Origin of the sequence: Knoellia sp. 3-2P3 (assembly GCF_029223115.1) — a bacterium.
Taxonomy (GTDB): Bacteria; Actinomycetota; Actinomycetes; order Actinomycetales; family Dermatophilaceae; genus Pedococcus_A.
This window is the reverse complement of sequence record NZ_JARGZE010000002.1, coordinates 281,900-337,546: the sequence shown is the minus strand read 5'-3', so window position 1 is coordinate 337,546 and position 55,647 is coordinate 281,900. Positions and strand designations below refer to the sequence as shown.

Genomic DNA, 55,647 nt, shown 5'->3' with positions numbered 1-55,647 from the left:
GATCCTCGTGGCGGCGTACTCGCTGATGCAGTACCGGGCCCTCGGTTTCGTCACCGTCGCCTCGATCATCATCGCCGGGCTGCTGACCTACCTGAGCCTCACGATCCTCGGCTGGTCCCACAACTACCGGCTCGACATGGCCGGCGTCACCGGCCTGGTGATCGCCATCGGCGTGACCGCGGACTCGTTCATCGTGTACTTCGAGCGCATCCGCGACGAGGTGCGCGAGGGCCGGCCGCTGCGTGCCGCCGTGGACACGGGCTGGAAGCGCGCCAAGCGGACCATCCTGGTGGCCGACGGCGTGAACTTCCTCGCCGCCGTGGTGCTGTACTTCCTGGCGTCCTCCGGCGTGCGCGGCTTCGCCTTCACGCTCGGGCTCACCACGCTGATCGACATCCTCGTGGTGTTCATGTTCACCCACCCGCTCATGGGGATCCTCGCCGAGACGAAGTTCTTCGGTGGCGGCCACAAGTGGTCGGGCCTGAGCCCCGAGCGTCTCGGCGCCGTGGCCGCCCCGCGGTACGTCGGCCGCGGCCGTTTCGCCACGTCACCGGCCGCCCGCACGGCCGAGGGGAGCGCGTCATGATCAACTTCAGCAAGTTCGGCAACGACCTCTACACGGGGAAGCGCTCCATCGCCTTCGTGGGCAACCGCCGGCGGTGGTACGCACTCTCGGCGGTCCTGATCCTCGTGGCGCTGGTGGGCCTCGGGGTGCAGAAGCTGAACCTCGGCCTCGAGTTCACCGGCGGCTCCGAGTTCCGCGTCGCGGCCGGCAGCAACAGCGACAACTACGAGTCGCGGGCTCGGGACGCGCTGGCCGAGGTGGCTCCCGGCGAGAGCGCCAACATCACCAGGCTGGGCACGAGCAGCAGCACCATCCGGGTGCAGACCGAGGAGCTCGACGAGGCCCAGAGCAGCGAGGTCCGGGCGGCGCTGGCCCAGGAGTTCGGGGTCGACGAGAACCAGGTCAGCGCCTCGTTCGTCGGGCCCTCGTGGGGCCAGTCGGTGAGCGAGCAGGCGCTGCGCGCCCTCGTCGTCTTCCTCGTCCTGACGTTCCTGGTGATGGCGATCTACTTCCGCACCTGGAAGATGTCGGTGGCCGCGATGATCGCGCTGGTGCACGACATGGTCATCACGGTGGGCATCTACGCGCTCACCGGGTTCGAGGTCTCACCGGCGACGATGATCGGCTTCCTCACCGTCCTCAGCTACTCGCTCTACGACACCGTGGTCGTCTTCGACAAGGTGCGCGAGAACACTCAGGACGCCTTCGGCAACAAGCGCCAGACCTATGCCGAGGCGGCCAACCTCGCCGTGAACCAGACGGTGGTCCGCTCGATCAACACCACGGTCGTGGCCCTGCTGCCGATCGCGGCCGTGCTGGTGATGGGCTTCACCGTCATCGGCCCCGGCACGCTGCTCGACCTCTCCCTGGTGCTCTTCATCGGCATGGCCGTGGGTGCGTACTCCTCGATCTTCATCGCCACCCCGGCGCTGGTGAGCATGCGTGCCAAGGACCCGGCCGTGCAGCAGCTCGACAAGGCGGCCGCGAAGTTCCACGCCCGGCAGGCCAAGAAGGACGCCGAGGGCCAGACGCAGGCGGCGCACCCCACCGCGGACGAGGGGGCCGACGAGGACCTCGAGCCGGTGGCCGCAGGCACGGCCGGTTCCGGCCCCCGGGACGGGCACGGCTCCGAGGCTGCGGGCAGTGGCCGCGCCATCCACCCGTACGCCCAGACCGGCCCGCGTAACCAGCCCCGCCGCAAGCCGAAGTCCCGGCGCTGAGATGGCCGACATGACCGACACGACGCAGGCGGCCACGGGCCGGGCGGAGAGCCTTGCCGAGCTGGTCTCCAGCAGGCTGCGCGACATCCCCGACTTCCCCGAGCCCGGGGTGGTCTTCAAGGACGTCACGCCGCTGCTGGCCGACGGTCCGGCGTTCTCCGCGGTCGTGCGCGACATCGCCGAGCGCCGCCGGGGCACGGTGGACCTCGTCGCCGGCATCGAGGCGCGCGGCTTCATCTTCGGCGCCGCCGTGGCCCACGAGCTCGGCATCGGCTTCGTGCCGGTGCGCAAGGCGGGCAAGCTGCCGGGGAAGACCCGGGGGGTCTCCTACGACCTCGAGTACGGCAGCGCCACGATCGAGATCCACGAGGACTCCTTCGTCGGCGGCGAGCGGGTGCTCGTCATCGACGACGTGCTCGCGACGGGCGGCACGGCAGCAGCCACCTGCGAGCTGCTCGAGGGTTCCGAGGCGACGGTCGTCGCGTTCGAGGCGGTCATCGAGCTGGCCTTCCTTCACGGTCGCGCGCGGCTGGCCGACCGTGACGTGCACGCCACCGTTGTGGTCGGTGGCGACTGAGCACAGGCAGACCGGACAGTCGGGACGATCACGTAGGCTCTGTCCATGAGTGAGGACGTGGCGGCGCAGACGCCCAGCAGCCCGGCATCCTCCTCTGCCCGCGTGCGGGCCCGGCTCGCCCGGTTCGGGGGCACCCGCGGCCCCGGGGTCAACCCCGTGCTGGAGCCGCTGCTGCAGACCGTGCGGGCGACGCACCCCAAGGCCGACCTGGCCGTCATCGAGCGGGCCTACGAGGTCGCCGAGCGCGCCCACCGTGGCCAGCTGCGCAAGAGCGGCGACGCCTACATCACCCATCCCCTCGCGGTGGCCACCATCCTCGCCGAGCTGGGCATGACCCCGTCCACCCTCGCGGCGGCGCTGCTGCACGACACGGTGGAGGACACGGCATACGGGCTCGGGCAGCTCGAGAAGGACTTCGGCCGTGAGGTCGCGATGCTGGTCGACGGGGTCACCAAGCTCGACAAGGTAACCTACGGCGACGCGGCCCAGGCCGAGACGGTGCGCAAGATGGTCGTCGCGATGGCCAAGGACATCCGGGTCCTCGTCATCAAGCTCGCCGACCGGTTGCACAACGCGCGCACCTGGCGCTACGTCTCCGTCGAGTCCGCGCAGCGCAAGGCCCGCGAGACGCTCGAGATCTACGCGCCGCTGGCCCACCGCCTCGGCATGAACACGATCAAGTGGGAGCTCGAGGACCTCTCGTTCGCCACGCTCTACCCCAAGGTCTACGACGAGATCGTCCGGCTCGTCGCCGAGCGTGCGCCCGCCCGCGAGGAGTACCTCGCGACCGTCCGCGAGCAGGTCAGCTCCGACCTGAAGGCCGCGAAGATCAAGGCGACGGTCACCGGCCGGCCCAAGCACTACTACTCCGTGTACCAGAAGATGATCGTGCGCGGCCGCGACTTCGAGGACATCTACGACCTCGTCGCGGTCCGGGTGCTCGTCGACTCGGTGCGCGACTGCTACGCGGCGCTCGGCGCGCTGCACGCGCGGTGGAACCCCCTGCCGGGGCGGTTCAAGGACTACATCGCGATGCCGAAGTTCAACATGTACCAGTCGCTGCACACGACGGTGATCGGCCCCGGCGGCAAGCCCGTCGAGATCCAGATCCGCACGCACACCATGCACCGCCGGGCCGAGTACGGCGTCGCGGCCCACTGGAAGTACAAGGAGGACCCGACGGCGCGCGCGGGTGTTGCGACCGAGGGTGAGCCCACCGGCCCCATCAACGACATGGCGTGGCTGCGGCAGCTGCTCGACTGGCAGAAGGAGACCGCCGACCCCGGCGAGTTCCTCGACTCGCTGCGTTTCGAGATCAGCGCCCGCGAGGTCTACGTCTTCACGCCCAAGGGCGAGGTCGTGGCGCTGCCGGCCGGCTCGACCCCGGTCGACTTCGCCTACGCGGTGCACACCGAGGTCGGCCACCACTGCATCGGCGGGCGCGTCAACGGTCGCCTGGTGCCGCTGGAGTCCACGCTCGAGAACGGCGACGTCGTCGAGGTGCTCACCTCCAAGGCCGACGGCGCCGGCCCGTCCCGCGACTGGCTGACCTTCGTCAAGTCGCCGCGGGCGCGCAACAAGATCCGCCAGTGGTTCTCCAAGGAGCGCCGCGAGGAGATGATCGAGTCCGGCAAGGACGCGATCGCCAAGGCGATGCGCAAGGAGGGGCTGCCGCTGCAGCGCCTCATGTCGCACGAGTCGCTGACGGCCCTGGCCTCCGAGCTGCGCTACCAGGACATCGACGCCCTGTATGCCGCCGTCGGCGAGGGCCATGTCAGCGCCCAGCACGTGGTGGGCCGGCTCGTCGCCTCCCTCGGGGGCGAGGAGGGGGCCAGCGAGGACCTCGCCGAGGCCACCACGCCCACCCGCTCCCTGCGGCGCCGCACCGGCGACCCCGGAGTGGTGGTCGTCGGCACCGCCGACGTGTGGGTCAAGCTCGCGCGCTGCTGCACGCCGGTGCCGGGCGACCCGATCATGGGGTTCATCACCCGCGGCAACGGCGTCTCTGTGCACCGCACCGACTGCACCAACGCCGAGTCCCTGCGTTCCCAGCCCGACCGCATGATCGAGGTCGAGTGGGCGCCGTCGTCGGCCAGCGTCTTCCTCGTCCAGCTCCAGGTCGAGGCGCTCGACCGCAACCGCCTGCTCTCGGACGTCACCCGCGTGCTGTCCGACCAGCACGTCAACATCCTCTCGGCGTCCGTGCAGACCTCGCGTGACCGGGTGGCCATCTCGCGGTTCACCTTCGAGATGGGCGACCCCGGCCACCTCGACCACGTCATGAAGGCGGTCCGCAAGATCGACGGCGTCTTCGACGTCTACCGGATCACCGGCACCAAGGCCACCGCGTCCAAGGGCTGACCTCTTCGGTCGAGGAGCTCCGGCTCAGGCGTCCGGCTGGTCCATCAGGTCAGCCACCGCGGTCGTCGACGGCGTGGACTCGGCGCGCAGGCCCGCCACGACGCCGGCGCGGTCGGCATCGGAGCGGTTCTGGCTCAGCTTGGCCTTGGCCTCGACGCGCTCGACGGTGAGCTCGATGCCGACGATGCCGCGCAGCTGGCCCTCGACGTAGGGGCTCGGCGCGTCGGTGACGGCCCACGGGTGCTCGCGGTGGGACTCGTGCGCGTCGGTGAGCGCGGTCACCATGCCCCGCAGCCACTCGACGTCGTCGTGGACCCGCACCCGGCCGGTGAGGTGGACGGTCGTGTAGTTCCACGTGGGGACCACGCGCCCGTGCTCGGCCTTGGCGGCATACCACGACGGCGAGACGTAGGCCTGTGGACCGGCGGCGACGAGGAGGGCGGGGGAGCCGTCGCCGATCTCGCGCCAGTGAGGGTTGGCCCGCGCCATGTGCGCCAGCACCGTGCCACCGCGCCACAGGACCGGCAGGAGGGTCGCGACGGGGTAGCCGTCGGCACCGACCGTGACGAGCTCGGCGGCGCCGGAGGCGGCCACCATCCGCCGTGCCTGCTCCTCGTCCTCGACCCGGTTGAAGGAGGGCGCGTACACGGCGCTCCGGTCAGCCGCTGAACTCGTCGAGGCCGGCGCGGGCCTGGGCCAGCCACTGCTCCTGCGCCTCGAGCTTGGCGCGGGCGTCGGCGACCTTGCGCTCGTCACCCGAGGCCTCGGCCGTGGCCAGGTCGTCGCGCAGCGCTGCGACGGACGCCTCGAGCTGGTCGACCATGCTCTGGGCCCGGGCTGCGACCTCGGGGTTGGTCTGCTGCCAGCGCTTGTCGTCGGCCTCGCGAACGGCGCTCTCGATGCGGCGCAGGCCCTTCTCCATGCGGTCGACGTCGCCGCGGGGCACCTTGCCGGCGGCGTCCCAGCGCTCCTGGATGGAGCGCAGTGCGGCCTTGGCGGCATCGATGTCGGTGACGGGCAGGATCGACTGCGCCTCGGCGAGCAGCTGCTCCTTCACGGCGAGGTTGCCGCGGAACTCCTCGTCCTCGGCTGCCGCAACCTGGTCCTTGGCGGCGAAGAACGCGTCCTGGGCGGCCTTGAAGCGCTCCCAGAGGGCGTCGTCGTCGGAACGGCTTGCACGGCCGGCCTTGCGCCAGCGGTCCATCAGGCGCTTGAAGGCGCCGGCGGTGGGCCCCCAGTCGGTGCTGGCGGAGAGCTCCTCGGCCTCGCGGACCAGCTCCTCCTTGGCGGCCTTCGCCTCGGCCTGGCTGCTCTCGAGCTGGGCGAAGTGCACCCTGCGCGCCTTGTCGAAGCTGTTGCGCGCGTGGGAGAAGCGCTGCCACAGCGCCGTCTCGGTCTCGCGGTCGAGGCGGGCCCCGGTGCGCTGGTGCTGCTTCCACTCCTCGAGGAGGGCGCGCATGCGGGCGCCGCTGGCCTTCCACTGGATGCGGTTCTCCGGCTGGGCGGCGATGCTCTCGGCCTCGACGACGAGCGCCTCGCGCTCCTGCCGGGCCGTCTCGCGGGCGCGGGTGCGCTCGGCGGCCTCGGTCTCGCGGCGGGCGGCGACGGCCTGCTCGATCTCGGCGACCTTGGCGTCGAGCGCGGCGAGGTCGCCCACGACCTTGGCCTCGCCGATGTGCTCACGCAGCTTGGCCAACCCCTCCTGCGCGTCCTTGGCCGACAGGTCCGTCGTGGCGAGCCGCTGGTGCAGCAGGTCGGCGGAAGCCCACAGCTCGTCGAACTTGCGGGCGAAGTAGTGCAGGGCCTCCTCGGGCGTGGCGCCGGGGTAGGAGCCGACCTCCCGCTCACCATCGGCGGTGCGGACGTAGACGGTGCCGGACTCGTCGACGCGGCCGAAGGTCTCGGCGGCCGGACCGGGCGCCGGAGACGCGACAGCCGCGGGCGGGTGCGCCACCGCGCGCAGGGCGGCGGGGGTCGGCGCAGCGCCGGGGCGGATGGCGCTCGGCTTCGGCGGGGCCGGCTTGGCTGCTGCAGCCACCTCCGGCGCGGCGGGCGTGGTGGCCTGCGAGGCCTCGGTGGGCTCCCCTGCCGGTGTGGTCTGGTCAGTCACGTCAGGCCTTCTTCTCGGTGACAGCAACCTTGAGGATGCTGATGGGCGTCGCGGGGGCTCCGTCGCCGGCGCCTCCGTTCACGCCTGCTGCGGCGATCTCCTCGACAATATCCAAACCGCTCGTCACCGTGCCGAAGATGGAGTAGCCGCCGCCCTCGGTGGGCAGCTCGGTGTCGTCGTAGACGATGAAGAACTGGCCGCTGTTGCTGTTCGGGTCGGCTGTGCGCGCCATGGCGAGCGTGCCCGTGGGGTAGGAGCCGTCCTTGGGCGTGTTCTCCAGGCCGTAGGTGTAGCCGGGGCCGGGGCCGGCACCGCCGAGCGGGTCACCGCACTGCAGCACGAAGATGCCCTGCGTGGTGAGGCGGTGGCAGGGGGAGTCGGCCCAGTAGTCGGCCCTCGCGAGCGCCATGAAGGACGCCACCGTCTGCGGGGCCTTCGCGCCGTCGAGCTCGAGGGTGATGTCACCGCAGTTGGTGGTGATGACGGCCTCGAAGGTCTTGCCGGCGGCGAGCGCCGCGGCGGGCTTGTCGACCGGCGTGATCGAGGTCGGCGCCTCGGGTGCGGGCTTGCAGCGGCCGGAGGCCGCAGTGTTGGTCGACGCCGAGACGCTGGGCTGGGCCGCAGGGTCGCCCGCATCGTCGGAGAGCTGGGTGGACAGGAACACGAAGAGCGCGACCACGGCGAGGACCGCGGCCACGACGATCACGACCTGCCGGTTCCGGGCACGCTCGCGCGCCCGCTGGGCCTCTCGTGCGTCGAGCTTCTGCTGGCGTCGGCGCGCCCGTGCGCGCTCCTGCTCCTTCGTCACCGGTTCCCTGCTCCTCGATGTCGGACCTGCGGGTGTCGGACCTTGTGGCCTGTCGGGCCTGACGTGCTCGTCGGCCGCGGTCAGTCTAGGCAGCAGGGCAGCGGATAGGCTCGAGGCCGTGTTGACCATCGGGTTCCCGGCTGCCGCCTTCGGCACCAACTGCTACGTCCTCGCCCCCGGCGCGGGGGAGGAGTGCCTCGTCGTCGACCCCGGCATCGGGATCGAGGAGACCTTGCGCGAGGTGCTCGCCGAGCACCGGTTGCGCCCGGCCGCCGTGCTGCTCACCCACGGCCACATCGACCACGTGTACTCGGTGACGCCGGTCTGCGGCGGTGACACCGCGGCCTACATCCACGCCGACGACCGCTACCGGCTGCACGACGCGCTCAGCATCGCCAACCCCGGCCTCATCGGCATGCTGGAGCAGCAGTTCGGCGCGAAGGCGACCTGGCGCGACCCCGAGAACGTCGTCGACCTCAAGGACCGGCAGAGCCTGGGCCTCGCCGGCCTGGACGTCGAGGTCCTCCACGCGCCGGGCCACACGGAGGGCTCGGTGATGTTCTCGCTGGGCACCGTGCCCCACGGCCTCGAGGAGAGCGCCGGCGTGCGCTCGACGGTGCTGAGCGGCGACGTGCTGTTCGCGGGCTCCATCGGCCGCACCGACCTTCCTGGTGGCGACCACGCGGCCATGCAGCGCTCTCTGCGCGACGTGGTGCTGCCCCTGCCCGACACCACCCTCGTGCTGCCCGGCCACGGCCAGGCGACGACGATGCAGCACGAGCGCTCGACCAACCCCTACCTGCAAGGACTGACTGCGTGAACACCCCCGCACCGCGCGCCGCCAAGGTCACCCCGATCAGCGGCTTCCCCGAGTACCTCCCCGCCGAGCGCATCGTCGAGCAGCACTTCCTCGACGTCATCCGTGAGACGTTCGAGCTGCACGGGTACCCGTCGATCGAGACCCGGGCGGTCGAGCCGGTCGACCGCCTCCTCGGCAAGGGGGGCGACGCCGACAAGGAGGTCTACGGCGTCACCCGGCTCGCCGGTGACGACGACGAGGACGCCGGTGGCGTCGAGTTCGGCCTGCACTTCGACCTCACGGTGCCCTTCGCGCGCTACGTGCTCGAGCACGCCGGCAAGCTGTCGTTCCCGTTCCGGCGCTACCAGATCCAGAAGGTGTGGCGGGGCGAGCGGCCGCAGGAGGGGCGCTACCGCGAGTTCACCCAGGCCGACATCGACGTCGTCGACGTGGGCGAGCTCTCGCCGCACTACGAGGCCGAGATCCCGCTGGTGATGGCCGAGATCTTCCAGAAGCTGCCCATCGGCAGGATGACCATCCAGGTCAACAACCGCAAGATCCCCGAGGGCTTCTACCGCGGCATCGGCATCGACGACGTCACCGGCACACTGCGCATCGTCGACAAGCTCGACAAGGTCGGACCCGAGAAGGTGCGCGCCATGCTCGAGGAGGCGGGCTGCAGCACCGACCAGGCCGAGCAGTGCCTCGCCCTGGCCGCCATCCGCAGCGAGGACCTCGGCTTCGTCGAGCAGGTGCGCGCGCTCGGCGTCGAGCACCCGACCCTCGACGAGGGCCTCGAGGCCCTCTCGCGGGTGATCCGCGCCGGCATGGAGAACGCCCCCGGTGCGCTCGTCGCCGACCTGAAGATCGCCCGCGGCCTCGACTACTACACCGGCACGGTCTACGAGACCCAGCTCGAGGGCTACGAGTCGTGGGGGTCGTTCTGCTCCGGTGGGCGCTATGACGCCCTGGCCTCCGACGGCCGCACCACCTACCCGGGAGTGGGCATCTCGATCGGTGTCTCGCGCCTGCTCGGCCTGCTCCTGGGCAAGGGCCTGCTGAGCGCCAGCCGCTCGACGCCCGCGTGCGTGCTCGTCGCGGTCAACGACGAGGAGGGCCGCCCGACCTCGACCCGGGTCGCCACGGCGCTGCGGGCGCGCGGCATCGCGTGCGAGGTCGCCCCCAAGCCCGCCAAGTTCGGCAAGCAGATCCGGTATGCCGAGCGGCGGGGGATCCCGTACGTCTGGTTCCCGGGGGCGTCCGAGGGCGGGGGAGACCAGGTCAAGGACATCCGCAGCGGGGAGCAGGTCGACGCCCTGGCCGAGTCGTGGCAGCCGCCGGTGGAGGACCTCAGGCCCCGGATCCTGCGGCACGAGGGCTGAGGGCCGGCGGGCGCAGGCCGCTGTCGCGCAGCTCGAGCAGAGCCAGGGCGTGGACGACCTGCGGGTCACGAGCGCGCCAGGCGCCGGTCGGGTCGTCGGAGATCCGCGCCAGCCGGTGCATCGGCTGGGTGGCCATCGCCCGCAGGGCGAAGAGGTCGAGGTCGGCGGAGCTGTCGATGAAGCGCTGCGCCGCCGTCGCGCGGCGGGCGAACCGCAGCCGCAGCAGCCCCCAGATGAGCACGACGATCGTGATCGGCACGAGCGCGGTGACCCAGCCGAGCAGCAGGGCGAGGTCGTTCACCGCGTTGACGAGGTCGGTGCCGGCCTGCTCGATGGTGGTGCCGGCACTGCCGGCCCGCTCGAACGGCTCAGACAGGCGGTCGCCGACCAGGGGCACGTCGCTGACCGCGCGTCCGGCGTCGCCCATCTCGGTGCGGAACCCTGAGCCCGCGCCCTGCAGGGTGCGGCCCGGCCCGGCGAGCTGCTGGGTCGCGTCGTGCACCGCGCGTCCGAGCCAGGCCCACACCGCGACCCAGGCGAAGACCAGGACGTCGGCCACGATCTGGCTGGTGCGGCGCACGGGCAGGTCTGCGTAGAGCTTCATGGGCGAGCCTCTCGTCAGGTTCGGCGGTCGGGGCGCACTGCCGGTCTAGACTCCCACCCGCCCCCGCCGCCCACCTGCTAGGACGTCGCCCTGAGCACCGACACGACCGCCGCGACCGCCGTCGAGCGGGCCGTGCGCGGATGGCTCAACCACCTCGACGTGGAGCGTGGCGTGTCGGCCAACACGCTGAAGTCCTACCGGCGCGACCTCGCGCGCTACACGGCATACCTCGGTGGTCGCGGGGTGACGGACCCCGCGGCGGTGACCGAGGCAGACGTCAGCGACTTCCTGGCGACCCTGCGCGAGGGGAGTGCCGACCACCCGCCGCTGGCGGCGTCGTCGGCGGCACGGACCCTGGTCGCGGTGCGCGGCTTCCACCGGTTCCTGGTGCTCGAGGGCGAAACTGCCCAGGACCCGGCCGGCGCCGTGAGCCCGCCGCGGCCACCCGCCCGGCTGCCCAAGGCGATCAGCGTCGAGGACGTCGAGCGACTGCTCGCGGCGGCCGGCGTGGGCGACACGCCCGCGTCGCTGCGTGACCGTGCGCTGCTGGAGGTGCTCTACGGCGCCGGAGCGCGCATCTCCGAAGCCGTCGGGCTCGACGTCGACGACGTCGACGCGGCGGAGGGTGTGGTGCGGCTGTTCGGCAAGGGCGGCAAGGAGCGTGTCGTGCCGCTCGGCTCGTATGCCGCCGAGGCGCTGTCCTCCTACCTCGTGCGGGGCCGCCCGGCCCTGGCGTCGAGGGGCAGGGGAACGCCCGCGATCTTCCTCAACCAGCGGGGCGGCCGGCTCTCCCGCCAGAGCGCCTGGGCCGCGCTGAGGGCAGCCGCCGAGCGGGCCGGGCTGTCCGGCCACCTGTCGCCGCACACGCTGCGGCACTCCTTCGCCACCCACCTGCTCGACGGCGGCGCCGACGTGCGGGTGGTGCAGGAGCTGCTCGGGCACGCCTCGGTGACGACGACCCAGATCTACACGATGGTGACCGTGCAACGCCTCCGCGAGGTCTATGCCCAGAGCCACCCCCGTGCTCGCTGATAGGGTCTGTGCGATCAGCGAGAGGCTGACCGATCCTGCACGAGCGCACCGGGAGTGAAACGCCTGTGGATTCTGAGGTGACCACGACAGCGGACCGCCGCTCCGACCTCGCGACCGCCACGCTGCCGGGCACCGAGCACGCCGCGGCCGGCCAGGTCGGACCCACCGGACGTCCGATGCCGGACTTCCCGGACCCGGCACCGCTCAGCTCGCACGGGCCGGCCCGGATCATCGCGATGTGCAACCAGAAGGGCGGCGTCGGCAAGACGACGACCACCATCAACCTCGGCGCCGCGCTCGCCGAGGTCGGCCGACGGGTGCTGCTGGTCGACTTCGACCCCCAGGGAGCCGCCTCGGTCGGCCTCGGCATCCGCGTCAACGAGCTCGATGTCACCGTCTACAACCTGCTCGTCGACCGTGGGCACGACGTGCGCGACGTCATCCAGGGCACGCGCACCGAGAACCTCGACATCATCCCGGCCAACATCGACCTCTCCGCCGCCGAGGTGCAGCTCGTCGGCGAGGTGGCCCGCGAGCAGATTCTGGCCCGCGTGCTGCGGCCGGTGCTCGACGAGTACGACGTCATCCTCATCGACTGCCAGCCCTCGCTGGGCCTGCTCACCGTCAACGCCCTGACGGCCGCGCACGGGGTGATCATCCCGCTGGAGTGCGAGTTCTTCGCGATGCGCGGCGTGGCGCTGCTCATCGACACGATCAACAAGATCACCGACCGCCTCAACCCGCGCCTGCAGGTCGACGGCATCCTCGCGACGATGTTCGACTCGCGCACGCTGCACAGCAAGGAGGTCGTGCGCAGCGTCGTCGACCACTTCGGCGACCAGGTGTTCCACACCGTCATCAGCCGCACGGTGAAGTTCCCGGACGCCACCTTGGCGGCCGAGCCCATCACGAGCTACGCGTCCACGCACGGCGCGGCGGCGGCATACCGGCAGCTGGCGCGTGAGCTCATCGCCCGCGGCGGCGCGGCCTGACCGCGTGAGCCAGGAGGCTGCGCCGGTCGACGAGCAGGAGGCTGCGCCGGTCGAGGAGCAGGTCGCGCCGGCGGCGCAGGTCACCCCGGGCGGGGTGCTGACCCGCCGCAGCGCCAGCGCACCCTTCGAGGTGCACCTCGACGTCTTCTCCGGCCCCTTCGACCTGCTGCTCGGGCTGATCTCCAAGCACAAGCTCGACATCACGGAGATCGCGCTGGCCAAGGTCACCGACGAGTTCATCGCCCATATCAAGGCGGCGCAGGCGTCGAACACCGAGTGGGACCTCAGCCAGGCCTCGGAGTTCCTGCTCGTCGCCGCGACACTGCTCGACATCAAGGCGGCCCGTCTGCTGCCGCAGATGAGCCCGCAGGACGAGGAGGACCTCGCGCTCATCGAGGCGCGCGACCTGCTGTTCGCCCGGTTGCTCCAGTACCGCGCCTTCAAGGACATCGCCCGCACGTTCGGTGAGCGGATGGCCACCGCCGGCCGGATGACGCCCCGCCAGGCGGGGATCGAGCCACAGTTCGCGAAGCTGCTGCCCGAGCTGGTCATCACGATCACCCCTGAGCAGCTGGCGATGGTCGCCGCGCGCGCGATGACGCCGAAGGTGGCGCCGACCGTGGGGCTGGAGCACCTGCACGCTCCTGCCGTCAGCGTGCGTGAGCAGGCCACCATCGTCGGGCACCGCCTGCGCCGGGAGCGGGCCTGCTCGTTCCGCTCGCTGGTGGCCGACGCCGACAGCACGCTGGTGATCGTCGCGCGCTTCCTGGCGCTGCTCGAGCTGTTCCGGGAGGCGGCCATCGTCTTCGAGCAGGCGGAGGCACTGGGGGAGCTGACGGTGCGCTGGACCGGTTCCGACGAGGGGGCCATCGAGGTCAGCGACGAGTTCGACGAAGAAGACCAGGCCGATGAGGAGAGCCCCGTCGAGGGGCAGGAGAGCACCGATGACTGACACGCCAGACACACCCGACGAGGCGCAGGAGGGGACCGAGGCGACGCCTGAAGAGCAGATCGCCTTCGACATCAACGACTTCCCCGGGGGCGCCCGCAGCGCCATCGAGGCCGTGATGATGGTCGTCGACGAGCCGATCACCGAGATGGCCCTGGCCTCGGCCCTCGAGCTGCCCGTCGACGACGTGGTCGACCACCTCCACGCGCTCGAGGCGGAGTACGCGCAGGCCAAGCGCGGCTTCACCCTGCGCAGCGTGGCCGGCGGCTGGCGGGTCTACAGCCGCGCCGAGTACGCGCCGGTGGTCGAGAAGTTCCTCCTCGACGGCCAGCAGGCCAAGCTCACCCAGGCGTCGCTGGAGACGCTCGCCGTGATCGCCTACCGCCAGCCGATCTCCCGCTCGCGGGTGAGCGCCGTGCGCGGGGTGAACGTCGACGGGGTCGTGCGCACGCTCCTGACCCGCGGCCTCATCGAGGAGGTGGGTGCCGAGGGGGAGAGCGGCGCCGTCCTCTACGGCACCACCCCCTACTTCCTGCAGCGGCTCGGCCTCGGCACCCTCGACGAGCTGCCTGCCCTTGCCCCCTACCTCCCGGAGGTCGACGTGCTCGACGAGCTCGCAGAACAGGGCCGTTCATGACGCCCCCCAGGTCCCGAGGCGGAGCCGGGTCCGGCAGCGGCAGTGCCGGCCGAGGTGGTGCCGGCGGCCGCGGTGGCGCGGGCGGTCGCGGTGGCGCGGCAGGGGGCCGTGGTCGGCCGCCTGCCGGAGGCGGCCGCGGAGGTGCGTCCGGAGGCGGCCGCGGAGGTGCGTCCGGAGGCGGCCGCCCGTCGGGCGGGCGCGGGAAGCCGCAGCGGTCCGGCTCGGGCACGACCAAGAAGAGCCAGCCGACCCGGCTGCCCCAGCGCCCGCAGACCACCCCGCAGGTCGACGTCCACGACCCCGAGGGCGTGCGGCTGCAGAAGCTGCTGGCCGCCGCCGGGGTGGGCTCGCGGCGGGTCTGCGAGAACCTCATCGAGCAGGGTCGTGTCGAGGTCGACGGCCAGGTCGTCACCGAGCTCGGTGTGCGCATCCGCCCGGACCAGGTGGTGCACGTCGACGGCGTGCGCGTGCAGCTCGACGAGTCGCGCGTCTACTTCGCCTTCAACAAGCCGCTGGGCGTGGTCACGACCATGAGTGACGAGCTCGGCCGGCTGAACATCGGCGACTACGTCGGCAACCGCAACGAGCGGCTGTTCCACGTGGGCCGTCTCGACGCCGACACCGAGGGCCTGCTCATCCTCACCAACGACGGTGACCTCGCGCACCGGCTCCAGCACCCGAAGTACGGCGTCGCCAAGAAGTACCTCGCCCAGATCCACGGCCCGGTGCCGCGCGACCTCGGCAAGCAGCTCCGCGAGGGCGTGGAGCTCGAGGACGGCCCGGCGTCGGTCGACTCCTTCAAGGTCGTCGACTCGATGCCCGGCAAGGCGCTCGTCGAGATCGTGCTGCACGAGGGACGCAAGCACATCGTCCGGCGGCTCATGGACGCGGTCGGTCACCCGGTGCTCACGCTGGTGCGCACGGAGGTCGGCCCGATCCGCCTCGGTGACACCAAGCCGGGCAAGATGAGGGCGTTGACCAAGCAGGAGGTCGGGCAGCTGTACTCGGCTGCTGGACTCTGAGGTCGCCGGGCCACCGCCGTCGGTAGCCTCTGGCGCGTGACCCTGCGCGTCCGCATCGTCGGCACTGGCCTGATCGGCACCAGCCTGGGCATCGCGCTGTCGCGGCGCGGGCACACCGTCACGCTGGCGGACCCGTCGCCGACTGCCGTGGCCCTGGCCCGCGACCTGGGGGCAGGGCGGCTGCCCGACCCCACCGAGGACCCTGAGCTGGTCGTCGTCGCCGCGCCCCCGGACGTCGCCGGCGCGGTCGTGGCCGAGGAGCTGCGCCGGTGGCCGGACGCGGTCGTCACCGACGTCGCCTCGGTCAAGGTCGCCGTGCTGCGCGACGTCGAGGCCGCCGGGGGCGATGTCGCCCGGTATGCCGGCTCGCACCCCATGGCGGGCCGGGAGCGGTCCGGGGCGGTCGCCGCCCGCGGAGACCTGTTCGACGGGCGTGCCTGGGTCGTCGTGCCGCACCACCGCTCGAGCGAGCGAGCGGTCGCGCTGGTCACCCAGCTGGGGGTCGACGCGGGCGGAACCGTGAGCGTGATGAGCCCGCAGGAGCACGATGCGGCGGTCGCCGTCGTCTCGCACGTGCCCCAGGTCGCGGCCAGCCTGGTGGCCAGCCGGCTGAGGTCGATCCCGGAGGCGGCGGCAGGGCTCTCCGGGCAGGGGATCCGTGACGTGACCCGGATCGCCGCCAGCGACCCGCAGCTGTGGACCCAGATCCTGGCCGGCAACGCACCGGCCGTGCGGCGGGTGCTGAGCGACCTGCGCGACGAGCTCACCGAGGTGCTCGGGGCCCTCGAGAACCTCGAGCAGGGGCATGGGGTGGGCGCGCGGGAGGTGCTGGCCCGGATCGTGGCCCACGGCAACACCGGCCACGACCGGATCCCCGGCAAGCACGGCGCCGCGCCCACGACGTATGCCGTCGTCACGGTGCTCGTGCCGGACCGGCCCGGCGAGCTGGCCCGGCTGCTCCACGACGTCGGCGACGCCGGGGTGAATCTCGAGGACCTCCACCTCGAGCACGGCCTGGGGCAGCCGTTCGGGCTCGCCGAGATCTCGGTTCTGCCCGCTGTGGCGGAGCGGCTCGGCGTGGAGCTGCAGGCGCGGGGCTGGCAGCTGCACGGCTGAGACCGCTGTCGACCCTCAGGCGCCGGCGAGCCCGTGAACCTCTCGAGTCCGGTCTTCCCAGGTGAGGGTGATGACGTTGTCGTGCCAGGGGTGCCGTTGTCGTCCGGGCGCTGGGCCGTGAGCACGCCGGGTGGGCGCTCGTCGGGTGGGCGCTCGTTGGGTGGGCGCTCGTCGGGTGGGCAGGAGGGGTGGGGCGGTGGAGTCGTAGGTGTGTCCGGTGGGGGTGGTGGTGCGGGCCCGGTGTGGTGGTGCGTGCGGGTCGGCGGCGGTCGGGCCCGGGTCGGTGGTGACCGCGGACCAGCCGGGGGCCTCCTTGGCGTGGTTGCACGCCGCGCACAGGCCTTGGCCGTTGGGGGCGGTGGTGGGGCCGCCGGCCCGGTCGGGGACCACGTGGTCGGCGTGCCGGATCGGGGCGTCGCACCACGGGGTGCGGCAGGTCTGGTCGCGCAGGGTGAGGAAGCGGCGCAGCTGGCCGTCGAAGACGCGGCGCCGGGAGTCCATCGCGACGAGCTGGTCGCCGGTGGGGGTGGTGAACAGGCGGCGCAGGGTCAGCGCGGCCCCCGCGTCGCTGCAGGAGTCCGCGCAGTCGGCGGTGTCGGTCAGGAGGCGGCGGGCGAACGCGGGCGGCACCGGGTGGCCGCCGGGCAGGGTGGCCGGTTCGTCACCGCCGAGCAGGGTCTCGGCCGGCAGGACGAGCTGGACCTCGATGGGCACCGCGGCGGCGGTGGCCTGACCGGTGAGGCGTTCGACGAGGGTGTCGGCCATGACCTGCCCGGCTCCGCGCGGGTCCGGGGCGGCGCCGTCACCGGTGGCGCGGGCGGCGCCGACCGCGGCGTGCAGGGCGGCGTAGACGGCCACGCCCTGCTCGACCGGCAGCAGCGCGGTCAGGTAGGTCATGGTGTCCGGGGCCGGGCGCAGCGACACGCGCCGGTCGGCGCGGGCCTTGGCGGCCCGCGTGACCACCGAAGCCGCGTCGAACCGCACGGCGAGGGCCTTGGCGCGGGACTCGACCTGCCGGTCGGAGAGGGTGGGCAAGTCCGCGGCGAGCGCGGCATCGACTGCCTGGCGGTCCCCAGCGGACAGGCAGGCGGTCTCGCGGGCGACGATGGTGGCGCGCCACTCGCTGACCCGGCCGTGGCGCAGGTGCTCGCCGGTGTGGGGCAGCTCGGCGTCCAGCGCCCTGGCGAGCCCGAGGTGCCGTGAGCCTCGTGCCGGGGACTCGCGCCGGGCCAGGGCCAGCTGGGCGGCCACCCCCCGACCGCGTTCCCGGGCCGGGACCCCGGCCGCGGCCTGAACCTCGCGCTGCGATGCGTCGAAGGCCACCGCCACGGTGGCTTGGGCGCCGGCGCAGGCGTGCTTGACCGCCTCCAGCAGGCCGAGCTGGTCGACCCGCTCGGCGTCCGATACGGCGGTGGCCAGGCTGGGCAGCCTCTCCAGGAACGATGCCAGGTCCGCCGTCGTCAACGGCGAGGTCGTCAACGGCGCGGTGGTCGGGGGCGTCGTCGTCGAGGGCGCTGTGGTCAGCGACCCCTCACCAGACACCGATTCGAACATGTGTCCAACGCTAGAGGAGGGGTGTGACATCGCTTCCGAGCCCTGCCCTAGGCTCTGCGGAATGAGCAGCGAGCACCTCGTCGTCGCGATCGACGGCCCCTCCGGGTCGGGCAAGTCCAGCGTCTCCAAGGCCGTCGCCCGGGAGCTCGGCGTCGGCTACCTCGACACCGGCGCCATGTACCGGGCCCTCACCTGGTGGTGCCTGGAGGAGGGTGTCGACCTCGACGACCAGGCTGCCGTGGCCCAGGCCGCTCGCGACCTGCCCCTGGAGATGGGCACCGACCCCGCTGCGCCGGGCGTGCGCGTCTCCGGCCGCGAGATCAACGACGACATCCGCACCACCCGCGTCTCGGAGGTCGTCTCCAAGGTCGCCACCAACACCGCCGTCCGTCCGGTGCTCCAGCAGCTGCAGCGCGACCTGATGCAGCAGATCGCCGAGGAGACAGGGGGAGTGGTGGCCGAGGGTCGTGACATCACCACCGTGGTCGCCCCCGACGCCGACGTGCGCATCCTGCTCACGGCGAGCGAGGAGGCGCGCCTACGCCGGCGGTCCAAGGAGCTGCACGGACATGCCGAGGACCACGCCGTCGAGGCCACCCGCGACCAGGTCGTGCGCCGCGACCGCGACGACTCCACCGTCTCGGACTTCACCGAGGCCTCCGAGGGCGTCACGCTCGTCGACACCTCCGACCTCGACTTCGCGCAGAGCGTCCAGGCGGTGCTCGACGTCGTCGCCCGGGCGCGTCCGCAGGCTGGCCGCCAGCAGGCCTGACGGGCGCGTGGTCGGCGGCGGCCGCAACGTAGGGGACAATGGAGGCTGACACCCGCAGCGGTGAGCCGACCGCGAGAGCCCGCTGACCGGCATACCGCCGCGGAACCCACCCCCATCCCGCCTGAAGGAACCCGCTGTGAGCGAGCACCTGACCGACGACACCTCTGTCGAGCGCGCCCTGCGCGCTGGGCTGGAGGAGTTCGACCTCACCGAGGAGGACCGTTCGCTCCTCGAGAGCGAGGGACTCGACGAGGGGTATGCCGCCGAGGCCGGTCCGTTGCCCGTCGTCGCCGTCGTGGGACGTCCGAACGTCGGCAAGTCGACCCTGGTCAACCGCATCCTCGGCCGCCGCGAGGCGGTCGTCGAGGACGTGCCCGGCGTCACCCGTGACCGCGTGGCCTACGACGCGGAGTGGTCCGGACGACGCTTCACGCTCGTCGACACCGGCGGCTGGGAGATCGACGCGACTGGCATCCACCTGCGCGTCGCCGAGCAGGCCGAGGTGGCCGTCGACCTCGCCGACGTCGTGATGTTCGTCGTCGACGCCACGGTCGGCGCGACCGACGACGACGAGGCCGTGGTCAAGCTGCTGCGCCGCGCGGGCAAGCCTGTCGTGCTCGTGGCCAACAAGGTCGACGACCAGCGCACCGAGGCCGACGCCGCTGCCCTGTGGAACCTGGGCCTCGGACAGCCGTGGCCGGTCTCCGCCCTGCACGGCCGGGGGAGTGGCGACGTGCTCGACGCGGTGCTCGAGGTGCTGCCCGACGTGTCGGCCTACGGCGAGGCCTACCAGCGCGGCGGTCCGCGGCGGGTCGCCCTGATCGGGCGCCCGAACGTCGGCAAGTCCTCGCTGCTCAACAAGCTCGCGGGCGAGAACCGGGTGGTCGTCGACAACGTCGCCGGCACCACCCGCGACCCGGTCGACGAGTTCATCGAGCTCGGCGGCAAGACCTGGCGCTTCGTCGACACCGCCGGCATCCGTCGCCGCGTGCACCAGACCCGCGGAGCCGACTTCTACGCCTCGCTGCGCACGCAGACCGCGCTGGAGAAGGCCGAGGTCGCCGTCGTGCTCATCGACGCCGAGCAGAGCATCGCCGAGCAGGACATCCGGGTCGTGCAGCAGGTGATCGACTCCGGGCGTGCCCTCGTCGTGGCCTACAACAAGTGGGACCTGCTCGACGAGGAGCGCCGCTACTACCTCGAGCGCGAGATCGAGCGTGAGCTCGTGCAGATCCCGTGGGCTCCGCGGGTGAACATCTCCGCGAAGACCGGCCGTGCCGTCGAGAAGCTGGTCCCGGCGATCGAGAAGGCCCTCGACTCCTGGGACACCCGGGTGCCCACAGGCCGCCTCAACGCCTTCTTCGGTGAGATCGTCGCCGCCCACCCGCACCCGGTCCGGGGTGGCAAGCAGCCGCGGATCCTGTTCGCCACGCAGGCGAGCACGCGGCCCCCGCGGTTCGTCATCTTCGCCTCCGGGTTCCTCGAGGCCGGCTACCGCCGCTTCCTCGAGCGCCGCCTCCGCGAGGAGTTCGGCTTCGAAGGGACGCCCATCGAGGTGTCGGTGCGCGTGCGCGAGAAGCGCCGCCGCAAGTGACGGCGGGCGCACGGCATACCTGATTTCAAGCAGCGGTATGCCGTGCGCTAGGGTTTCGTTCGCTCCCGCGGGTTTCTCGTGGAAGCGGGTGACAACTGAAGATTCGGGCTGTGGCGCAGCTTGGTAGCGCACTTGACTGGGGGTCAAGGGGTCGCAGGTTCAAATCCTGTCAGCCCGACCGATCGGGGTCGGACCTGTTCACGCAGGTCCGGCCCCGTTCTCATGCCCGCGCCAACCGCGCGCTGAGGAGCATCATGCCTCCGACCGCAGTCTCGGAATGATGGTGGTCGCCACCTCTCGGAAGACCTCGTCCTCGGAGTGGTCCGGGCGCCACGACCCTGGCCAGTAGAGGACGAACTCATCGATCCCGAGAGAACGAAACCTGCCAACCATGTCGGCGAAGTACTCGGGTGACTCCCACGGTGTCAGGGGTGGAAAGCACACCAACGAATGTCGGATCTGCCGCGGGTCGCGGCCGAGTCCGGCGGCGAGGTCGTCGAACCGGGAACACCGCTCCGCCGTGACGCGGTAGAAGTCCTCCTCGGTCACCACGCCGTAGCCTCCCCAGGAGCTCCACCCGTCGGCGTGCTGTGCAGCGATCCGGAGCATCCTGGGGCCGTGAGCAGCGACGGTGATGGGCGGACGCGGCCGTTGGACCGGTAAGGGGACCGTCTCCGCACCCTCACATCGGTAGTAGTCCCCCTGGTATGTCGTCACCTTCTGGCGCAACAGCAGATCGACAACCTCGACGAACTCACGGAACCGTGCCACCCGTTCGGCGGCGTTCAGTGCCACTCCGGCGGCGGGACCTCCAGCCGATGGGTCGCCGACACCCAGTGCCACCTCGACGCGGCCCTGTGTCAGGTGGTCCACAGTCATTGCGGCCTTGGCCAGCGTCACCGGGTGCCGGAAGTACAGGCTCGAGACCAAGGTGCCTACGCGGATGCGATGCGTTTCGGTCGCCATCATTGCCAGCGTGGTTGGGCCGTCGAACATCATGTGTTGCGGTCGGTCCGGCTCCACGACCGTGTCGCAGTTCCACAGGACGTCGAACCCGAGGTCCTCTGCTTCCCTCCACCGATGACGGAGTGTGCCGAGTGGGAGGTGCTGGTACTGGTAGGCGCAGAAGCGCAACGTGGACATACCGGCCTCGCCATCGCGGCAGTGGGTTCCTCAGGCTCATCGTCAGTCCGGCCCTCCGACCGGTCAAGACGGCGAACGTAGCCGTCTGCCGATCTAGGCCGTTGAGGATCAAGGTGGCGCTCCGCGCAGCCAGGCCCCGGAGCGCCCGCGCCGCGGAGCGTGGCCCGCAGAACCGCACGTTGGCGTGGGGCCCAGCTCGCGGTCACGGTCCCTTCACGTCGTGGGGGAGGATGCGCACCCCGGCGCCGTCTCCGGAAATCTGGCGTGTGCTGCCGTCGGCCTCGGGCTTGGCGGCCTTCCCGTCGAGGTAGCGCCGCATCTCGACGCTCATCCGGTTGGGGCGGCTGTGCTCGTAGGTCGGCTCGGCCGTGTTGGCCACCGGGCTCGGGGGCTTCGTGCCCACGGCCGCGCTCGAGGAGGTGGTTGCCACCGCCCCCAGGCCGAAGCCGGCCGTGGCGGCGACGGCTGCGGTGACAACCAGGGAGCGGGCAGACGATGACAGGTTCATGGTGGTGTCCTTGTGGTTTGGGCGACCTCGTGCCGCCGTGGCACACCACGTTCTGGCATCTGGACCAGCCCTCACAGGCACCCTAGGTGGAGGGAAGCCCCACCTCGACCGGCTGCACCGGCGGTGTGGCGGGGCTCCGCGAAGGGCGCCTCAAGACGTTGGGGGAGAAGGCCATCGCCCAGGTCCATGCCCCGGATAGGCTGCGCGGAGTCGACAGTCGGGTAACGGTCAAGCAGGGGGAACGGTGGGCAGCATGTGGGTCGCGGAGGCGAACGACCAGATGGCTCTCCTGGAGGGCACAGGGTCCACGCTGGTCCTTCTGGCCGTCGTGGTCAGCTGGATCGTCGTGGCGCTGGTCGCCTACTGGGTCATCCGGCTGGCCGTGCGTCACGCGCTCCGGGACGTCAGCGGGTCCTCTTCGAGTCGGTCCGAGGGCCAGGGCTAGCGTGTAGACGGTCGCCAGACCGTGCACCCTCACAACGAGCGGGCGGGGCGCAGGAGCCGTCGCCGTCAGGGCCGCCAGCCGGCTGGGGGGTCCTCGCCGACCACGCCGTCGACGGCCTCGCGCAGCAGGTCCGCGTGCCCGGTGTGCCGCCCGTACTCCTCGATGAGGTCGCAGAGGAGCCGGCGAAGGCTGGCGTGCGTGCCGTCCGGAGCGGACACGTGCACGGGCTGGTCGAGGCCGCCGTCAGCCAACGCGGCCTCGACGCGGGCCCGCGAACGCTCCACGGCGCCGTCCCACAGGGCATACAGCTCCTCGGGGGTGTCGTCGGCGGCGGAGGTGAACTCCCAGTCGTTGCTGCCGTCCCAGCCGAAGGACTCCCACGGCTCGCCCATCGGTTCGCCCCGCATCTTCGCGGTGAAGTGGTAGTCCTCGACGGCGGCGAGGTGTTTGAGCAGTCCGCCGAGGGTCAGCGACGACGCGCCGACCCGGGTCTGCAGGCCGGCGGCGGTCAGGCCCCCGGCCTTCCAGCGGAAGGTGAAGCGGAGCCGGTTGAGCGCACCGAGCAGGTGCTCCTCCTCGCTGCCGGCCAACGGCGGTTCCCAGGGCTCAGGCGTCCAAGAGGTGTCAGTGGTCGTCATGACACGACCCTAGGACCGGTTCCGGACACACCGTGGCAGGAACTTCCGCTTCGCTCAGCGGCTGAGGAACGCCAGCACCCGCTCGCGCAGCAACGCATCGGCGTCGGGGTCGTAGGAGGGGAGCGAGCTGTCGGCGAAGAGGTGCCGTTCGCCGGGGTAGAGAAACAGTTCCGCGTCCTGGGCCTCGGCGACGAGCGCCCGCGCCGCGTCGATGTCTCCGTCGTCGACGAAGAACGGGTCGGCGTCCATCGCGTGCACCTGGACGGGCACCCCCGCCGGCCAGGCGGAACCGAACTCGGAGACCGGCAGACATGCGTGCAGCAGCAGCGCACCGCGAACACCCGGGCGCGTCTGCGCGAGCTTCTGGGCCGCCATCACCCCCAGCGAGAACCCCGCATAGACCACCTCGGCGGGCAGGGCCTCGGCGGCGCGCACCCCGCGCTCGAGCACCTCGCCGAAACCCACCTCACCGGCATACCCGACGCCCGCCTCGACGGTGTCGAAGGTCCGTCCCTCGAAGAGGTCGGGGGTGTGCACGGTGTGACCTGCCTGGCGCAGCGCGTCGGCGAAGGCGAGCACGCCGGGCGTCAGTCCCTGCGCGTGGTGGAACAGGACTACCTCGGCCATGCTGTCGCCCCCTGGTCGGCTGTGATCCGGCTCCTGACCCTAGCCATCACGGGAGGCGGCCGCCATCCGTTCGACCGCCTCGCTCAGGATGCTCGGCGAGGTCGCGAAGTTCAGCCGCGCATGGCCGGCGCCGCCGGTGCCGAAGTCGGGGCCGCGGCTGAGCGCCACCCTGGCGCGCTCGCGGAATTGGGCCGTCGGGTCGTCGCCGAGCCCCAGGGCCCGGCAGTCGAGCCAGGCCAGGTAGGTGCCCTCGGGGACGCGGTAGCCGATGGCGGGGAGCCGGTCGGCCAGCAGGTCGCGCAGCAGGTGGCGGTTGCGGTCGAGCCCGGCGAGCAGGGCGTCGAGCCAGGTGTCGCCCTCCTGCAGCGCGGCGGCCTGGGCGATCGAGCCGACGTGGCTGGCGCCGTAGGCAACCTCCTCAGGCATGGCGGCGAGCTCGTGGGCGGCCTCGTCACCGGGGATGACGACCGCCGACGTCAGCCCGGCCAGGTTGAAGCCCTTGCTCGCGGAGAAGACCGAGAACGCCACCGAGCCCACTGGCAACGAGAGGTAGGGCACGAACCGGTGCGGCGCATGCACCAGCGGCGCGTGGATCTCGTCGACCACCACCCGCACCCCGTGCTCGGCCGCGAGCCGACCCACCGACGTCAGCTCCTGCGCGGTGTGCACCGCGCCGGTGGGGTTGTGGGGGCTGGCCAGGAGGTATGCCGCGCGGCCGCCCCCGCGCGTGGCGTCGCCGAAGGCCTCCGCGAGGGTGGCGAGGTCGATGCGCCCTTCCTCGGTCAGCGGCGCCTCGACGACCCTCCGGCCGAGGTTGCGCACGAACGCGTAGAACGGCGGGTAGACGGGGCAGTTCACGACGACGGCGTCGCCGGGATCGGTCAGCAGGCGCAGCACCTCGCTGATCCCCAGCATGACGTTGGGCACCAGCCTGGCCCTGGCGGGCTCGAGCGACCAGCCCCACCGGCGCTCGGCGAACCCGGCCACGGCCTCGGTGTAGTCGCGCGCCCAGGGGTAGCCGGTGTCGCCCAGCGCCATCGCCTCGGCGACCGCGGAGACCACGGGCTCGGGCGGGAGCACGTCCATCTCAGCCACCCACAGCGGCAGCACGTCGTCGCCGTGGAGTCGCCACTTCAGCCCCCTCCGTCGGCGCAGGTCGGAGAGGGTCGGCGCCAGCAGCGGGTCGTCCATGTCGTGACTCTACGGAGTCGGGCGAGCCGGGTACGGCAGGCCGTGCCCCAGCGCATAGGCTCTTGTCCGTGGCACGTGAGGGCGAGCAGACGATCAGCCCGGGGGAGGCGGCCGTCTCCGACCGCGTGCTCACCCTGCCCAACGTGCTGTCGGTGCTGCGCCTGATCGGCGTGCCGGTCTTCCTCTGGGCGATCCTCGCCGAGCACGACGTCATCGCCCTCGTCACGCTCATGCTCTCCGGGGTCAGCGACTACCTCGACGGCAAGATCGCGCGCCACTTCGGACTGGTCTCGCGCGTCGGGCAGCTGCTGGACCCCCTGGCCGACCGCCTGTACATCGCCACCACGCTCTTCGGCCTCGCCTGGCGGGACGTGATCCCGTGGTGGCTGGTGGCCGTCCTCGTGAGCCGAGAAGTGCTGCTGGCAGCCGTGCTCGCCGTGATCAAGCGCTACGGGCAGACCGGCCTGCCGGTGCACTTCGTCGGCAAGGCCGCCACCTTCAACCTCCTCTACGCCTTCCCGCTGCTCCTCCTCGGGGAGGGCCAGAGCACCTTCGCGGAGTGGGCCCTGCCCGTGGGCTGGGCCTTCGCCTGGTGGGGCACCAGCCTGTACTGGCTGGCCGGCGTCATGTACATCGTCCAGGCCCGGCAGGTCGTCCTGAGCGCGCGCGCGGCGTCGGTGCCCGGATGACGCCTCCCACCTCGCACCGCGTCCCCGAGCAGCAGACCACGCTCCCCGGGCGGCGCCCCGACGAGTCGATGACCCTGCTGACCTCGATGATGGAGCGGCCCCTCGACCCGGGGTATGCCGCGGCGGCCGAACGGCGCGCGGCAGCAGGACTTCCGCCGGCCACCAGCACCCGCACGCCTGCCGTCCTCGTCGCCGCCATCGTGCTCGGGCTGCTCTTCGCGGTGGGCGCCGTGTCCCTGCGCCAGCGCGACGCGGCCCCGTCCCGGGCCCGCGCCGAGCTCGTCGAGCAGATCGAGGCTCGGCGCGTCACCGCCGACCAGAGCGCCCAGCGGGTGCAGGCCCTGCAGGGCGAGATCGACCGGCTCCAGGCGAGCGCCCTCGGTGGCGAGGGTGGGCTGTCGGGGCGGCTGTCGTCGCTGGCCCTCGTCTCGGGGGCGACGGCCGTGACCGGGCCCGGCCTGACCATCACCCTCGACGACGCCCGTGGCGGCGACAGCGGCAGCGCCGACGGCGACCCCCGCACCCAGGGGGACAACGACGAGGGCAGGGTGCTGTCCAAGGACCTCCAGATCGTCACCAACGGGCTGTGGGAGGCCGGCGCCGAGGCCATCGCCATCAACGGCCAGCGCCTCACCGCCCGCTCGGCGATCCGCTTCGCCGGGGAGGCGATCCTGGTCAACTACCGGCCGCTCACCCGCCCCTACGTCATCACCGCCCTCGGCTCGCCGGACCTCGAGGTGAACTTCGCCGACACGGCGGGTGGCTCCTACGTGCGTGCCCTCGAGGACAACTACGGGGTCCGTGTCACGATGGCCGGGTCGGAGCGCCTGAGCGTGCCTGCCGCCACCTCCCTCACCACGCGCTACGCGTCCGTGCCAGGGAGCGCCTCGGCGACCGGCGCGCCGACCACCGGGACACCGACCACCGGCGCCCCTCCCACCGGGACACCGACCACGAGCACCTCGCCCACCACCACGACCAACACCACGGAGCCAGCACAGTGATCCCGGTCCTCGGCCTCATCGGCGGCATCCTCATCGGCGTCTTCCTGCAGCCGGAGGTGCCGCTCTGGCTCCAGCCGTACCTGCCCATCGCCGTGATCGCGGCGCTCGACGCCGTCTTCGGCGCCGTCCGGGCGGTGCTCGACGGCATCTTCAACGACAAGGTCTTCGTCGTCTCGTTCCTCGCCAACGTGGTCGTCGCCGCGTTCATCGTCTACCTCGGCGACCAGCTCGGCGTCGGCTCCCAGCTGTCCACCGGCGTCGTGGTCGTCCTCGGCGTCCGCATCTTCTCCAACGTCGCCTCGATCCGCCGACACCTGTTCCACGCATGAGCAACCCGACCGAGCCCACCCAGCCCACCCAGCCCACCGAACCCGGCGGCGCGCCGACACCGCCCGGCGACGAGCCCCGTCCGCAGGGCTCCTGGCGGGCCATGTTCCGGATGGCCCGGCCCCGAGCCACCCGGGCCAACCTCTTCGCCGCCCTGCTGGCCATCGTGCTGGGGTTCGCCCTGGCCACCCAGGTGCAGCAGACCCAGGAGCAGGGGCTGGAGCAGCTGCGCGAGGACGAGCTCGTGCGCATCCTCGACGACGTCACGCAGGACGCGGCCCGACTGGGCAACGACGCCCGGGCGCTCGAGCTGACCCGCGACCGGCTGGCCAGCGGCGCGGACAACAGCGCGGAGGCACTCAGGGCCGCCCAGGAGCGGGTCGACACCCTCGGCATCCTCTCGGGCAGCGCCCCTGCCGAGGGTTCGGGCATCGTGCTCACCATCGACGACCCGGCGGGCAAGGTCACCAGCGCCCTGCTGCTCGACGCCCTCCAGGAGCTGCGCGACGCCGGCGCCGAGGCCGTGCAGATCGGCTCGGTCCGCGCGGTGGCCAGCACCTACTTCTCCGACACCCCGGACGGCATCGAGGTCAGCGGCGTGCCGGTGAAGTCGCCCTACGTCATCACGGCGATCGGCGGCAGCGCCACCATGGCGTCCGCCATGGACATCCCCGGCGGTGTCAACGAGTCGGTGCGACGGCTCGGCGCGGTCTCGACGGTGGACCAGCGGGACTCGGTCTCCATCACCGCATTGCACACCCTCGAAGAGCCTCAGTACGCTCGCCCCGTCCCTGGCCCCGCAGGCCGCTGACCAGCACGACGAGCACCACCCGCAGCACGACCCACGCACCCACTCTCGACGAGGAGAACCATGAGCGAGCTGGAGTACCCCGAGGACCTGCGCTACACCGCCGAGCACGAGTGGGTGCGCGCCGGCGACGGCGGGGTGGTCCGGGTGGGCATCACCTCCTTCGCCCAGGACGCCCTCGGCGACGTCGTCTACGTCAGCCTCCCGACGGTGGGCGACACGGTCGCGGTGGGCGACGCGTGCGGCGAGGTGGAGTCGACAAAGTCGGTCAGCGACCTCTACGCCCCGCTCGCCGGCGAGGTGACCGCGGTCAACGAGGCCCTGGACGCCACACCCGAGCTGGTGAACACCGACCCCTACGGCGAGGGCTGGATGTACGAGCTCAAGGTCGACGACCTGGCCGCCGTCGAGGGGCTGATGGACCCGGCCGCCTACCGCGACCAGCTCGGCTGAGCCGGACCGCTCGCCGCGACGGCACGCCGCAGCGCGTGCCGGTCAAATTCCTGCGGCAAGGCGGAAGCATCACCTACCTTTTGTGTTTTGCTAGAAGCGCGCACGAGACACCAGACGAGGAGCCCGGTAGATGACTGGCAGCGAGCACGAGGAGCAGGCCTCCCGCGCCCACGAGCCCACGACGATGCGCCTTCCTGGCATCAGCGGCCTGGAGCAGATCGAGACCGGGGCCGAGGCGGAGGTCGCCCTCAGCAAGGCTGACCAGGCGACCGTCGACGCGCTCCGCACGGGCACGGCGCTCCTCGTGGTGCTGCGTGGCCCCAACACCGGCGCGCGCTTCCTCCTCGACGATGACGAGGTGGCCTCGGGCCGCCACCCGGACAGCGACATCTTCCTCGACGACGTCACGGTCTCGCGCAAGCACGCGGTGTTCCGCCGCGAGGGCGACACCTTCGTGGTGCGCGACGTGGGCTCGCTCAACGGCACCTACGTCAACCGTGAGCGCATCGACGAGGTCGCGCTGCAGACGGGCGACGAGGTGCAGATCGGCAAGTTCCGCCTGGTGTTCTACGCGGGCAAGGGCTGAACCCCCACCGCCGGGCCGGACCTCAGGTGAGTGCTCGCAGGGTCAGGCGCGCCATGACCATCGGGGCGGTTCTCGACGCCCTGAAGCCGGACTTCCCTGACATCAGCATCTCCAAGATCCGCTTCCTGGAGGCCGAGGGGCTGATCACGCCCGAGCGCACCCCGTCGGGCTACCGGCACTTCTCCGACGAGGACGTCGAGCGGCTCCGCTACATCCTGACCGCCCAGCGCGACCGGTTCTGGCCGCTGAAGGTGATCCGTGAGTCGCTCGACGCCCTCGACCGCGGGCTCACGCCGCCGGGCGACAGCGAGGGCGAGCGACCGCAACCGCCGCGGCCCGCCGCCGACCCGGACGTCCCCACCGCGGCTGAGCTGACCCGTCCGGGCACTCTGCGCCTGACGCGCGAGGAGCTGGCGGCCTCCGCCGGTCTCGACACGCCCACGCTGGACGCGCTCGACACCTTCGGGCTCCTTCGCCCCGACGGCGGGGGCCACTACGGCGAGGCTGCGCTGGCGATCGCGCACGCAGCCGCCGGGCTCGCGGCATACGGCATCGAGCCTCGCCACCTGCGGCCGTTCCGCACGGCCGCCGACCGCGAGATCGGCCTGGTGCAGCAGGTCGCCGCGCCGCTGCGCGGCCGAGGTGGCCGGGCCGGCAAGGAGGACCCGACCGGCGACATCCTGCGGCTGTGCATCGCGCTCCACACGGCCCTGGTCAAGGACGGGCTCGGCCAGGCCTGAGACGGGTGCCTGCGTGCGGGGTACGGTGGGGGAGTGAAGGTTCTTGACGTCCTCGGCGTCCGGGTCGAGATGCCCACCAACCACCCGATCGTCCTGCTGCGCGAGCGTGGCGGGGACCGCTACCTGCCGATCTGGATCGGGGCCGCCGAGGCGACCGCCATCGCGTACGCCCAGCAGGGCATCGAGCCTCCGCGCCCGCTGACGCACGACCTGCTCAAGAACGTGATCGAGGGGCTGGGCCACCAGCTCACCGAGGTGCGCATCGTCGCCCTCAAGGACGGCGTCTTCCACGCCGCCCTCGTCTTCGACGGCAAGGTGGAGATCTCCTCGCGGTCCTCCGACGCGATCGCCCTGGCCCTGCGCACCGGGACGGAGATCATCGCGGGGGAGAGCCTGCTCGAGGAGGCGGGGGTGTCCATGGCTCCAGAGGAGGATGACGAGGTCGAGAAGTTCAAGGAGTTCCTCGACCACGTCTCGGCCGAGGACTTCCAGAAGCCCGGCGAGTCCGGCACGGAGCAGGGCCCGCAGAGCACCGAACCTTGAGCCTCAACTGGACATGCAGGGTATGCCGGGGCGGCGCGACACGCCGTAGCCGGAGGGTCCACAGGTCGTTGACGTGCGGCGTTGTGCGGCCGTACCGTCAGGGAGTCCCTAATACGAGCAGTGTAGTTACACAGGAGGTGAGCGCCGTGAACCCTACTGGGAAGCCCCAGCCCGGCACGACGACGGTGCCGGTCGCAGCGCAGGGCCTGTTGTTCACGGACGACCTTCCTGAGCTGAGCGAGGACATCGGCTACCGCGGCCCCACCGCCTGCAAGGCTGCCGGCATCACCTACCGCCAGCTCGACTACTGGGCCCGCACCGGCCTCGTCGAGCCGTCCGTGCGGGGCGCCACCGGCTCAGGCACCCAGCGTCTCTACGGCTTCCGCGACATCCTCGTGCTCAAGGTCGTCAAGCGGCTGCTCGACACCGGCGTCTCGCTCCAGCAGATCCGGGTCGCCATCCAGGCGCTGCGTGAGCGCGGCGTCGAGGACCTCGCCCAGATCACGCTGATGAGCGACGGCGCCTCCGTCTACGAGTGCACCTCCGCCGACGAGGTCATCGACCTGGTCCAGGGCGGCCAGGGCGTCTTCGGCATCGCCGTCGGCCGCGTGTGGCGCGAGGTCGAGGGCGAGCTCGCCGAGCTGCCGAGCGAGCGCACCGAGGACGAGACGCCGGCCGCCCACCCGGACGACGAGCTGACCGCCCGCCGGCAGGCCAGGCTGGCCTGACCCGCTCGCACCCGCCTCGCACGAGCCCGCCTTCCCCCGGGGAGGCGGGCTCTGCTGTAGATTTGACGTGCTGAACACCCCGCGCGGGAGAGTCCCCGCGTGCCGTCGCCACGGCGGTACGGCGGGGCGCCGAAGGGGCAAACTCCCCGGAACCTCTCAGGCGCCAGGACCGCGCGGATCAGGCACCTCTGGAGCGACGACCTCGCGCGGCGTGACAGATGGGGAGGCGTCCTTCGTCGCATCGTGTCAGGAGCCTCATGTCCCACCACGCCCTCCCCGAGTTCGTCGCCCGGCACATCGGCCCGTCCGAGGAGGACGTGGCACAGATGCTCTCGGTCGTCGGCCACGACTCCCTGGAGTCGCTCGCCGACGTGGCCGTGCCCGGGGCCATCCGCTTCGAGCGCGCCCTCCACATCGACCCCGCGCCCTCGGAGTCCGCCGTCATCGAGGAGCTGCGGGCGGTCGCCGCCCGCAACCAGGTGCACACGTCGATGATCGGCCTCGGCTACTACGACACGGTCACGCCGGCGGTCATCCAGCGCAACGTGCTCGAGAACCCGGCGTGGTACACCGCGTACACCCCCTACCAGCCGGAGATCTCGCAGGGCCGCCTCGAGGCGCTGCTGAACTTCCAGACCATGGTCGCCGACCTGACCGGTCTGCCCACCGCCGGGGCGTCCCTGCTCGACGAGGGCACCGCCGCCGCCGAGGCCATGACGCTGATGCGCCGCGCCAGCAAGGCCGCGGCCGACGCCGTGCTCGTGGTGGACCAGCACGTCTTCCCACAGACCCTGGCCGTCATGCAGACCCGGGCAGTGCCGCTCGGCCTCGGCGTGGTGGTCGCCGACCTGACCGGTGTCGCGAGCGCGGACGCCCTGCGCGCTGCCGCCGGAGACCGGGACGTCTTCGGTGTGCTCGTGCAGTACCCCGGTGCCGACGGCGAGCTGCGCGACTGGCGCGCCGTGGCCGAGGCCGCCCACGAGCTCGGGGCCCTCGTGGCAGCCGCCGCCGACCTGCTCGCCCTGACCCTGGCCACGCCGCCGGGGGAGTGGGGCGCCGACGTCGCGGTCGGCACCACGCAGCGGTTCGGCGTGCCCATGGGCTTCGGCGGTCCTCACGCCGGCTACATGAGTGTCCGCGCCGGGCTCGAGCGCTCCCTGCCCGGCCGGCTGGTCGGGGTCTCGGTCGACGCCGACGGCGCCCCGGCCTACCGGCTCGCCCTGCAGACCCGCGAGCAGCACATCCGCCGCGAGAAGGCGACGTCCAACATCTGCACCGCCCAGGTGCTGCTGGCCGTGATGGCCTCGATGTATGCCGTGTACCACGGCCCCGAGGGGCTGGCCGCGATCGCGCGGCGCACCCACGCGCACGCCCGCACCCTGGCCACCGGCCTGCGGGAGGAGGGCGTCGACGTCCGGACGGAGACGTACTTCGACACCATCACCGCCTCCGTGCCCGGCCGAGCCGACGAGGTGGTCCGCGAGGCCGCCAACCGGGGCGTGAACCTGTGGCGGGTCGACGGCGACCACGTCTCGGTCAGCACCGACGAGACGACCACGCTGACCGACCTCGAGCACGTCTGGGCCGCCTTCGGCGTCGTGGGGCTGCGCTCGGTCGAGGTGGCGGCGCCGCAGTGGCCGGAGCGCCTCGTCCGCACCAGCGACTACCTCACGCACCCGATCTTCCACGCGCACCGCAGCGAGACCTCCATGCTGCGCTACCTGCGCCGGCTCGCCGACCGCGACTTCGCGCTCGACCGCGGGATGATCCCGCTCGGCTCGTGCACGATGAAGCTCAACGCGACGACCGAGATGCAGGCCGTCACGTGGCCGGAGTTTGCGGGTCTGCACCCGTTCGCACCGGCCGCGCAGACCGAGGGCATCCGCGGGCTCATCGACGACCTCGCCTCGTGGCTGTGCACCATCACCGGCTACGACGCCGTCTCGCTCCAGCCCAACGCCGGCTCCCAGGGTGAGCTCGCCGGCCTGCTCGCGATCCGCGCCTACCACCGCGAGAACGGCCAGGGAGAGCGCAACATCTGCCTCATCCCGGCCAGCGCGCACGGCACCAACGCGGCCAGCGCGGTCATGGCGGGCATGAAGGTGGTCGTGGTGAAGACCGCTGCCGGCGGCGACATCGACATGGACGACCTGCGCGCCAAGGCGGAGCAGCACCGCGACCAGCTCGCCGCGATCATGGTCACCTACCCGTCGACGCACGGCGTCTTCGAGGACACCATCACGGAGCTGTGCGGCCTGGTGCACGACGCCGGCGGCCAGGTGTACGTCGACGGGGCCAACCTCAACGCCCTCGTCGGACTGGCCCAGCCCGGCAAGTTCGGCGCCGACGTCTCGCACCTGAACCTGCACAAGACGTTCTGCATCCCGCACGGTGGTGGCGGCCCCGGTGTCGGTCCGGTCGCGGTCCGCTCGCACCTCGCGCCGTACCTGCCGAACCACCCCCTCGCCCCCGAGGCTGGTCCGCAGACCGGTGTCGGCCCGATCTCCGCGGCGCCCTATGGGTCGGCCAGCATCCTGCCGATCTCGTGGGCCTACGTCCGGCTCATGGGCGGTGCCGGCCTCACCCGGGCCACGCAGGTGGCGGTGCTGAACGCCAACTACGTCGCGGCCCGCCTGCGGGAGCACTTCCCGGTGCTGTACTCGGGACACGAGGGGATCGTGGCCCACGAGTGCATCCTCGACCTGCGCGACCTGACCAGGCGCACCGGCGTCTCCGTCGACGACGTGGCCAAGCGGCTCATCGACTACGGCTTCCACGCCCCGACGATGTCGTTCCCCGTCGCGGGCACCCTGATGGTGGAGCCGACCGAGAGCGAGGACCTCTACGAGCTCGACCGGTTCTGCGACGCGATGGTCGCCATCCGCGGCGAGATCGCCGAGGTAGAGGCCGGGGAGGTCTCGCTGGCCGACAGCATGCTGCGCAACGCGCCCCACACCGCGGCCGCCCTGGCCGGCAAGTGGGACTACCCGTACGAGCGCTCTGCTGCCGCCTTCCCCGTGGGTGTCGACGCCGCCGACAAGTACTGGCCGCCGGTGAGCCGCATCGACGGCGCGTACGGCGACCGCCACCTCGTCTGCTCCTGCCCGTCCCCGGAGGAGCTGGCGGCGGAGTGACGGCCCGGGAGTGACAGCACCCGAGTGACGGCGTGAACCGACGAGGGGCCCGGCAGCTGCCGGGCCCCTCGTCGTACTCTCAAGCCGCTGTCTCGCTGCCTGCCGCGGTGGAGACGCGCACGGTGGAGCCGCTCTCGGTCTTGTGCACGGTCACCTGGCACGGGATGCGGGTGCGCAGCTCGGCCACGTGGCTGACGACGCCGACAGCGCGCCCTCCCTCCCGCAGCCCGTCGAGCACACCCATCACCTGCTCCAGGCTCTCGTCGTCGAGGGTGCCGAACCCCTCGTCGACGAACAGCGTCTGCAGGTCGAAACCGCCGGACTCCTCGCGCACCGCGTCAGCGAGTCCGAGCGCGAGGGCGAGCGAGGCCATGAACGCCTCGCCACCGGAGAGGGTCGAGGTGTCACGGGTCTGGCCCGTCCACAGGTCCTGCACCCTCAGGCCGAGGCCGCTGCGGGCGCCGCGAGCCGCGAGGTCGTCGGAGTGCTGGAGCCGGTAGCGGCCGTCGCCCATGACGGCCAGCCGCTCGTTGGCGAGCTCGGCGACCTTCTCGAGGCGGGCGGCCAGCACGAAGGCCGACAGGCGCATCCGCAGGGCGTTGTTGCCGCCCGTGCCGGCGAAGGTGTCGGCGAGGTCGCGCACCAGCGCGTGGCGCTCCGCCAGGGGGCCGAGCTCCTCGCACTGGCGCACGAGGTCTGCTGCGAGCCGGGTGACGGCGGCGAGGGTGCGACGGGCCAGGGTCTCGGCGTCCTTGGCCTGGAGCAGGTCGCCCTGCGCCTGCACTGCGATCCCGCGCAGCGAGTCGACGTCGGGCGGCTCGACCTCAGCGGCGGCCTGCACCGCGGGGTCGGCGAGCACTGCCTGGGCTTCGGTGCGCGCGCGGACGTAGTCGTCGCACAGCCGCTGCAGCCGGGTGGTCTCGTCGGCCGAGAGGGCGGCTGCCCGCGCTTCGCCCGGATCGGTGAACCCGTGTGCGGCCAGGGACGTCGCTGCCGCGTCGGACGCCGCCTGCCGGGACTCGGTGGCGGCATCGAGCACCCGCAGCGCGTCCACGTGGCGTTGCGCCGCAAGCATCGTCCGCCGGTGGGCGGCGAGGGCGACGGCGGCCTCGGGCTCGCGGCCCTCGTCGCCACCGGGTGCGGCCGTGGGCGCGGCGCACGGGCAGAGTCGGGTGTGCGTCTCGAGCAGCGAACGGAGGGTCTCGAGCTCCTCGGTCCGGGCCCGCTCGAGCTCGTCGAGCGTCGCCCGGGCACCGACGGCCTCGGCCCGCAGCGCCTCCACGCGGCTTGCGAGCGACGCGCGCTCGGCGCGGGCAGCTGACAGGCCTTCCTCGAGTGAGGAGACCTGCTCCGCCAGCCGACCCGTCTGCTCCACCTCGGAGCGGGCCACGGTCACTGCCTCGCGAAGGGTCTCCACCGACGGCGGCGGCGAGCCGAGCAGCTCGAGGCGGGCTGCGGTCGCCGTGTCGGCTGCCACCAGCTCTCGCTCGAGGGCGGCGTGCTGCTGCTGCGCTGCAGTCCAGGCCGCCTCCGCCACGGCGATGTCGTCAGCCGTGACCTCGACCGTGCGGACGGCCGGGCTCGGGTGCTCGCCCGAGCCGCACACCGGGCAGGGCTCGCCGGAGGACAGGTGCTCGGCCAGCTCGCCGGCCATGTTGGCCAGCCGGGCCTCACGCAGGTCGAGCAGGTGCTCGCGCCGCTCCTGCTCGCGCGTGCGGGCCAGGCTGACGTGCTCGGCCAGCCCGACCCGGGCGGCCGCTCCCTCCTCGTGGTCGAGGCGGACCCGCAGCAGGTGCTCGGTGTCGCGCAGCCGTGCCGACCGGCCGTCGAGGGCGGCCGCCGCTGTCCTGGCCTCACCGAGCCGGTGCTCGGCCTCCGTGCACGCCAGCTCCAGCCCGGCGTCCGTGCCCGCCAGAGTGGCTGCCGACGCCTCGGCTGCAGCGGCCTTAGCCTCGAGGCCGTCCCGCCGCCGGGCCCGCTCGGCGACCGCGCGCTCGAGGCGCACGGCCTCGGCGAGGCCGTCCTCCTGGCCGACGAGTCGGTCGGTCCAGGCGGCGACGCCGTCGAGACCGCGGTCGTCCAGCCCGAACGGGGCAAGCGCCACAGCGCTCTGCTCGGCCGCGGCCGCTGCGGAACGCAGGGTGGAGTCGGCCCGCTCCAGGGCCCGCAGCTCTCCTCCCACCGCCGCCGCCCGTGCGGCGGCGGCCAGCGCGTCGCGGGCCTGCTGGTGCAGGGGAGCGCCGGCGTCGAGCTCGGCGAGCCTCGTCGCGGCGGTGCGGGCGCGCTCCTGCAGGGCGATCACCTGCTCGGCCTCCTGCAGGCGGGTGGTCGCCGTGGTCGCCGAGGTCGTCGCTGCGTCGAGGGCAGCGAGAGCCTGCGCGGCGTGGGCCTCGAGCACGGCCTGCAGGCGCGGGCACTGCTCGCCCACCTGGTGCGGCTCGAGCTCGCGCCAGTCGGGCAGGTCGGCCAGGGCCTCGACCGGGGCGTCGGCCACGGCGTCGGCGAGGCGGGCCAGGTCGGTGGCCAGTGCTTGCTGGTGGCCGGCCAGCTCGTCGGCGGTGCGACGCCGCTCGGAGGCGAGCCACTGCTCGACGGCGGCGTAGGACGAGACGTCGAAGAGGCGCTCGAGCACCTCGCGTCGTGCCTCCGGCGTGGCCCGCAGGAAGGCGGCGAAGTCGCCCTGGGGCAGCAGCACCACCTTGCTGAACTGCTCGAGGCCCATGCCGAGCACCTCGCGGAGCACCGCCGCCACGTCGTCGTGGCGGTTGTCCTTGCCGACCCAGGTGCCGCCCACCTGCTCGTGCAGCACGACGCGCGCGGGCGACTTCGTCTCGCCGTCGCCGCGCTTCTTCGGTCGCAGGAACTCCGGCGAGCGGGTGACCCGGAACCGGCGGCCGGAGGCCGTGAACTCCACGGTCACCTCGGGCACGACGTCCCGGGGCGCGTGGTCGCTGCGCAGCGACCGGCCCGAGGGGCGGGCGCCGGGGACGTCGGCATACAGGGCGAAGCAGATCGCGTCGAGGATGCTGGTCTTGCCTGCCCCCGTCGCGCCCCGGATGAGGAACAGGCCGGCGGACGAGATCTCGTCGAAGTCGATGTCGACCGTGCCCGCGAAGGGGCCGAAGGCGGTGATCGACAGCCGGTGCAGCCTCATGCCACGCCCTCGCGCCGCACGTCGGGACGCCCGGCGGCAGCTCCCTCGTCGTCGTGGCCGGCGCGGGCGAGCCGGGCCGCCTCCACCGCGCCGGCGATGACCTCCCGCTCGGCCTCGGTCGCCGCGTGCCCCGACCGCACGTGCGCGAGGAAGTCGCAGCAGACGTCCACCTCCGAGCGGGCGGCGACGCGGGCGGCATACGAGCTCACCGGCACCGGGGCGCCCTGGGGGTCGAACTGCAGCGACAGCGTGTGCGGGAACCGGCGTCGCACCTGCTCCATGGCACCGAGCGGCCGCACGGCGTCGGTGAGGGTCACCTGGCACCAGGACTTCTCGGCGTGGGCGTGCTCGGGCCGCTCGAGCAGGTCGGCGAGGTCGCCGCGCAGCAGGGCGAGGGACCGCAGCACCGGCGCCTCGAGCTGCTCGCAGCGCACCCCGGAGGAGTCGAGGTCGACGACCCACGAGCCCTTGGTGTGCGACGCCTCGCTGAAGGACATGGCCACGGGGGAGCCGGAGTAGCGCACCGTCTCGTCGATCTGCTGCCGGCCGTGCAGGTGGCCCAGGGCGACGTAGTCTGTGCCGTCGAAGACGCGGGGGTGCACCATGGCCACGCCGCCGACGGTGATGTCGCGCTCGGAGTCGCTGGTGGCCCCGCCGTTGACGAAGGCATGGGCCATCACCACCGACGGCCCCGGCCGCTGCGCGCGGTCGGCGCGCACCCGCTCCATCGCGGCGGCGAGCACGCCGGCGTGCGTGCGCTCACCGGCCCCGAGCGGGTCGGCGGCGATGGAGGGCTCGAGGTAGGGGAGCGGGTAGATCGCGACGCCGTCGACGAACACCGGTCGACCGATGGAGCGGACCGACGAGCGGATGTGCAGGCCCGACCGCTCGAGCAGCCGCGCGGCGAAGCCGAGCCGGATCGCCGAGTCGTGGTTGCCGCTGGAGAGCACCACCTGGGCGCCCGTGTCGATGAGCCGGGTGACCGCCTCGGAGAGCAGCTCGACCGTGTCGGGGGCCGGCAGCGCGCGGTCGTAGACGTCGCCGGAGACCAGCACGGCGTCGACCGACTCGGCCCGAACCGTCTCGACGAGGTGGTCGATGAAGGCCGCCTGGGCGTCGAGCAGCCCCACCTGGTGGAACGAGCGCCCCAGGTGCCAGTCGGAGGTGTGGATCAGCCGCACGACACGCAGGCTAGGAGAGGCCGCCGACAGGGCTGCTGATTTCGCCGGGCGTGCCCCGGATCCGCCCGAGAGAATGAGCACACCACGACCGCCGCACAACCGGTGGCCGCGGTGCCACCGGTGTGGTTGGGTCGATGCAGCGAAGGCACGTCCGTCAGCGAAGGCACGTCGTCACGTCAGGGAGGTCCCCTTGGGCGAAGAGGTCACCGCGCAGAGCTACACGCGCGAGCAGCGTCAGCGCTACCGCGAGAAGGTGCGCCAGAACCTGGACGTCTTCGAGCGGATGCTGTCCCACAGCCACTTCGAGTTCGACCGGCCGATGACCGGCCTGGAGATCGAGCTCAACCTCGTGGACGAGCACTTCCAGCCGAGGTTCGCCAACGCCGAGGTGCTCGAGGCCATCGCCGACCCGAACTACCAGACCGAGCTCGCGCGCTACAACATCGAGCTCAACGTGAGGCCCCGGCCGCTGCCCGGCGACGAGGCCCTGCACCTCGAGGAGGAGCTGCGCGGGTCGCTGAACCGCGCGGACGAGGCGGCCGCCCGGCACGATGCGCACATCGTGGCGGTCGGCATCCTGCCGACGATCATGCCGGAGCACTTCCAGGGCGAGTGGATCAGCGCCAACAACCGCTACACCGCGCTCAACGACTCGATCTTCGTCGCGCGCGGCGAGGACATCTATCTCGACATCGAGGGGCCGACGGGGGAACGGGTCGCGACCTACTGCGACACCATCGCGCCGGAGTCGGCCTGCACCAGCGTGCAGCTGCACCTGCAGGTGGCGCCGGCTGACTTCGCGGCCCACTGGAACGCCGCGCAGGCCCTCGTCGCCCCGCAGATCGCGCTGGCCGCCAACTCGCCGTTCTTCTTCGGCCAGCGGCTGCACGCCGAGACCCGCATCGAGCTCTTCAGCCAGGCGACCGACACCAGGAGCGTGGAGCTGAAGAACCAGGGCGTGCGGCCGCGCGTCTTCTTCGGCGAGCGCTGGATCACCTCGATCTTCGACCTGTTCGAGGAGAACGTGCGCTACTTCCCGGCCCTGCTGGCCGAGGTCTCGGACGAGGACCCGGTGGCCAAGCTCGAGGCGGGCGAGGCGCCCTCGCTCGCGGAGCTGAGGCTGCACAACGGCACGGTCTACCGGTGGAACCGCCCCATCTACGACATCGTCCACGAACGCCCCCACCTGCGCGTCGAGAACCGTGTGCTGCCGGCCGGCCCGACCATCGTCGACGTCATGGCCAACGCCGCCTTCTACTACGGCGTCATCCGCAAGCTCGCCGCCGACGACCGCCCGGTGTGGACCAAGATGAGCTTCGGGGTCGCGGAGCAGAACTTCCACAACGCGGCCCGCGACGGCATCGAGGCCACGCTCTACTGGCCGGGCTACGGCCAGGTCAGCGTCGACGAGCTCGTGCTGCGGCACCTGCTGCCGCTGGCCCACGAGGGACTGAGGGAGTGGGGGGTGTCGGACCAGGTGCGCGAGCGCTACCTCACCGTCATCGAGGGCCGGTGCAAGACCGGCAGCAACGGTGCCACCTGGCAGACGCAGGCCGTCGAGCGCCTTCAGGCGCAGGGGCTCGACCGACAGGCCGCCCTGGGCCGCATGCTCGAGCTCTACCACGGCCACATGCACAGCAACGAGCCCGTGCACACCTGGCCGCTGCCCTGACGGGCAGGGCGCGTATGCCGGCGGCCCGCCTCAGGCGGGCCGGTTCCACATGCGTACGGCGGGAAGCCCGCGCTCGAACTCCAGCACGCTGAGTGCGCCGGCGTCGAGCAGCAGCTGCGCGCCGAAGCGGGGCTCCTTCTGGAGGAAGACGGCGGTGAGCACCCGGAGGAGGTGCCCGTGGGCGACGAGGACGACGTCACCGGCGGTCATGGCACTCGTGGCGCGGCGCACCACCCGTGAGGCTCGGGCAGCCACCTCCTCCACGGACTCGCCGGGCGTCTCGCCGGGGGCGACGCCGTGCTCGAAGACGGTCCAGTCGTAGCCGAGGTGCTCACGGACCTGGGGCGTGGTCAGGCCCTCGTAGGCGCCGTAGTCCCACTCGACGAGGTCGCGGTCGAGCTCGGGCCGCAGGCCGGCCAGCTCGGCCGTCCGGCGCGCCCGTTCCAGGGGGGAGGACAGCACGAGCGTGAAGTCGAAGCCCTCCAGGGCTCCGGCGAGACCGCTGGCGGCCTCCTCCCCGGCCGGGGTGAGCGGCAGGTCGGTGACGCCGGTGTGCTGGCCGGTGCGCGACCACTCCGTCTCGCCGTGGCGGACGAGCACGAGCCTCCCCTCCGGCTGCCTCAGGGTCGTCGTCTGCTCGGTCTGCACCTCTGCGGTCTCCACCCGCGTCACCCTACGGTCTGCCACAGTGGGCCCATGAGGCTGCCGTTCCGCTTGCTGAATGTCTTCGCCAACGAGGGGGACCCGTTCTCGGGCAACCCGCTGTGCGTCTTCGAGGACGCTGCCGACCTCGACGAGGAGCAGATGCAGGGCCTGGCCCGGCAGTTCAACCTCTCCGAGACCACGTTCGTCATGCCGCCCGACGGCCAGTACCACCCGAAGGCGGACGCCCGGGTGCGGATCTTCACGCCCCACTACGAGATGGCCTTCGCCGGGCACCCGACCCTCGGCACGGCCCACGTGGTCCGCGACCTGCTCGACACCGGGAACCGGGTGCGACTGTCCATGGCGGCCGGGGTGGTCCCGGTGCGCGCCAACGGCAACGAGTGGGTCCTCACCGCCAACGAGGGCAAGGTCGAGCGCGACCTCGAGCCGGCCGAGATCGCCCGGACGGTCGGGCTGGCCGAGGGTGACCTCGTGGGTCCCGTCCAGCAGGTCAGCACCGGCAGCGGCCAGATCATCGCCCAGGCCTCCTCGGTGGAGGTCGTGCGGCGCGCTGTGGGCGAGGCCGCCCTCATGCGGCGGTATGCCGGCATGGGCACCCGGGGCGGGGAGACACTGGTCTACCTCTGGGCGCCGACGGGGCCCGACACCGTCGAGGCGCGGGCGCTGTTCACCCAGGGCCCGGCCGTGGTCGAGGACCCGGCCACCGGCTCGGCCTGCTCCAACCTCGGGGCCTGGCTGGTCGCGCAGGGTCGCACGGGCGTGTCGTGGCGGATCAGCCAGGGCGCACAGGTCGGCCGGCCGTCCACGCTCGACCTGAGCGTCTCCGAGGAGGGCGTCGTGCAGGTGGGCGGGCTGGTCGTCGAGGTCGGAGAGGGAGTCGTGCACCTCTGACATGCCCACCTACGTCGTCCTGCTGCGGGCCGTCAACGTCGGCAAGCGCGTCCTCAAGATGGAACACGCCCGGAAAGTCTTGGAGGACAACGCTTTCCTGGACGTCGCCTCGCACATCCAGACCGGCAACGTGCTCGTCACGACCCCGATGCGCAGCCTCGCGAAGGTGGAGCAGGCGGTGGGGGAGTGCCTCTCCGCTGCCGCGGGGTTCGAGATCGTCGCCATGGCCCGGCGGCCCGCAGAGCTGAGCATGCTGGTGGAGGCCGCCGACGGCATACCGCCCTCCTTCGAGGGGGAGGTGCGACGCTACGTCGCGTTCTGCCAGCAGGACGTCGCCGAGGAGGCGGCGGCCCGGCTCGCGGCCTGGGAGGTGCCGGGGGAGAGGGCCCACGTCATCGGTCGGGACGTGCTCGTCGAGCTCGGCCGGGCGTTCCACGAGGCACGCCTCGGCAACGCGGAGGTGGAACGGATCACCGGGGCCGCCGCCACGACCCGTAACCTGACCGTCGTCCGCACACTGGCGCAGAAATGGGGAACCTGACATGACCGACATGGCCGAGGAGACCGGCGGCACCGGCACGGGGCACCGGTCGGTGACGCTGACCCGGGTCGAGAAGGGCGTCTTCGACGTGACCAACGAGCGGGGCGGCTCCATGCGGATCGGAGGGGGCGGAGAGCAGTTCAGCCCGGTCGAGCTGCTGCTGGCGGCCATCGCCGGGTGCACGGCCATCGACGTCGACTACATCACGACCAAGCGGGTCGACCCCGAGACGTTCACGGTGGAGGCGTCGGGGGAGAAGCAGCGCGACGACAGCGGCAACCACATGGGCGACCTGCGGGTCGAGTTCACGGTGACCTTCCCCGAGGGGGCGGACGGCGACCAGGCCCGCGACCGCCTGCCCGGTGCCATCGCCCGCTCCCACGACCGGCTGTGCACGGTGAGCCGCACCGTCGAGCGGGGAACGCCGATCACGACGCGCGAGGCCGGCGCCGGCTCCTAGCGCAGGTCCCTCACCCCACGCGGTCACGCGCCGCCACGAAGGCAGCGACGCAGGCGCGCACGTCCTCCTCGGAGTGCGCCGCCGACAGCTGCACGCGGATGCGCGCCTTCCCCTTGGGCACCACGGGGTAGGAGAAGGCGATCACGTAGACACCGTGGGTGAGCATCTCGTCGGCGATCTGGGCGGCACGCCGGGCGCCGTCCTCGCCGGGGAACATCACGGGCGTGATCGGGTGGTTGCCGGGGAGCAGGTCGAAGCCCTCGGCCGCCATCAGCTCACGGAACAGGGCGGTGTTGCGCCGGAGCGTCTCGCGGCCCTCGCCGGAGGCGCGGGCCAGCTCGATGGCCTTCAGGGAGCCGGCCGTGACCACGGGGGCGACCGCGTTGGAGAACAGGTAGGGGCGCGAGCGCTGGCGCAGCAGGTCGACGATCTCCTGGTGCGCGCTGACGTAGCCGCCGGAGGCGCCGCCGAGGGCCTTGCCGAGGGTGCCGGTGATGATGTCGACCCGGTCCATGACACCGAAGTGCTCAGGCGTGCCGCGGCCGCCGTCGCCGATGAAGCCCACGGCGTGCGAGTCGTCGACCATGACGAGGGCGCCGAACTCCTCGGCGAGGTCACAGATCTGGTCCAGCGGTGCGAGGTAGCCGTCCATGGAGAAGACGCCGTCGGTGACGACCACCGTCCGGTGCGCCCCCGCGGCCTTGGCGGCCTCGAGCTGGGCCCTCAGGTCGGCCATGTCGGCGTTGCGGTAGCGGTAGCGGGAGGCCTTGGACAGCCGGATGCCGTCGATGAGCGAGGCGTGGTTGAGCTCGTCGGAGATGATCGCGTCACCCTCGCCGAAGAGCACCTCGAAGACCCCGCCGTTGGCGTCGAAGCACGACGAGTAGAGGATCGTGTCCTCCATCTGCAGGAAGTCCGAGACGGCGTGCTCGAGCGTCTTGTGCAGCGTCTGCGTGCCGCAGATGAACCGGACGCTGGCCATGCCGAAGCCCCAGTCCTGCAGCGCCCGGGTGGCGGCCGCGACCACGTCGGGGTGGTCGGCGAGCCCGAGGTAGTTGTTGGCGCAGAAGTTGATCGCCTCCGCCTTGGCGGTGGTGATGTGGGCCTGCTGGGGGGAGGTCAGCTCCCTCTCGTTCTTGGTCAGGCCGGCTGCCTCGATCTCCTCGAGGGTGGCGCGGATCTCGTCCTTCACGGTGCCGTACATGCGTGTCCTCTCAGCTCCAGTCCATGACGACCTTGCCGCACTGACCGGAGCGCGCGGCGTCGAAGGCGTCCTGCCACTTCTCGGCAGGGAAGCGGTGGGTGATCACCGAGGCGACGCGCTCGCGCAGGACCGGTGAGGTCTGCAGCATCGAGCTCATCGCGTACCAGGTGTCGTACATCTCGCGGCCGTAGATGCCCTTGATGGTGATCATGTGCGTGATGACCCGGCCCCAGTCGATGGGGAACGGGTCCTTGGGCAGGCCCAGCATCGCGACGCGGCCGCCGTGGTTCATGTTGGCGAGCATGTCCTCGACGGCCGAGGGCACGCCGGACATCTCGAGCCCGATGTCGAAGCCCTCCTTCATGCCCAGCTCGGTCATGGCCTCGCGCAGGTTGCTGCGGGCGGCGTTGACGACGAGGTCGGCGCCGGCGTTTCTGGCCAGCTCGAGGCGGTAGTCGCTGATGTCGGTCACGACCACGTGCCGGGCTCCGACGTGGCGGGCGATGGCCGCGGCCATGACACCGATCGGACCTGCGCCCGTGATGACGACGTCCTCCCCGGCCATGGGGAACGACAGCGCGGTGTGGGTGGCGTTGCCGAAGGGGTCGAACACCGCGCCGAGGTCGGGGTCGAGGTCGTCGGGCTGCACCCACACGTTGCTCGCCGGGATGACGACGTAGTCGGCGAACGCGCCGTCGCGGTTGACCCCGACACCCCTGGTGTGGATGCAGACGTGCCGCCGTCCGGCCCGGCAGTTGCGGCACGTGCCGCAGACGATGTGGCCCTCGCCCGACGCGCGCTGACCGACCAGGACGCTCGTGACGTCCTCGCCCACCTCGACGACCTCGCCGTAGAACTCGTGCCCGATGACCATCGGCGGCTTGACCGTCGAGGCCGCCCAGTCGTCCCACTGCTCCAGGTGCAGGTCGGTGCCGCACAGGCCCGCCCGCAGCACGCGGATCTTCACGTCGGTGGGGCCGACCTCCGGCTCGGGGACGTCCAGCATCTCCAGCCCGGGACCGGCGGTGGTCTTCACGAGTGCTCGCACGCGCCCAACATAGTGGCAGCGCCTACAGTCACTCCCATGGCCAGGTACTTCGACGTGCACCCCGTCGACCCCCAGCCCCGGTCGATCCAGCAGGCGGTGCAGATCCTCCGCGACGGCGGGGTGGTCGCCTACCCGACGGACTCCTGCTTCGCCCTCGGCTGCGCCCTCGGCAACGCGGAGGGCAAGGAGCGGATGCTGCGCATCCGCCAGCTCGACGACCGGCACCACTTCACGCTGGTGTGCCGTGACTTCGCCCAGATGGCCCACCTCGTGCACCTCGACAACCGGGTGTTCCGGGCCGTCAAGGCGGCGACGCCGGGTCAGTACACCTTCATCCTGCCCGCGACCAAGGAGGTGCCCCGCCGGCTGCTGCACCCGAAGAAGAAGACCGTGGGGGTGCGCATCCCCGACCACCCGGTGGTCCACGCCCTGCTGGCCGAGCTGGGGGAGCCGATCCTGTCCACGACGCTCCTGCTCCCCGGGGACGAGGAGCCGATGACCCAGGGCTGGGAGATCAAGGACCGGCTCGACCACCTGGTCGACGCGGTGATCGACTCGGGCGAGTGCGGCCTGGAGCCGACGACGGTGGTGGACTTCTCGGAGGGCTACCCCGAGGTGGTCCGTCGTGGGGCCGGCGACGTCACGCCCTTCGAGTAGGCGGTCAGGGGCTCTCTCGCCGGAGCAGCTCCAGCACCCTGGCGTCGATGCCCGCGTCGGTCAGGCGCATCTCGAGGTTGCGCTCGCCGGCCCACGCGACCAGTGCAGCGGCGGTGTCGTCCTCGCGGTGGCCGAGCCGACCGAGCCGCTGCGCCACCTCGGCGGCCAGGACGCCTTCGAGCGGCAGCACGTCCTCGGGGGCGCCGAAGACGAGCTCGTGCTCGTCGAGGAGCCTCGCCAGCTCATGCGGGGCGTCCGGGTGGTCGTCCACCCGCAGGTCGGCGAGCACCCCGGAGGCGTCGTACCCCGCACCGGGCGCCACGGCATACAGGGCGGCGCCCTGGCGGCCCCGCGAGTCGCCGCCGGCTGCGTCGCCGGCGAGCAGCGTCTCCACGAGGCGTCGGGTGAGGGGGAGGTCGGCACAGGCCAGCCACGTCTCCTGCATCCGCTCGACGACGTCCGGCCCGGTGAGGATGTTGCCCTGGATCGCATAGCCGCCGGTGTCGTCGCGGCCGCTGGCCCCGCCGGCCCAGTGGAGGCACTCGTCGCCGGTGTGGCTGGCCTGGGTGTGCGCCGCCACGACCCCGAGCTGTCGGTGGGCCGCGCCCTCGTCGGCAGCCGTCACTCGCGCCACGGCGTCTGGTGCGCCCGCTCCCGACGCCAGCAGCTCGAGCACGTCGTGCTTGTAGGACACCTTCGCCATCGCCTGGGTGGCGACCGCGCCGACCCCGACCCGGGCGGCCGGCACGACCGACCCGACGGCGATGAACCGGCTCGCGACCGCGACGCCGAAGGCGTCACCGACCTGGCCGACGACCGAGAACGTCATGAGTCGATCCTCTCGATGAGTGACACGGCGTCGTGGGGCGCGTGGCCCTTGGCGTCGTTGTCGAAGTACACGTAGACGTCGTGGCCCTCGTCGCGCCACTGGAGGCACTGCTCGGCCCACCGGTCGAGCGACTCGGGGGTGTAGCCGCTGGCGTACAGCTCCGTGGAGCCGTGCAGACGCACGTACCTGAAGTCGGAGGTGCCGTCGCGCATGGCCGGCCACCGGCCCGCGCTGTCGGCGACGACCATGCAGACGTCGTGGGAGGCGAGCAGCGCGTGCGCCTCCGGGGTGTCGAAGCTGGTGTGCCGTGGCTCGAGGGCGTGCCGGATCGGCACGTCTGCCTCGGCGGTGGTGAGGACCCTGTCGTCGGTGAGCTTCTCGTCGTGCCGCTTGGCCAGCTCGGAGGCCTGGCCGGTGGTGCGTGGCAGGAGGTCGAAGAAGGCGGCCAGCTTCTCGGGCTCGAAGGGGACGCGCTCCGGGAGCTGCCACAGGACGGGCCCCAGCTTGGGCCCCAGGGCGAGGACACCCGAGGCGAAGAAGTTCGCCAGCGGCGCCTCGACACCGACCAGCCGCTTCATGTGCGTGATGAACCGGCCCCCCTTGACCGCGAAGACGAAGTCGTCGGGCGTCTGGGCCCGCCACGCGGCATACGAGGTCGGCCGCTGGAGGGAGTAGAAGGAGCCGTTGATCTCGACCGACGACATCCGCTCCGCCGCGTAGTGCAGCTCGTCGGCCTGGCGCAGGCACTTGGGGTAGAAGTCGCCGCGCCACCCCGCGTAGCGCCACCCGGAGATCCCGACGCGCACCCTGGCCATGCCGCGAGCCTAAGGGCGCGCGTTGGCCCCCGCAGGCTGCGCGGCGGGTGTTCAATCGGCCCATGGGTCACTCGTCCACCGGGCTCGCGCTCGCACAGCAGGCCGCCTGCCGCCGGCTCGGCAGCATGTCGGAGGCGGAGCAGGAGATCTTCCTGCTGCGTCTCGAGCGGTGGTGGGCCGACCTCGTGGCCGGGCTCGAGAGTGCCTACGCGGGTGCTGACACCGACGGTCTCGCGGTGCGGCTCGTGGAGCTCGCCGCGGATGCCTTCGCCGAGCGCGACCCCGACCTGCGGCGGCTCGACCAGCGCAGGGTGCTGCGGCCCGACTGGCTGCAGGAGCCGTCCATGTTCGGCTACGCCTGCTACGCCGAGCGGTTCGCGGGCAGCCTCCCCGGCCTCGTCGAACGCCTGGGCTACCTGCGCGAGCTGGGCGTGAGCTACCTGCACCTCATGCCCCTCTTGCGCCCACGCGACGGCGACAACGACGGCGGGTATGCCGTGCAGGACTACCGGGCCGTGCGTGCAGACCTCGGGTCGGTGGAGGACCTGTGTGAGCTGACCCGCGTGCTGCGGGGACAGGGCATCTCGCTCGTGCTCGACCTGGTGCTCAACCACGTGGCGCGCGAGCACGAGTGGGCGGTCCGCGCGAGGGCGGGGGAGGGGCGCTACCGCGACTACTTCCACGTCTTTCCCGACCGGGAGGTGCCCGACGCCTACGAGCGGACGCTGCCCGAGGTGTTCCCGGACTTCGCCCCCGGCAACTTCACCTGGGACGACGAGCTCCAGGGGTGGGTGTGGACGACCTTCAACGAGTGGCAGTGGGACGTCAACTGGTCGAACCCCGAGGTGCTCGTGGAGTACACCGACATCGTGCTCTTCCTCGCCAACCTCGGCGTGGAGGTGCTGCGGCTCGACGCCATCGCCTTCACGTGGAAGCGGATGGGCACGAGCTGCCAGAACCAGCCCGAGGTGCAGGCGCTCACGCAGGTGCTGCGGGCCGTGGCGCGAATCGCTTGTCCCGCAACGGTCTTCAAGGCAGAGGCGATCGTCGGTCCGCGTGACCTGGTGCAGTACCTCGGGTTGGGGGAACACACGGGGCGGGTCAGTGACCTGGCCTACCACAACAGCCTCATGGTGCAGGTCTGGTCGATGCTGGCGGCCGGGAACACCGTGCTGGCCAGGCATGCGCTGGGGGCCCTGCCCGCGACGCCACCGAGCGGCACCTGGGTCTGCTACGTGCGCTGCCACGACGACATCGGCTGGGCGATCGACGACGACGACGCCCGCGCGGTCGGGCTCGACGGCTTCGCCCACCGGCGGTTCCTGTCGGACTGGTACTCCGGCGACTTCCCCGGGTCGTGGGCGAGGGGGCTCGTCTTCCAGCACAACCCGGCCACGGGGGACAAGCGCATCAGCGGGACGGCCGCGTCGCTGACCGGACTCGCCGACGCCGTGACCGCCGGCGGCGAGAACACCGCCCTGGCGCGGATGTTCCTGGCGCACGCCGTCGTGGCGGGGTGGGGCGGCATACCGGTCGTGTGGAGTGGTGACGAGCTCGGGATGCCGAACGACCCGGCGTGGGACCATGAGCACGGTCACGAGGACGACAACCGCTGGGCCCATCGGCCCCGGCTGGACTGGGTAGGTGCCGGGCAGCGCGGCGACCTCGGCACCGTTGCGGGCAAGGTCTTCCAGGGGCTGGCCCACCTCGCCACGGTGCGGAGCCGCCTGCCCCAGCTGCACGCGGGCGCCGACAGCACCGTGCTCCTCGACACCGACGACGGCATCCTCGCCACGGTGAGACAGCACCCGAGCGGTCCCATGGTGTGCGTCTACAACGTCACCGACACGTGGCGCCCCTTCCCGTTCTCCCGGTTCGCCGACGCGGGCATCACCGCACCACACAACGCGCTCGGTGACCACGACGTCTACGGCGGTGCCGACGGCCAGGTGCTCCTCAGCCCGTATGCCGCGTGGTGGGTCGTGGATGGACACCGCTGAGGAGCTCTTCGCCGACCACGCCGACGGGCTCGCCGTCTACCATGCTGTCGCGAAAGCCGTTGCTGCCGTAGGTGGTTCGCAGATCCGCGTGTCCAGGAGCCAGATCGCGTTCCGCAGGCGTCGCGGCTTCGCCTACGTGTGGCGGCCGGGGCAGTACGTGACCTCCTCGGTGCCCGCGGTGCTGTCGGTCGCGCTGCCCCGGCGGCTGGAGTCCGTCAGGTTCAAAGAGGTCGTGCACCCGGCGCCGACGGTGTGGATGCACCACCTCGAGCTGCGCGACCCGGGCGAGGTCGACGACGAGGTCACCGGGTGGCTGGCGCAGGCGTGGGCAGCGGCAGGCTGACCCGTGGCGCGGGAGGCTCAGCCCCGCCGCTCGAGCAGGACCATGACCTCGTGGTGCGAGGTCTGGGGGAACATGTCGAACAACCGGGCCGCCCTGACCCCGAGCCCGGGCATGGCGTCGAGGTCGGCAGCCAGCGACCGTGCGTTGCAGCTGGAGTAGACGACGTGCTGGACCTCGGACCGGTCCAGCCACGCAGCCAGGTCCGCCCCGATGCCGCGCCGTGGCGGGTTGACCACCACGGTGTCGGGCGCGTCCGCGGGTGCCAGCCCCACGGCATACGTCGTGGCGTCGCCGACGTGGAAGCTCGACCCGGCCGCGCGCGGGGTGACCGGGAGCTCGGACAGCGTCCGCCGAGCGCTGGCGACCGCCTCGGCCGAGACCTCGATGCCCGTGACCTCCTGGGGCGGGTGGTCCGCGGTCGCGGCGTGGAGGGCGAACCCGCCGACGCCGCAGTAGAGGTCCCACAGCGTCGCGGGCCGGGCCTGGGAGAGCCACTGCTGGGCCTGGCGGTACAGCCCCGCGGCCACGGAGGTGTTGGTCTGGAAGAAGCTCTGGGGGCGCAGGTGCAGCGGGATGCCGTTGACGCGCATCAGGAGCGCCTGCTCGGTGGTGAGGACGTGCTCCACGTCGCCCTCGAGCAGCGCGGCATGGGCGGGCAGGATGTTGGCGCTCACCACGCGCAGCCGGGGAAGCGCCGTCAGGAGGTCTGGGAGACCGCGCTCGAGGCGCGCGAGCTGGCCGGTGGAGCGCAGCACGAACCGCACCATGAGCTCGTCGTCGGGGGAGTGCGTGACCAGCACGTGCTTCAGCTCGCCGGTGCGCCGTGGGACGTCGTAGGGAGTGAGCCCGAGTGCTCCGACGAGGTCGGGCAGCGCCAGGACGGCCTCGTGCAGGCCGGCTTCGTACAGGCCACAGTGCCGCAGGTCCACACCCGCGCCGGCGGCGTCGAGGATGCCGAGGGTCGGCGCGCCGCGGGTGCCGCCGACGACGAGCTTGGCCTTGTTGCGGAACGCGGACTCGGGGCCGGTGAACGGCTCAAGCCACACGTCAGCAGGTGCGTGGTCGGCGAGCAGGGCGCGAACGGCGGCGTCCTTGTCCGCCAGCTGCGCGGCATACGGCACTCCCATGAGGGCGCACGAGCGGCACCGCCCCGCCTCGAAGTAGTCGCACTGCACCGGACAAGGCTAGAAGGGCGCCGGCGGCGCGTTGTCGGTGGACCGGTCTAGCGGATCGAGGACCGACACAAGCCCTTCATCAGTGAGTTGACATAATGTCGATTATCGGCGTTCTTCACCACCGGCAGAGCACACGGAAGAGGGGTTGACGCTCTCTTGCCTCACGGCCAGAGCGTCAGCCCCTCATCACCGTGCGTCAGGCTGCCGGGAACACCGAGCTCGACAGCGCCTCGCACGCCTCGTCGAGGCTGTTGGCGCGCACCATCGTCACGCTCGGCGACGCGACCTCGAGGTCCTCGGGCCAGCCCGGGCCGCCGACGACCAGCTTCAGCGGCCGCTCCACCGACGACAGCGCCGCCCACAGCGGGTCGTTCGCCGGCCTGCTGATGGAGGCCCACAGGAACACAACGGGCGGTGAGGCGCGGCCCACGAGGTCGATCAGTGCCTCCACCGGCACGCGTGGGCCGAGGAACACGCAGCCGATGCCCTGCAGGGACAGCTCGGCCTCGATCGCCACGAGCGGCAGGTAGTGCTGCTCCTCGTCGGCGCTGGCCAGGACGACCTCTCGTCGACCGCCGACACGGGCCCGGTTCGCCCTGGTCAGCGACCGCAGCTCGGTGACCAGCAGCTCGCTCGCGAGGTGCTCGGAGTCGACTCCCATGGAGCCGTCGCTCCAGCGCTCGCCGATCCGGCGCAGGGCCGGCGCGAGCACCGAGGTCCAGGCGGAGACCAGGTCGCTCTCACGGGTCACCCGCTGGTAGATGCGGGCCAGCCCGTCGGCGTCGAGGGCGGCTGCCGACGACACGATCGCCTCCACGGCCGAGTCGGAGGCGCCCTGGCCGGCCGCCGGGAAGCCCGTGCCCGGCCCGAGTGCCGACGCCAGGCCGGCAGCGTCCACCGAGGTTGCCACGCGGGCGGCGGTCCCTGCGGGCACGCCGCGACCGGTCAGCTGCGCCATGAGCCGCACCCGCTGGATGTCGACCTCGTCGTAGCGGCGGTGCCCACCCTCCGTGCGCTGGGACGGCCCGATGCCGTAGCGCCGGTCCCACGTGCGCAGCGTCGACGGGGCGAGGTCGAGGCGCTCGGCGACTCCCCCGACGCTCCACGTGAGCGCCACTCTCGGTGCGTGCAGCTCGGGGCTCGTGCCGTCCGGGGAGCCCTTCTTGCCTCCGGCTCCCTCGTGAGCGGTGGCCAGGTCCTCCGTGTGATCTCCCGAGCGGTCTTTGGTGTCCATGACATCCTCCTCCAGCTCGACCTTGGAACGTACACCTGCTTGCCCGAAAGAATAAACCTGTTCAACTCATCTTGCGCGATGAACAACATTCTGAATAGGTTGTGAACCAGTTCGGTGCCGGTGGGGCATCGACCCAGGGTTTGAGAGAGGTTCGCCATGGCTTACATCAAGCGTCTCCCGATGCCTGTGATCGAGAGCTACGAGTGGCAGTTCGAGGGAGCGTGCAACGACGCCGACCCGGAGACCTTCTTCTCTCCGCAGTCGGAGCGCGGAGCGCGCCGCCGGCAGCGGGAGGCCACCGCCAAGTCCTTCTGCGCCCGCTGCCCCGTCGTGGACGCGTGCCTGAAGCACGCGCTCGAGGTGCGCGAGAGCCACGGGGTCTGGGGCGGCCTCAACGCCGACGAGCGCCGCGCGCTGCTCAGCGAGGGCGCCGACACCGGCAGCATCGCCAGCTGATCCGGCCGGTGGTCAGGTGCTTGCCCTGGCCACCGACGAGGCTGCGACCTCGTAGCGGCTGGCCGCCGAGCCGCCAGCCCTGAAGAACCGGCGGTGCAGGGAGCCTGACACCTCTGCCGCATCGCCGTCGTGGAGCCGGAGGGCGGCCCGCCTCGCGCGGAAGCCCCAGCACGCCACGTCGATGGTGTCGACCGACGGCCCCCTCGCCGCACCGCGCCCCGCTGCGGTGCGGCGAGGGGGCCTCGGCACCACCAGCCGGAAGAGCACGACGGCGTCCCCGCTCGGCAGAACCCGTTCCTCCGGCGCGCCGCTGACGCGGCCGACCAGGTGGACCTCGTTGACCCAGGCCGCCGCGTCACCTCCCTGGGTCTCCTCGTGGGCCTGCTCCTGTGCCTGCCGCGTTCGCTGCGCCTGTGCCATGTGGGCTCCTTCCCGCTGGGGCCGTCCCTGTGCCCGATCGTGGCGCGCGCGCCGGTGCTGTGGGCAGGTTCAGGAGCCACCTGTGGACGGCGGGGCAGGGGCCGGCCGTCCTGTGGATGCGGTGACCGGTCCGGGCCGGCGATGCTGGACAATGTCAGGCATGCGGCCCGCTCCCCCGAGCCCCACGTCCTCGCGCCCCTCTCCCCTGCTGCGGCCCATCGAGGGCCCGGACGTCGACGCCGTGCTGGCACTCAACGAGGCCAACGTCGAGCTGCTCGCCCCCATGGACGAGGCGCGGCTCGACCAGCTGCGGGCCTGGTCGCTGCGAGCCGACGTGGTGGAGGTCGGCGGCGAGTTCGCCGGCTTCGTCATCACCATGGGCCCGGGAACCGCCTACGACTCCGCGAACTACCGGTGGTTCGCGCAGCGCTACGGAACCGGGTTCCACTACCTCGACCGCATCGTCCTCAGCGAGCGGTTCCGTCGCTGCGGCCTCGGCTCGGCCGTCTACGACATCGTGGAGACCGACGCCGCCGCCCGGGTCGGCCTGCTCACGCTCGAGGTCAACGCCGACCCGCCGAACCCGGCATCGCTCGCCTTCCACGCCGGGCGCGGCTACACCGAGGTGGGGCGCCTGGGGGCACCCGGCAAGACGGTGGCAATGATGGCCAAGCACCTGACCCCGTGATGGCCGTTCGGGGGATTCACCTCCGAACTGAAGGATTTACCGTCTCTTTACCAGAACCACCGGCGTGTCGTGCGCCGGTGGGACGGACGACGGAAGCGGCGGGCGGAACGTGGTCAGAAGGGCAGGGGCGGTCTGCGCCGTGCTGTTGACCTGTGCCGTCCTCGGCGGCACGACGGCTACCGCTGCGTCCGCCAAGGGCCGCCCCTCCCCCGCACCCGCCAGCCGCGCCCTCAGCGACGCCGGTGTGGACTCCTCGCTGGATCCCGCGCAGCTGCGGTCCCAGATCGCTGAGGCGAGCCGGTTGCGCGACGAGCTGACGGCCTCCAACGCGAAGATCGCGGCGGCCACCACCCGCCTCGAGCGGCTCTCGCTGCAGGCCAACCAGCTGCTCCAGGAGTACGCCAGGGCCCGTGCGGCCGAGCGGGAGGCCAGGGCCGAGGCCGATCGCAACCTCAAGCTGTTCGAGGAGATGAACGCCCAGGCCAGCGACGACCGGCGGGCCGTGGGCGCGTGGGCGTTCCACGTCTACACCGGCGGCGGCTCGATCGCCGACCTGACGGCCATGTTCGAGGCGCTGAGCATGCCCGCGTCGGAGGCCAGCGACCCCGTGGCGCACCTGGCCTACCTCAGCGACCAGAAGGTGCACGCGCTCGAGCGCATCCAGAGCCTGGCGGCCGAGCAGCGTGGTGTGGCCCTCAAGGCGGTGGAGGCACGCTCCGCCGCCACCGTGGCGGCCCTGGCTGCGGCCGACGCCCGCAGGAAGCTGGACGCGGTCATCGCCAGGCAGAGGCGCGAGCTGGAGACGACGCGTGCGCTGCACGCCGAGCAGGTCCGTCGGGTGGGTCCGATCTCCGGGCTGTTGCTCGGCTCGGAGAACAGCCGCGCGCTGGAGGTGACGCGTGAGCTGCGCAGGGCCCTGAAGCTGCCCGAATTGTTCGTCGACGGCTCGGCCAACGCGTGCGACGGGGACGAGCGGGACTACCCGAACGGCCACATCCCGGCGCGGGCGCTGTGCCCGCTCCACGGAGCGCCGGGTCACAGCCTGCGCCCCGGTGCGGCGGCGGCCTTCAACGCCCTGAGCAAGGCGTACGAGAAGGACGCCGGGGTGCCGCTGTGCGTCACCGACTCCTACCGGTCGCTGGTGGAGCAGGTCTCCGTGAAGGCCAGCCGGGGCAAGTGGGCCGCCACGCCCGGCACCAGCGAGCACGGCCTCGGCATGGCGCTCGACCTGTGCGGCGGCATCCAGAGCTTCGGGAGCCCGGCGCACCTCTGGATGCGCCAGAACGCCCCTCTCTACGGCTGGTACCACCCGGCCTGGGCCGGGCCGGGCGGCTCGCTGCCCGAGCCGTGGCACTGGGAGTACGCGGGCTGAGCGGCCCGCGAGGCGAACACGCCGGAGACTGAGCACGCAGACGCATTCCTCCGCGGCCGCCGTGTGCCACTCTGCCCCCATGACGTCCTCCGAGGTCGCGGCGCCGGCCGACCCCTACGCGCACACGGCGCACTACCGCAGGTCCTGGTACTGGTACGACTGGGCCAACTCCGCCTTCGTCACGACCACCGGCACGGTGCTGTTCGGCCCCTACATCACGGCCGTCGCGAAGGAGGCCGCGTGCCCCGGAGGGGACGGGAGCTGCACCGCGACCCTGGACGTGCTCGGGGTCCCCATCGCGCCCGGCTCGGTGGCCCCGTACACCGTCACCGTCGCCACGATCCTCGCCGCCGTGGTGCTGATGTTCGTCGGCGCCATCGCGGACCGGTCCCCCCGGCCCGCCCGGCTCCTCGGCCTGTTCGCCTGGACCGGCGCCGCGGCCGCGTCCGCGATGTTCCTCGTCGCCGGCGACAACTGGCAGCTCGGTGTCGTGCTCATGGTCCTCGCCACCGTCGCCTTCGCCTCGTCCCAGGCGGTCTACGACTCCCTGCTGTGCCGGATCGCCAGTCCTGACGACCGTGATGCCGTCTCCTCGCGCGGGTGGGGCCTGGGCTACCTCGGCGGCGGCCTGCTGCTCGCCCTCAACCTCGGGTTCATCACCATGGGCGACTCGCTCGGCATCGACACAGGCACGGCAGCCCGCATCAGCATGCTCTCAGCCGGCCTGTGGTGGGCGGTCTTCACCGTCATCCCGGTCGCCGGCATGTGGCGGCTGCGCGGCGTCGAGCGGCCCGAGGTGGCCCGCGAGGCGGGGGCGGTCAGCGGCAGCCTGCGCCAGCTGCGGGACACCTTCAGCGACCTGCGCCAGTACCCCCAGACCGTGCTGTTCCTGGCGGCCTACCTCTTCTTCAACGACGGCATCCAGACCGTCATCGGCTCCTCCAGCCTCTACGGCAGCGAGGAGCTGGGCTTCGAGACCGACCAGCTGATGATGCTCATCCTGCTGGTGCAGTTCGTGGCCTTCGGCGGTGCGCTGCTCTTCGGACGCCTGGCCGGGCGCTTCGGCGCCTGGCGCACGATCCTGGCCTCACTGGTGCTGTGGTCGGGAGCGGTGGCCATCGCCTTCTTCGTTCCGCGGGGCGCCTTCACGGCCTTCCTTGCCCTCGGGGTGCTGATCGGGGTG

General features: G+C 72.1%; 56 protein-coding genes, 1 tRNA gene and 1 riboswitch (2 of these 58 only partly in view). Of the genes, 37 read left to right on the top strand and 20 right to left on the bottom strand.

The annotated features are described in order from the left end of the window. The 4 genes in view from secD to P0Y31_RS07010 are tightly spaced (at most 45 nt apart) and all read left to right on the top strand, a layout consistent with a single transcriptional unit that may run on beyond the window. Positions 1-586: the final stretch of a protein translocase subunit SecD gene (secD, locus tag P0Y31_RS07025; RefSeq protein ID WP_275867748.1), read on the top strand. It extends 1,208 nt beyond the left edge of the window; the window shows 586 of its 1,794 coding nt (coding positions 1,209-1,794); the start codon falls outside the window, past its left edge; its stop codon occupies positions 584-586. Further along, positions 583-1,785 carry a protein translocase subunit SecF gene (gene secF, locus P0Y31_RS07020; protein WP_275867746.1) on the top strand — a complete coding sequence of 401 codons (1,203 nt, stop codon included), beginning with the start codon at positions 583-585 and terminating at the stop codon, positions 1,783-1,785. Before secD ends, secF begins: the two co-directional genes overlap by 4 nt. Positions 1,786-1,795: 10 nt before the next feature. Beyond that, the gene (locus P0Y31_RS07015; protein WP_275867744.1) at positions 1,796-2,362 is read left to right on the top strand and encodes an adenine phosphoribosyltransferase; all 567 of its coding nucleotides are present in this window, start codon (positions 1,796-1,798) and stop codon (positions 2,360-2,362) included. A gap of 45 nt (positions 2,363-2,407) precedes the next feature. Then, positions 2,408-4,723 (top strand): bifunctional (p)ppGpp synthetase/guanosine-3',5'-bis(diphosphate) 3'-pyrophosphohydrolase, encoded by a 2,316-nt coding sequence (locus tag P0Y31_RS07010; protein ID WP_275867742.1) that lies wholly within the window; start codon positions 2,408-2,410, stop codon positions 4,721-4,723. Positions 4,724-4,747: 24 nt separating this feature from the next. On the opposite strand, the gene P0Y31_RS07005 is transcribed toward P0Y31_RS07010, so the two are convergent. The 3 genes from P0Y31_RS07005 to P0Y31_RS06995 are packed head-to-tail and all read right to left on the bottom strand — an operon-like array spanning position 4,748 to position 7,641. Next, a complete protein-coding gene (locus tag P0Y31_RS07005; RefSeq protein ID WP_275867740.1) occupies positions 4,748-5,371 on the bottom strand; it encodes an FMN-binding negative transcriptional regulator in 624 nt (207 codons plus the stop codon). Between the two features lie 10 nt (positions 5,372-5,381). Then, complete coding sequence (locus tag P0Y31_RS07000; protein ID WP_275867737.1) at positions 5,382-6,833, bottom strand: DUF349 domain-containing protein; 1,452 nt, start codon at positions 6,831-6,833, stop codon at positions 5,382-5,384. 1 nt (position 6,834) lies between these two features. Further along, positions 6,835-7,641 (bottom strand): peptidylprolyl isomerase, encoded by an 807-nt coding sequence (locus P0Y31_RS06995; protein ID WP_275867735.1) that lies wholly within the window; start codon positions 7,639-7,641, stop codon positions 6,835-6,837. Positions 7,642-7,759: 118 nt separating this feature from the next. On the opposite strand from P0Y31_RS06995, the gene P0Y31_RS06990 reads away from it, so the two are divergent. Together P0Y31_RS06990 and hisS are read left to right on the top strand one after the other, a co-directional pair. Next, entirely contained in the window at positions 7,760-8,461 is a 702-nt protein-coding gene (locus P0Y31_RS06990; protein ID WP_275867733.1) for an MBL fold metallo-hydrolase, read from the top strand. Beyond that, on the top strand, positions 8,458-9,822 hold the full coding sequence (gene hisS, locus P0Y31_RS06985) for a histidine--tRNA ligase (protein WP_275867730.1): 1,365 nt from the start codon (positions 8,458-8,460) through the stop codon (positions 9,820-9,822). Before P0Y31_RS06990 ends, hisS begins: the two co-directional genes overlap by 4 nt. On the opposite strand, the gene P0Y31_RS06980 is transcribed toward hisS, so the two are convergent. Continuing rightward, entirely contained in the window at positions 9,791-10,426 is a 636-nt protein-coding gene (locus P0Y31_RS06980; protein ID WP_275867728.1) for a hypothetical protein, read from the bottom strand. The genes hisS and P0Y31_RS06980 overlap by 32 nt on opposite strands. Before the next feature lie 132 nt (positions 10,427-10,558). On the opposite strand from P0Y31_RS06980, the gene xerD reads away from it, so the two are divergent. From xerD to P0Y31_RS06950, 6 genes are all read left to right on the top strand, one after another. After that, the gene (gene xerD / locus P0Y31_RS06975) at positions 10,559-11,458 is read left to right on the top strand and encodes a site-specific tyrosine recombinase XerD (protein ID WP_275867726.1); all 900 of its coding nucleotides are present in this window, start codon (positions 10,559-10,561) and stop codon (positions 11,456-11,458) included. Positions 11,459-11,634: 176 nt separating this feature from the next. Further along, entirely contained in the window at positions 11,635-12,450 is an 816-nt protein-coding gene (locus P0Y31_RS06970; RefSeq protein WP_275868896.1) for an AAA family ATPase, read from the top strand. Positions 12,451-12,544: 94 nt separating this feature from the next. After that, positions 12,545-13,402 (top strand): ScpA family protein, encoded by an 858-nt coding sequence (locus P0Y31_RS06965; protein ID WP_275868894.1) that lies wholly within the window; start codon positions 12,545-12,547, stop codon positions 13,400-13,402. Next, positions 13,395-14,036 carry an SMC-Scp complex subunit ScpB gene (gene scpB / locus P0Y31_RS06960; RefSeq protein ID WP_275802937.1) on the top strand — a complete coding sequence of 214 codons (642 nt, stop codon included), beginning with the start codon at positions 13,395-13,397 and terminating at the stop codon, positions 14,034-14,036. The genes P0Y31_RS06965 and scpB overlap by 8 nt, the downstream gene beginning before the upstream one ends. Then, positions 14,033-15,058: a pseudouridine synthase gene (locus tag P0Y31_RS06955; protein WP_275867723.1), complete on the top strand. Its 1,026-nt coding sequence runs from the start codon at positions 14,033-14,035 to the stop codon at positions 15,056-15,058. Before scpB ends, P0Y31_RS06955 begins: the two co-directional genes overlap by 4 nt. 36 nt (positions 15,059-15,094) lie before the next feature. Beyond that, positions 15,095-16,174, top strand: a complete 1,080-nt coding sequence (locus P0Y31_RS06950; protein ID WP_275867720.1) for a prephenate dehydrogenase — start codon at positions 15,095-15,097, stop codon at positions 16,172-16,174. Between the two features lie 15 nt (positions 16,175-16,189). On the opposite strand, the gene P0Y31_RS06945 is transcribed toward P0Y31_RS06950, so the two are convergent. Next, positions 16,190-17,728 carry an HNH endonuclease signature motif containing protein gene (locus P0Y31_RS06945; RefSeq protein WP_275867717.1) on the bottom strand — a complete coding sequence of 513 codons (1,539 nt, stop codon included), beginning with the start codon at positions 17,726-17,728 and terminating at the stop codon, positions 16,190-16,192. Between the two features lie 61 nt (positions 17,729-17,789). Here P0Y31_RS06945 and cmk point away from each other — a divergent pair, with 61 nt between their 5' ends. From cmk to P0Y31_RS06930, 3 genes are all read left to right on the top strand, one after another. Further along, a complete protein-coding gene (gene cmk, locus P0Y31_RS06940; protein WP_275867715.1) occupies positions 17,790-18,500 on the top strand; it encodes a (d)CMP kinase in 711 nt (236 codons plus the stop codon). 136 nt (positions 18,501-18,636) lie between these two features. Further along, on the top strand, positions 18,637-20,094 hold the full coding sequence (gene der / locus P0Y31_RS06935) for a ribosome biogenesis GTPase Der (protein ID WP_275867713.1): 1,458 nt from the start codon (positions 18,637-18,639) through the stop codon (positions 20,092-20,094). Between the two features lie 104 nt (positions 20,095-20,198). Then, a tRNA-Pro gene (locus tag P0Y31_RS06930) sits at positions 20,199-20,272 on the top strand. 74 nt (positions 20,273-20,346) lie between these two features. Here P0Y31_RS06930 and P0Y31_RS06925 read toward each other — a convergent pair. Continuing rightward, entirely contained in the window at positions 20,347-21,237 is an 891-nt protein-coding gene (locus P0Y31_RS06925; RefSeq protein ID WP_275867710.1) for an LLM class flavin-dependent oxidoreductase, read from the bottom strand. 202 nt (positions 21,238-21,439) lie between these two features. Beyond that, on the bottom strand, positions 21,440-21,745 hold the full coding sequence (locus P0Y31_RS06920) for a hypothetical protein (protein ID WP_275867709.1): 306 nt from the start codon (positions 21,743-21,745) through the stop codon (positions 21,440-21,442). Between the two features lie 253 nt (positions 21,746-21,998). On the opposite strand from P0Y31_RS06920, the gene P0Y31_RS06915 reads away from it, so the two are divergent. Then, positions 21,999-22,190 (top strand): hypothetical protein, encoded by a 192-nt coding sequence (locus tag P0Y31_RS06915; RefSeq protein WP_275867707.1) that lies wholly within the window; start codon positions 21,999-22,001, stop codon positions 22,188-22,190. A 65-nt stretch (positions 22,191-22,255) separates the two neighbouring features. Here the strand turns inward: P0Y31_RS06915 and P0Y31_RS06910 are convergent, their stop codons facing one another. The 3 genes from P0Y31_RS06910 to P0Y31_RS06900 are packed head-to-tail and all read right to left on the bottom strand — an operon-like array spanning position 22,256 to position 24,646. Next, complete coding sequence (locus tag P0Y31_RS06910; protein WP_275867706.1) at positions 22,256-22,828, bottom strand: DUF664 domain-containing protein; 573 nt, start codon at positions 22,826-22,828, stop codon at positions 22,256-22,258. Between the two features lie 54 nt (positions 22,829-22,882). Continuing rightward, a complete protein-coding gene (locus P0Y31_RS06905; RefSeq protein WP_275867704.1) occupies positions 22,883-23,455 on the bottom strand; it encodes a dienelactone hydrolase family protein in 573 nt (190 codons plus the stop codon). A gap of 39 nt (positions 23,456-23,494) precedes the next feature. Continuing rightward, positions 23,495-24,646 carry an aminotransferase class I/II-fold pyridoxal phosphate-dependent enzyme gene (locus tag P0Y31_RS06900; RefSeq protein WP_275867702.1) on the bottom strand — a complete coding sequence of 384 codons (1,152 nt, stop codon included), beginning with the start codon at positions 24,644-24,646 and terminating at the stop codon, positions 23,495-23,497. 68 nt (positions 24,647-24,714) lie between these two features. On the opposite strand from P0Y31_RS06900, the gene P0Y31_RS06895 reads away from it, so the two are divergent. The 10 genes from P0Y31_RS06895 (at position 24,715) to gcvP (ending at position 33,658) form a co-directional block, all read left to right on the top strand. Beyond that, positions 24,715-25,335 (top strand): CDP-alcohol phosphatidyltransferase family protein, encoded by a 621-nt coding sequence (locus P0Y31_RS06895; protein WP_275867700.1) that lies wholly within the window; start codon positions 24,715-24,717, stop codon positions 25,333-25,335. Continuing rightward, positions 25,332-26,339: a DUF881 domain-containing protein gene (locus P0Y31_RS06890; protein ID WP_275867698.1), complete on the top strand. Its 1,008-nt coding sequence runs from the start codon at positions 25,332-25,334 to the stop codon at positions 26,337-26,339. The genes P0Y31_RS06895 and P0Y31_RS06890 overlap by 4 nt, the downstream gene beginning before the upstream one ends. Continuing rightward, the gene (locus P0Y31_RS06885) at positions 26,336-26,668 is read left to right on the top strand and encodes a small basic family protein (protein WP_275867696.1); all 333 of its coding nucleotides are present in this window, start codon (positions 26,336-26,338) and stop codon (positions 26,666-26,668) included. The genes P0Y31_RS06890 and P0Y31_RS06885 overlap by 4 nt, the downstream gene beginning before the upstream one ends. Next, a complete protein-coding gene (locus P0Y31_RS06880; protein ID WP_275867694.1) occupies positions 26,665-27,477 on the top strand; it encodes a DUF881 domain-containing protein in 813 nt (270 codons plus the stop codon). The genes P0Y31_RS06885 and P0Y31_RS06880 overlap by 4 nt, the downstream gene beginning before the upstream one ends. Before the next feature lie 60 nt (positions 27,478-27,537). Further along, the gene (gene gcvH, locus P0Y31_RS06875) at positions 27,538-27,927 is read left to right on the top strand and encodes a glycine cleavage system protein GcvH (RefSeq protein WP_275867692.1); all 390 of its coding nucleotides are present in this window, start codon (positions 27,538-27,540) and stop codon (positions 27,925-27,927) included. Positions 27,928-28,057: 130 nt separating this feature from the next. Continuing rightward, positions 28,058-28,513, top strand: coding sequence for an FHA domain-containing protein (locus P0Y31_RS06870; protein ID WP_275811307.1), 456 nt, complete (start codon positions 28,058-28,060; stop codon positions 28,511-28,513). A 53-nt stretch (positions 28,514-28,566) separates the two neighbouring features. After that, complete coding sequence (locus P0Y31_RS06865; RefSeq protein WP_275867690.1) at positions 28,567-29,253, top strand: MerR family transcriptional regulator; 687 nt, start codon at positions 28,567-28,569, stop codon at positions 29,251-29,253. Between the two features lie 33 nt (positions 29,254-29,286). Then, positions 29,287-29,796, top strand: coding sequence for a bifunctional nuclease family protein (locus P0Y31_RS06860; protein WP_275811302.1), 510 nt, complete (start codon positions 29,287-29,289; stop codon positions 29,794-29,796). 146 nt (positions 29,797-29,942) lie between these two features. Continuing rightward, complete coding sequence (locus P0Y31_RS06855; RefSeq protein ID WP_275867688.1) at positions 29,943-30,524, top strand: MerR family transcriptional regulator; 582 nt, start codon at positions 29,943-29,945, stop codon at positions 30,522-30,524. Positions 30,525-30,598: 74 nt separating this feature from the next. Further along, positions 30,599-30,706: riboswitch (glycine riboswitch) on the top strand. Between the two features lie 75 nt (positions 30,707-30,781). Next, a complete protein-coding gene (gcvP, locus tag P0Y31_RS06850) occupies positions 30,782-33,658 on the top strand; it encodes an aminomethyl-transferring glycine dehydrogenase (RefSeq protein WP_275867686.1) in 2,877 nt (958 codons plus the stop codon). A 79-nt stretch (positions 33,659-33,737) separates the two neighbouring features. On the opposite strand, the gene P0Y31_RS06845 is transcribed toward gcvP, so the two are convergent. Together P0Y31_RS06845 and P0Y31_RS06840 are read right to left on the bottom strand one after the other, a co-directional pair. Continuing rightward, positions 33,738-36,812 (bottom strand): SMC family ATPase, encoded by a 3,075-nt coding sequence (locus P0Y31_RS06845; protein WP_275867684.1) that lies wholly within the window; start codon positions 36,810-36,812, stop codon positions 33,738-33,740. Next, entirely contained in the window at positions 36,809-37,993 is a 1,185-nt protein-coding gene (locus P0Y31_RS06840) for an exonuclease SbcCD subunit D (RefSeq protein ID WP_275867681.1), read from the bottom strand. Before P0Y31_RS06840 ends, P0Y31_RS06845 begins: the two co-directional genes overlap by 4 nt. 190 nt (positions 37,994-38,183) lie before the next feature. Between P0Y31_RS06840 and P0Y31_RS06835 the strand changes: the two genes are divergently transcribed. Next, positions 38,184-39,665 (top strand): glutamate--cysteine ligase, encoded by a 1,482-nt coding sequence (locus P0Y31_RS06835; RefSeq protein ID WP_275867679.1) that lies wholly within the window; start codon positions 38,184-38,186, stop codon positions 39,663-39,665. A gap of 30 nt (positions 39,666-39,695) precedes the next feature. On the opposite strand, the gene P0Y31_RS06830 is transcribed toward P0Y31_RS06835, so the two are convergent. Beyond that, a complete protein-coding gene (locus tag P0Y31_RS06830) occupies positions 39,696-40,328 on the bottom strand; it encodes a histidine phosphatase family protein (RefSeq protein ID WP_275867677.1) in 633 nt (210 codons plus the stop codon). Positions 40,329-40,361: 33 nt separating this feature from the next. Here P0Y31_RS06830 and P0Y31_RS06825 point away from each other — a divergent pair, with 33 nt between their 5' ends. From P0Y31_RS06825 to P0Y31_RS06815, 3 genes are read left to right on the top strand one after another with little or no spacing between them, the layout of a single operon-like run. Further along, positions 40,362-41,222, top strand: a complete 861-nt coding sequence (locus P0Y31_RS06825; protein ID WP_275867674.1) for a PhzF family phenazine biosynthesis protein — start codon at positions 40,362-40,364, stop codon at positions 41,220-41,222. A gap of 1 nt (position 41,223) precedes the next feature. Continuing rightward, positions 41,224-41,763, top strand: a complete 540-nt coding sequence (locus P0Y31_RS06820) for a DUF1697 domain-containing protein (protein WP_275867672.1) — start codon at positions 41,224-41,226, stop codon at positions 41,761-41,763. 1 nt (position 41,764) lies between these two features. After that, entirely contained in the window at positions 41,765-42,223 is a 459-nt protein-coding gene (locus tag P0Y31_RS06815) for an OsmC family protein (RefSeq protein ID WP_275807497.1), read from the top strand. A gap of 10 nt (positions 42,224-42,233) precedes the next feature. Here P0Y31_RS06815 and P0Y31_RS06810 read toward each other — a convergent pair whose 3' ends face one another. Together P0Y31_RS06810 and tdh are read right to left on the bottom strand one after the other, a co-directional pair. Then, complete coding sequence (locus P0Y31_RS06810; protein WP_275867648.1) at positions 42,234-43,427, bottom strand: glycine C-acetyltransferase; 1,194 nt, start codon at positions 43,425-43,427, stop codon at positions 42,234-42,236. 10 nt (positions 43,428-43,437) lie between these two features. Beyond that, the gene (tdh, locus tag P0Y31_RS06805) at positions 43,438-44,475 is read right to left on the bottom strand and encodes an L-threonine 3-dehydrogenase (RefSeq protein ID WP_275867645.1); all 1,038 of its coding nucleotides are present in this window, start codon (positions 44,473-44,475) and stop codon (positions 43,438-43,440) included. A gap of 36 nt (positions 44,476-44,511) precedes the next feature. Between tdh and P0Y31_RS06800 the strand changes: the two genes are divergently transcribed. After that, positions 44,512-45,132 carry an L-threonylcarbamoyladenylate synthase gene (locus P0Y31_RS06800; protein ID WP_275867642.1) on the top strand — a complete coding sequence of 207 codons (621 nt, stop codon included), beginning with the start codon at positions 44,512-44,514 and terminating at the stop codon, positions 45,130-45,132. A gap of 4 nt (positions 45,133-45,136) precedes the next feature. On the opposite strand, the gene P0Y31_RS06795 is transcribed toward P0Y31_RS06800, so the two are convergent. Both P0Y31_RS06795 and P0Y31_RS06790 read right to left on the bottom strand, forming a co-directional pair. After that, on the bottom strand, positions 45,137-45,961 hold the full coding sequence (locus tag P0Y31_RS06795; RefSeq protein WP_275867639.1) for a DUF1028 domain-containing protein: 825 nt from the start codon (positions 45,959-45,961) through the stop codon (positions 45,137-45,139). Then, complete coding sequence (locus P0Y31_RS06790) at positions 45,958-46,776, bottom strand: DUF72 domain-containing protein (RefSeq protein WP_275867636.1); 819 nt, start codon at positions 46,774-46,776, stop codon at positions 45,958-45,960. Before P0Y31_RS06790 ends, P0Y31_RS06795 begins: the two co-directional genes overlap by 4 nt. A 62-nt stretch (positions 46,777-46,838) precedes the next feature. On the opposite strand from P0Y31_RS06790, the gene P0Y31_RS06785 reads away from it, so the two are divergent. After that, a complete protein-coding gene (locus tag P0Y31_RS06785; RefSeq protein ID WP_345803618.1) occupies positions 46,839-48,776 on the top strand; it encodes an alpha-amylase family protein in 1,938 nt (645 codons plus the stop codon). After that, on the top strand, positions 48,763-49,119 hold the full coding sequence (locus P0Y31_RS06780; protein ID WP_275867634.1) for a DUF5655 domain-containing protein: 357 nt from the start codon (positions 48,763-48,765) through the stop codon (positions 49,117-49,119). The genes P0Y31_RS06785 and P0Y31_RS06780 overlap by 14 nt, the downstream gene beginning before the upstream one ends. A 17-nt stretch (positions 49,120-49,136) precedes the next feature. On the opposite strand, the gene P0Y31_RS06775 is transcribed toward P0Y31_RS06780, so the two are convergent. After that, positions 49,137-50,294, bottom strand: a complete 1,158-nt coding sequence (locus tag P0Y31_RS06775) for a methyltransferase domain-containing protein (protein WP_275867631.1) — start codon at positions 50,292-50,294, stop codon at positions 49,137-49,139. Positions 50,295-50,490: 196 nt separating this feature from the next. Beyond that, on the bottom strand, positions 50,491-51,528 hold the full coding sequence (locus P0Y31_RS06770) for a MerR family transcriptional regulator (protein ID WP_275867629.1): 1,038 nt from the start codon (positions 51,526-51,528) through the stop codon (positions 50,491-50,493). 180 nt (positions 51,529-51,708) lie between these two features. Here P0Y31_RS06770 and P0Y31_RS06765 point away from each other — a divergent pair, with 180 nt between their 5' ends. Next, positions 51,709-51,984 (top strand): WhiB family transcriptional regulator, encoded by a 276-nt coding sequence (locus tag P0Y31_RS06765; protein ID WP_345803617.1) that lies wholly within the window; start codon positions 51,709-51,711, stop codon positions 51,982-51,984. A gap of 12 nt (positions 51,985-51,996) precedes the next feature. Here the strand turns inward: P0Y31_RS06765 and P0Y31_RS06760 are convergent, their stop codons facing one another. After that, the gene (locus P0Y31_RS06760) at positions 51,997-52,404 is read right to left on the bottom strand and encodes a single-stranded DNA-binding protein (protein ID WP_275867625.1); all 408 of its coding nucleotides are present in this window, start codon (positions 52,402-52,404) and stop codon (positions 51,997-51,999) included. Positions 52,405-52,564: 160 nt separating this feature from the next. On the opposite strand from P0Y31_RS06760, the gene P0Y31_RS06755 reads away from it, so the two are divergent. The 3 genes from P0Y31_RS06755 to P0Y31_RS06745 form a co-directional block, all read left to right on the top strand. Beyond that, positions 52,565-53,092 carry a GNAT family N-acetyltransferase gene (locus P0Y31_RS06755; RefSeq protein ID WP_275867624.1) on the top strand — a complete coding sequence of 176 codons (528 nt, stop codon included), beginning with the start codon at positions 52,565-52,567 and terminating at the stop codon, positions 53,090-53,092. 139 nt (positions 53,093-53,231) lie between these two features. After that, entirely contained in the window at positions 53,232-54,464 is a 1,233-nt protein-coding gene (locus P0Y31_RS06750; RefSeq protein ID WP_275867622.1) for a M15 family metallopeptidase, read from the top strand. Positions 54,465-54,543: 79 nt separating this feature from the next. Continuing rightward, positions 54,544-55,647 carry the 5' portion of an MFS transporter gene (locus P0Y31_RS06745; protein WP_275867620.1) on the top strand. 279 nt of this gene lie beyond the right edge of the window, so 1,104 of the gene's 1,383 nt are visible here — the first part of the coding sequence; it begins with the start codon at positions 54,544-54,546; its stop codon lies off the right edge, out of view.

Bases quoted from the DNA above. Each gene is read 5' to 3' on its own strand.
- secF (WP_275867746.1), top strand. From the start codon at position 583: ATGATCAACTTCAGCAAGTTCGGCAACGACCTCTACACGGGGAAGCGC.
- P0Y31_RS07015 (WP_275867744.1), top strand. From the start codon at position 1,796: ATGACCGACACGACGCAGGCGGCCACGGGCCGGGCGGAGAGCCTTGCC.
- P0Y31_RS07010 (WP_275867742.1), top strand. From the start codon at position 2,408: ATGAGTGAGGACGTGGCGGCGCAGACGCCCAGCAGCCCGGCATCCTCC.
- P0Y31_RS06980 (WP_275867728.1), bottom strand. From the start codon at position 10,426: ATGAAGCTCTACGCAGACCTGCCCGTGCGCCGCACCAGCCAGATCGTG.
- P0Y31_RS06970 (WP_275868896.1), top strand. From the start codon at position 11,635: ATGCCGGACTTCCCGGACCCGGCACCGCTCAGCTCGCACGGGCCGGCC.
- scpB (WP_275802937.1), top strand. From the start codon at position 13,395: ATGACTGACACGCCAGACACACCCGACGAGGCGCAGGAGGGGACCGAG.
- P0Y31_RS06955 (WP_275867723.1), top strand. From the start codon at position 14,033: ATGACGCCCCCCAGGTCCCGAGGCGGAGCCGGGTCCGGCAGCGGCAGT.
- P0Y31_RS06945 (WP_275867717.1), bottom strand. From the start codon at position 17,728: ATGTTCGAATCGGTGTCTGGTGAGGGGTCGCTGACCACAGCGCCCTCG.
- cmk (WP_275867715.1), top strand. From the start codon at position 17,790: ATGAGCAGCGAGCACCTCGTCGTCGCGATCGACGGCCCCTCCGGGTCG.
- P0Y31_RS06925 (WP_275867710.1), bottom strand. From the start codon at position 21,237: ATGTCCACGTTGCGCTTCTGCGCCTACCAGTACCAGCACCTCCCACTC.
- P0Y31_RS06920 (WP_275867709.1), bottom strand. From the start codon at position 21,745: ATGAACCTGTCATCGTCTGCCCGCTCCCTGGTTGTCACCGCAGCCGTC.
- P0Y31_RS06915 (WP_275867707.1), top strand. From the start codon at position 21,999: ATGTGGGTCGCGGAGGCGAACGACCAGATGGCTCTCCTGGAGGGCACA.
- P0Y31_RS06910 (WP_275867706.1), bottom strand. From the start codon at position 22,828: ATGACGACCACTGACACCTCTTGGACGCCTGAGCCCTGGGAACCGCCG.
- P0Y31_RS06905 (WP_275867704.1), bottom strand. From the start codon at position 23,455: ATGGCCGAGGTAGTCCTGTTCCACCACGCGCAGGGACTGACGCCCGGC.
- P0Y31_RS06900 (WP_275867702.1), bottom strand. From the start codon at position 24,646: ATGGACGACCCGCTGCTGGCGCCGACCCTCTCCGACCTGCGCCGACGG.
- P0Y31_RS06890 (WP_275867698.1), top strand. From the start codon at position 25,332: ATGACGCCTCCCACCTCGCACCGCGTCCCCGAGCAGCAGACCACGCTC.
- P0Y31_RS06880 (WP_275867694.1), top strand. From the start codon at position 26,665: ATGAGCAACCCGACCGAGCCCACCCAGCCCACCCAGCCCACCGAACCC.
- gcvH (WP_275867692.1), top strand. From the start codon at position 27,538: ATGAGCGAGCTGGAGTACCCCGAGGACCTGCGCTACACCGCCGAGCAC.
- P0Y31_RS06870 (WP_275811307.1), top strand. From the start codon at position 28,058: ATGACTGGCAGCGAGCACGAGGAGCAGGCCTCCCGCGCCCACGAGCCC.
- P0Y31_RS06865 (WP_275867690.1), top strand. From the start codon at position 28,567: ATGACCATCGGGGCGGTTCTCGACGCCCTGAAGCCGGACTTCCCTGAC.
- gcvP (WP_275867686.1), top strand. From the start codon at position 30,782: ATGTCCCACCACGCCCTCCCCGAGTTCGTCGCCCGGCACATCGGCCCG.
- P0Y31_RS06845 (WP_275867684.1), bottom strand. From the start codon at position 36,812: ATGAGGCTGCACCGGCTGTCGATCACCGCCTTCGGCCCCTTCGCGGGC.
- P0Y31_RS06825 (WP_275867674.1), top strand. From the start codon at position 40,362: ATGAGGCTGCCGTTCCGCTTGCTGAATGTCTTCGCCAACGAGGGGGAC.
- P0Y31_RS06820 (WP_275867672.1), top strand. From the start codon at position 41,224: ATGCCCACCTACGTCGTCCTGCTGCGGGCCGTCAACGTCGGCAAGCGC.
- P0Y31_RS06815 (WP_275807497.1), top strand. From the start codon at position 41,765: ATGACCGACATGGCCGAGGAGACCGGCGGCACCGGCACGGGGCACCGG.
- P0Y31_RS06810 (WP_275867648.1), bottom strand. From the start codon at position 43,427: ATGTACGGCACCGTGAAGGACGAGATCCGCGCCACCCTCGAGGAGATC.
- P0Y31_RS06800 (WP_275867642.1), top strand. From the start codon at position 44,512: ATGGCCAGGTACTTCGACGTGCACCCCGTCGACCCCCAGCCCCGGTCG.
- P0Y31_RS06795 (WP_275867639.1), bottom strand. From the start codon at position 45,961: ATGACGTTCTCGGTCGTCGGCCAGGTCGGTGACGCCTTCGGCGTCGCG.
- P0Y31_RS06790 (WP_275867636.1), bottom strand. From the start codon at position 46,776: ATGGCCAGGGTGCGCGTCGGGATCTCCGGGTGGCGCTACGCGGGGTGG.
- P0Y31_RS06785 (WP_345803618.1), top strand. From the start codon at position 46,839: ATGGGTCACTCGTCCACCGGGCTCGCGCTCGCACAGCAGGCCGCCTGC.
- P0Y31_RS06780 (WP_275867634.1), top strand. From the start codon at position 48,763: ATGGACACCGCTGAGGAGCTCTTCGCCGACCACGCCGACGGGCTCGCC.
- P0Y31_RS06770 (WP_275867629.1), bottom strand. From the start codon at position 51,528: ATGGACACCAAAGACCGCTCGGGAGATCACACGGAGGACCTGGCCACC.
- P0Y31_RS06765 (WP_345803617.1), top strand. From the start codon at position 51,709: ATGCCTGTGATCGAGAGCTACGAGTGGCAGTTCGAGGGAGCGTGCAAC.
- P0Y31_RS06760 (WP_275867625.1), bottom strand. From the start codon at position 52,404: ATGGCACAGGCGCAGCGAACGCGGCAGGCACAGGAGCAGGCCCACGAG.
- P0Y31_RS06755 (WP_275867624.1), top strand. From the start codon at position 52,565: ATGCGGCCCGCTCCCCCGAGCCCCACGTCCTCGCGCCCCTCTCCCCTG.